60 protein-coding genes, 1 other RNA gene and 2 pseudogenes (2 of these 63 cut by a window edge) are annotated in these 57671 nt (G+C 38.3%); 21 read left to right on the forward strand and 42 right to left on the reverse strand.

Annotated features, from left to right (window positions below; genetic code table 11):
- Both cagI and H7O61_RS01960 read right to left on the reverse strand, forming a co-directional pair.
- Positions 1–127: the 5' portion of a cag pathogenicity island type IV secretion system translocation protein CagI gene (gene cagI / locus H7O61_RS01955; protein ID WP_187874988.1), read on the reverse strand. The gene continues 1019 nt to the left of window position 1, outside the view; 127 of the gene's 1146 nt are visible here — the first part of the coding sequence; its start codon is at positions 125–127; the stop codon falls past the left edge of the window.
- A gap of 10 nt (positions 128–137) precedes the next feature.
- Positions 138–1082 (reverse strand): sodium:calcium antiporter, encoded by a 945-nt coding sequence (locus tag H7O61_RS01960; protein WP_231623832.1) that lies wholly within the window; start codon positions 1080–1082, stop codon positions 138–140.
- Here H7O61_RS01960 and H7O61_RS07830 point away from each other — a divergent pair.
- A complete protein-coding gene (locus tag H7O61_RS07830; RefSeq protein WP_039082617.1) occupies positions 1069–1269 on the forward strand; it encodes a hypothetical protein in 201 nt (66 codons plus the stop codon). The genes H7O61_RS01960 and H7O61_RS07830 overlap by 14 nt on opposite strands.
- Here H7O61_RS07830 and cagG read toward each other — a convergent pair.
- From cagG to cagB, 6 genes are all read right to left on the reverse strand, one after another.
- Positions 1266–1694 carry a cag pathogenicity island type IV secretion system translocation protein CagG gene (cagG, locus tag H7O61_RS01965; RefSeq protein ID WP_000855912.1) on the reverse strand — a complete coding sequence of 143 codons (429 nt, stop codon included), beginning with the start codon at positions 1692–1694 and terminating at the stop codon, positions 1266–1268. The two genes, H7O61_RS07830 and cagG, sit on opposite strands and share 4 nt — an antisense overlap.
- Before the next feature lie 53 nt (positions 1695–1747).
- On the reverse strand, positions 1748–2554 hold the full coding sequence (cagF, locus tag H7O61_RS01970; protein WP_000814269.1) for a type IV secretion system chaperone CagF: 807 nt from the start codon (positions 2552–2554) through the stop codon (positions 1748–1750).
- A 1-nt stretch (position 2555) separates the two neighbouring features.
- Positions 2556–5507, reverse strand: a complete 2952-nt coding sequence (cagE, locus tag H7O61_RS01975) for a cag pathogenicity island type IV secretion system ATPase CagE (RefSeq protein ID WP_187874990.1) — start codon at positions 5505–5507, stop codon at positions 2556–2558.
- A gap of 8 nt (positions 5508–5515) precedes the next feature.
- Positions 5516–6139, reverse strand: a complete 624-nt coding sequence (cagD, locus tag H7O61_RS01980) for a cag pathogenicity island type IV secretion system protein CagD (protein WP_120871824.1) — start codon at positions 6137–6139, stop codon at positions 5516–5518.
- A 4-nt stretch (positions 6140–6143) separates the two neighbouring features.
- Complete coding sequence (locus H7O61_RS01985) at positions 6144–6491, reverse strand: CagC family type IV secretion system protein (RefSeq protein WP_187874991.1); 348 nt, start codon at positions 6489–6491, stop codon at positions 6144–6146.
- Between the two features lie 166 nt (positions 6492–6657).
- Entirely contained in the window at positions 6658–6885 is a 228-nt protein-coding gene (cagB, locus tag H7O61_RS01990; RefSeq protein WP_000428894.1) for a cag pathogenicity island protein B, read from the reverse strand.
- A gap of 442 nt (positions 6886–7327) precedes the next feature.
- Here cagB and cagA point away from each other — a divergent pair, with 442 nt between their 5' ends.
- Positions 7328–10876 (forward strand): type IV secretion system oncogenic effector CagA, encoded by a 3549-nt coding sequence (gene cagA / locus H7O61_RS01995; protein WP_187874992.1) that lies wholly within the window; start codon positions 7328–7330, stop codon positions 10874–10876.
- A 62-nt stretch (positions 10877–10938) separates the two neighbouring features.
- On the opposite strand, the pseudogene H7O61_RS08105 reads toward cagA, so the two are convergent.
- Positions 10939–11045 (reverse strand): annotated as a pseudogene (locus H7O61_RS08105) (RNA-guided endonuclease InsQ/TnpB family protein); the annotation flags it as partial.
- A gap of 124 nt (positions 11046–11169) precedes the next feature.
- Here H7O61_RS08105 and H7O61_RS08040 point away from each other — a divergent pair.
- Positions 11170–11523, forward strand: a complete 354-nt coding sequence (locus H7O61_RS08040) for a C-terminal helicase domain-containing protein (RefSeq protein WP_331459584.1) — start codon at positions 11170–11172, stop codon at positions 11521–11523.
- Between the two features lie 144 nt (positions 11524–11667).
- Here the strand turns inward: H7O61_RS08040 and murI are convergent, their stop codons facing one another.
- Entirely contained in the window at positions 11668–12435 is a 768-nt protein-coding gene (murI, locus tag H7O61_RS02005) for a glutamate racemase (RefSeq protein ID WP_165547743.1), read from the reverse strand.
- A gap of 36 nt (positions 12436–12471) precedes the next feature.
- Entirely contained in the window at positions 12472–13788 is a 1317-nt protein-coding gene (gene rho, locus H7O61_RS02010) for a transcription termination factor Rho (RefSeq protein ID WP_001004709.1), read from the reverse strand.
- 264 nt (positions 13789–14052) lie between these two features.
- On the opposite strand from rho, the gene rpmE reads away from it, so the two are divergent.
- The 5 genes from rpmE to H7O61_RS02035 are packed head-to-tail and all read left to right on the forward strand — an operon-like array spanning position 14053 to position 17643.
- On the forward strand, positions 14053–14256 hold the full coding sequence (gene rpmE / locus H7O61_RS02015; RefSeq protein ID WP_000715278.1) for a 50S ribosomal protein L31: 204 nt from the start codon (positions 14053–14055) through the stop codon (positions 14254–14256).
- Positions 14257–14280: 24 nt separating this feature from the next.
- Complete coding sequence (gene rsmI, locus H7O61_RS02020) at positions 14281–15150, forward strand: 16S rRNA (cytidine(1402)-2'-O)-methyltransferase (protein WP_187874993.1); 870 nt, start codon at positions 14281–14283, stop codon at positions 15148–15150.
- A 13-nt stretch (positions 15151–15163) separates the two neighbouring features.
- Positions 15164–15847, forward strand: a complete 684-nt coding sequence (rlmB, locus tag H7O61_RS02025) for a 23S rRNA (guanosine(2251)-2'-O)-methyltransferase RlmB (protein ID WP_187874994.1) — start codon at positions 15164–15166, stop codon at positions 15845–15847.
- Positions 15848–15859: 12 nt separating this feature from the next.
- Positions 15860–16825 (forward strand): hypothetical protein, encoded by a 966-nt coding sequence (locus H7O61_RS02030; protein WP_033599056.1) that lies wholly within the window; start codon positions 15860–15862, stop codon positions 16823–16825.
- Complete coding sequence (locus H7O61_RS02035; protein WP_187874995.1) at positions 16822–17643, forward strand: hypothetical protein; 822 nt, start codon at positions 16822–16824, stop codon at positions 17641–17643. The genes H7O61_RS02030 and H7O61_RS02035 overlap by 4 nt, the downstream gene beginning before the upstream one ends.
- Positions 17644–17712: 69 nt before the next feature.
- On the opposite strand, the pseudogene H7O61_RS02040 reads toward H7O61_RS02035, so the two are convergent.
- The 7 genes and pseudogenes from H7O61_RS02040 to H7O61_RS02070 form a co-directional block, all read right to left on the reverse strand.
- Positions 17713–18151 (reverse strand): annotated as a pseudogene (locus H7O61_RS02040) (hypothetical protein).
- Between the two features lie 479 nt (positions 18152–18630).
- Complete coding sequence (gene accA / locus H7O61_RS02045; protein ID WP_001029400.1) at positions 18631–19569, reverse strand: acetyl-CoA carboxylase carboxyl transferase subunit alpha; 939 nt, start codon at positions 19567–19569, stop codon at positions 18631–18633.
- A 21-nt stretch (positions 19570–19590) separates the two neighbouring features.
- Positions 19591–20829 carry a beta-ketoacyl-ACP synthase II gene (locus H7O61_RS02050; RefSeq protein ID WP_078244946.1) on the reverse strand — a complete coding sequence of 413 codons (1239 nt, stop codon included), beginning with the start codon at positions 20827–20829 and terminating at the stop codon, positions 19591–19593.
- 104 nt (positions 20830–20933) lie between these two features.
- Entirely contained in the window at positions 20934–21170 is a 237-nt protein-coding gene (gene acpP / locus H7O61_RS02055) for an acyl carrier protein (RefSeq protein WP_001163095.1), read from the reverse strand.
- A gap of 225 nt (positions 21171–21395) precedes the next feature.
- Positions 21396–22139: a 3-oxoacyl-ACP reductase FabG gene (gene fabG / locus H7O61_RS02060; RefSeq protein WP_001160858.1), complete on the reverse strand. Its 744-nt coding sequence runs from the start codon at positions 22137–22139 to the stop codon at positions 21396–21398.
- Positions 22140–22177: 38 nt separating this feature from the next.
- On the reverse strand, positions 22178–22390 hold the full coding sequence (gene rpsU, locus H7O61_RS02065) for a 30S ribosomal protein S21 (protein WP_001117778.1): 213 nt from the start codon (positions 22388–22390) through the stop codon (positions 22178–22180).
- 100 nt (positions 22391–22490) lie between these two features.
- Positions 22491–23741, reverse strand: a complete 1251-nt coding sequence (locus tag H7O61_RS02070; RefSeq protein ID WP_187874996.1) for a hypothetical protein — start codon at positions 23739–23741, stop codon at positions 22491–22493.
- A 173-nt stretch (positions 23742–23914) separates the two neighbouring features.
- On the opposite strand from H7O61_RS02070, the gene H7O61_RS02075 reads away from it, so the two are divergent.
- Positions 23915–24160 carry a ribbon-helix-helix domain-containing protein gene (locus H7O61_RS02075; RefSeq protein ID WP_000418875.1) on the forward strand — a complete coding sequence of 82 codons (246 nt, stop codon included), beginning with the start codon at positions 23915–23917 and terminating at the stop codon, positions 24158–24160.
- A gap of 23 nt (positions 24161–24183) precedes the next feature.
- Here H7O61_RS02075 and H7O61_RS02080 read toward each other — a convergent pair whose 3' ends face one another.
- A complete protein-coding gene (locus H7O61_RS02080) occupies positions 24184–24831 on the reverse strand; it encodes a YkgB family protein (protein ID WP_187874997.1) in 648 nt (215 codons plus the stop codon).
- A gap of 90 nt (positions 24832–24921) precedes the next feature.
- Entirely contained in the window at positions 24922–25743 is an 822-nt protein-coding gene (gene dapF / locus H7O61_RS02085; protein WP_187874998.1) for a diaminopimelate epimerase, read from the reverse strand.
- A 114-nt stretch (positions 25744–25857) separates the two neighbouring features.
- Here dapF and H7O61_RS02090 point away from each other — a divergent pair, with 114 nt between their 5' ends.
- Positions 25858–26907, forward strand: coding sequence for an AI-2E family transporter (locus H7O61_RS02090; protein ID WP_187874999.1), 1050 nt, complete (start codon positions 25858–25860; stop codon positions 26905–26907).
- A gap of 380 nt (positions 26908–27287) precedes the next feature.
- Positions 27288–27392, forward strand: coding sequence for a DUF4241 domain-containing protein (locus H7O61_RS07840; protein WP_231623834.1), 105 nt, complete (start codon positions 27288–27290; stop codon positions 27390–27392).
- Between the two features lie 215 nt (positions 27393–27607).
- Here H7O61_RS07840 and H7O61_RS02095 read toward each other — a convergent pair whose 3' ends face one another.
- The 20 genes from H7O61_RS02095 to H7O61_RS02190 all read right to left on the reverse strand — a co-directional run bounded on the left by H7O61_RS02095 (position 27608) and on the right by H7O61_RS02190 (position 46536).
- The gene (locus H7O61_RS02095; RefSeq protein WP_187875000.1) at positions 27608–28480 is read right to left on the reverse strand and encodes a radical SAM/SPASM domain-containing protein; all 873 of its coding nucleotides are present in this window, start codon (positions 28478–28480) and stop codon (positions 27608–27610) included.
- 29 nt (positions 28481–28509) lie between these two features.
- The gene (gene ychF, locus H7O61_RS02100; protein WP_187875001.1) at positions 28510–29610 is read right to left on the reverse strand and encodes a redox-regulated ATPase YchF; all 1101 of its coding nucleotides are present in this window, start codon (positions 29608–29610) and stop codon (positions 28510–28512) included.
- Between the two features lies 1 nt (position 29611).
- Positions 29612–31102 (reverse strand): leucyl aminopeptidase, encoded by a 1491-nt coding sequence (locus H7O61_RS02105; RefSeq protein WP_187875002.1) that lies wholly within the window; start codon positions 31100–31102, stop codon positions 29612–29614.
- Positions 31103–31149: 47 nt separating this feature from the next.
- Positions 31150–31728: a DedA family protein gene (locus H7O61_RS02110; RefSeq protein WP_000393402.1), complete on the reverse strand. Its 579-nt coding sequence runs from the start codon at positions 31726–31728 to the stop codon at positions 31150–31152.
- Between the two features lie 14 nt (positions 31729–31742).
- Positions 31743–32282, reverse strand: a complete 540-nt coding sequence (apt, locus tag H7O61_RS02115; protein ID WP_079353972.1) for an adenine phosphoribosyltransferase — start codon at positions 32280–32282, stop codon at positions 31743–31745.
- Positions 32283–32339: 57 nt separating this feature from the next.
- Complete coding sequence (locus H7O61_RS02120; protein ID WP_000495091.1) at positions 32340–32672, reverse strand: hypothetical protein; 333 nt, start codon at positions 32670–32672, stop codon at positions 32340–32342.
- Between the two features lie 45 nt (positions 32673–32717).
- The gene (rpiB, locus tag H7O61_RS02125) at positions 32718–33179 is read right to left on the reverse strand and encodes a ribose 5-phosphate isomerase B (RefSeq protein WP_021177250.1); all 462 of its coding nucleotides are present in this window, start codon (positions 33177–33179) and stop codon (positions 32718–32720) included.
- Positions 33180–33199: 20 nt separating this feature from the next.
- Positions 33200–33898 carry a site-2 protease family protein gene (locus H7O61_RS02130; RefSeq protein ID WP_025448760.1) on the reverse strand — a complete coding sequence of 233 codons (699 nt, stop codon included), beginning with the start codon at positions 33896–33898 and terminating at the stop codon, positions 33200–33202.
- Positions 33899–33906: 8 nt separating this feature from the next.
- Positions 33907–34779: a signal peptidase I gene (gene lepB, locus H7O61_RS02135; protein WP_187875003.1), complete on the reverse strand. Its 873-nt coding sequence runs from the start codon at positions 34777–34779 to the stop codon at positions 33907–33909.
- On the reverse strand, positions 34780–35652 hold the full coding sequence (folD, locus tag H7O61_RS02140) for a bifunctional methylenetetrahydrofolate dehydrogenase/methenyltetrahydrofolate cyclohydrolase FolD (RefSeq protein ID WP_187875004.1): 873 nt from the start codon (positions 35650–35652) through the stop codon (positions 34780–34782).
- 85 nt (positions 35653–35737) lie between these two features.
- A complete protein-coding gene (locus tag H7O61_RS02145; protein WP_187875027.1) occupies positions 35738–37765 on the reverse strand; it encodes an LTA synthase family protein in 2028 nt (675 codons plus the stop codon).
- A 5-nt stretch (positions 37766–37770) separates the two neighbouring features.
- A complete protein-coding gene (locus H7O61_RS02150; protein WP_187875005.1) occupies positions 37771–38325 on the reverse strand; it encodes a 3-deoxy-d-manno-octulosonic acid hydrolase subunit 1 in 555 nt (184 codons plus the stop codon).
- 6 nt (positions 38326–38331) lie between these two features.
- On the reverse strand, positions 38332–39450 hold the full coding sequence (locus H7O61_RS02155) for a 3-deoxy-d-manno-octulosonic acid hydrolase subunit 2 (RefSeq protein ID WP_187875006.1): 1119 nt from the start codon (positions 39448–39450) through the stop codon (positions 38332–38334).
- The gene (gene pyrC, locus H7O61_RS02160; protein WP_187875007.1) at positions 39426–40445 is read right to left on the reverse strand and encodes a dihydroorotase; all 1020 of its coding nucleotides are present in this window, start codon (positions 40443–40445) and stop codon (positions 39426–39428) included. The genes H7O61_RS02155 and pyrC overlap by 25 nt, the downstream gene beginning before the upstream one ends.
- A 4-nt stretch (positions 40446–40449) precedes the next feature.
- Positions 40450–41412: an energy transducer TonB gene (locus tag H7O61_RS02165; RefSeq protein ID WP_001114770.1), complete on the reverse strand. Its 963-nt coding sequence runs from the start codon at positions 41410–41412 to the stop codon at positions 40450–40452.
- Positions 41396–42277, reverse strand: a complete 882-nt coding sequence (locus H7O61_RS02170) for a hypothetical protein (protein ID WP_187875008.1) — start codon at positions 42275–42277, stop codon at positions 41396–41398. Before H7O61_RS02170 ends, H7O61_RS02165 begins: the two co-directional genes overlap by 17 nt.
- On the reverse strand, positions 42274–42645 hold the full coding sequence (gene fliN, locus H7O61_RS02175) for a flagellar motor switch protein FliN (protein ID WP_001115284.1): 372 nt from the start codon (positions 42643–42645) through the stop codon (positions 42274–42276). The genes H7O61_RS02170 and fliN overlap by 4 nt, the downstream gene beginning before the upstream one ends.
- An 81-nt stretch (positions 42646–42726) precedes the next feature.
- A complete protein-coding gene (gene nth, locus H7O61_RS02180) occupies positions 42727–43368 on the reverse strand; it encodes an endonuclease III (RefSeq protein WP_079343092.1) in 642 nt (213 codons plus the stop codon).
- Entirely contained in the window at positions 43349–43600 is a 252-nt protein-coding gene (locus H7O61_RS02185; protein WP_079343091.1) for a FeoA family protein, read from the reverse strand. Before H7O61_RS02185 ends, nth begins: the two co-directional genes overlap by 20 nt.
- Positions 43597–46536 (reverse strand): DUF3971 domain-containing protein, encoded by a 2940-nt coding sequence (locus H7O61_RS02190; RefSeq protein WP_187875009.1) that lies wholly within the window; start codon positions 46534–46536, stop codon positions 43597–43599. Before H7O61_RS02190 ends, H7O61_RS02185 begins: the two co-directional genes overlap by 4 nt.
- Here H7O61_RS02190 and mltG point away from each other — a divergent pair.
- The 10 genes from mltG to H7O61_RS02240 all read left to right on the forward strand — a co-directional run bounded on the left by mltG (position 46454) and on the right by H7O61_RS02240 (position 55220).
- Positions 46454–47449 (forward strand): endolytic transglycosylase MltG, encoded by a 996-nt coding sequence (gene mltG / locus H7O61_RS02195; protein ID WP_187875010.1) that lies wholly within the window; start codon positions 46454–46456, stop codon positions 47447–47449. The genes H7O61_RS02190 and mltG overlap by 83 nt on opposite strands.
- A 178-nt stretch (positions 47450–47627) precedes the next feature.
- Positions 47628–47969 carry a 4Fe-4S dicluster domain-containing protein gene (locus H7O61_RS02200; protein ID WP_001096893.1) on the forward strand — a complete coding sequence of 114 codons (342 nt, stop codon included), beginning with the start codon at positions 47628–47630 and terminating at the stop codon, positions 47967–47969.
- Positions 47969–49096, forward strand: coding sequence for a 2-oxoglutarate synthase subunit alpha (locus H7O61_RS02205; protein ID WP_187875011.1), 1128 nt, complete (start codon positions 47969–47971; stop codon positions 49094–49096). The genes H7O61_RS02200 and H7O61_RS02205 overlap by 1 nt, the downstream gene beginning before the upstream one ends.
- 1 nt (position 49097) lies before the next feature.
- Positions 49098–49919, forward strand: coding sequence for a 2-oxoglutarate ferredoxin oxidoreductase subunit beta (locus tag H7O61_RS02210; protein ID WP_187875012.1), 822 nt, complete (start codon positions 49098–49100; stop codon positions 49917–49919).
- On the forward strand, positions 49919–50473 hold the full coding sequence (locus tag H7O61_RS02215) for a 2-oxoacid:acceptor oxidoreductase family protein (protein WP_000388018.1): 555 nt from the start codon (positions 49919–49921) through the stop codon (positions 50471–50473). Before H7O61_RS02210 ends, H7O61_RS02215 begins: the two co-directional genes overlap by 1 nt.
- A 113-nt stretch (positions 50474–50586) precedes the next feature.
- Entirely contained in the window at positions 50587–52365 is a 1779-nt protein-coding gene (locus H7O61_RS02220) for an HAD-IA family hydrolase (RefSeq protein ID WP_187875013.1), read from the forward strand.
- Between the two features lie 156 nt (positions 52366–52521).
- Positions 52522–52686: a hypothetical protein gene (locus H7O61_RS02225; RefSeq protein ID WP_000394803.1), complete on the forward strand. Its 165-nt coding sequence runs from the start codon at positions 52522–52524 to the stop codon at positions 52684–52686.
- Positions 52687–52695: 9 nt separating this feature from the next.
- Positions 52696–54168, forward strand: coding sequence for a disulfide bond formation protein B (locus H7O61_RS02230; protein ID WP_187875014.1), 1473 nt, complete (start codon positions 52696–52698; stop codon positions 54166–54168).
- Between the two features lie 33 nt (positions 54169–54201).
- Positions 54202–54521, forward strand: an RNA gene (rnpB, locus tag H7O61_RS02235) — RNase P RNA component class A.
- A 120-nt stretch (positions 54522–54641) separates the two neighbouring features.
- On the forward strand, positions 54642–55220 hold the full coding sequence (locus H7O61_RS02240) for a tumor necrosis factor alpha-inducing protein (RefSeq protein ID WP_187875015.1): 579 nt from the start codon (positions 54642–54644) through the stop codon (positions 55218–55220).
- Positions 55221–55222: 2 nt separating this feature from the next.
- Here H7O61_RS02240 and pbp1a read toward each other — a convergent pair whose 3' ends face one another.
- Together pbp1a and H7O61_RS02250 are read right to left on the reverse strand one after the other, a co-directional pair.
- Positions 55223–57202, reverse strand: coding sequence for a penicillin-binding protein 1A (gene pbp1a, locus H7O61_RS02245; protein ID WP_187875016.1), 1980 nt, complete (start codon positions 57200–57202; stop codon positions 55223–55225).
- Positions 57202–57671, reverse strand: the 3' end of a protein-coding gene (locus tag H7O61_RS02250) for an aminotransferase class I/II-fold pyridoxal phosphate-dependent enzyme (protein WP_187875017.1). Its footprint extends 652 nt past the window's final position; the window shows 470 of its 1122 coding nt (coding positions 653–1122); its start codon lies beyond the right edge, outside the window; the stop codon is at positions 57202–57204. The genes pbp1a and H7O61_RS02250 overlap by 1 nt, the downstream gene beginning before the upstream one ends.

The following is a 57671-nucleotide window of genomic DNA, read 5'->3' on the forward strand; positions in this document are numbered from 1 at the left end:
TTTGTTTGGCTTGTGCGTCCGCCTGAATGGCTTTTAAGGCAGGTTCAAGCGTTATTACTGCCCCTGCACCATTCAAGAACAAGCCACAAAAAGTCAAGAAAGAAAATATGCTTAAAAAACATTTCACATCTCTTTCCTCACTTCACGATTATTTTAGTTTGCACCCTTTCTGTTAAGTAGCTATCTTTTTGCCCCTTAAGCTTGTCTTTGATGTAATCAAGGTAAGTCAAATGCGATTTCAAAAAAGATTTATTCGCTACTATATTATAATTATATAGCGAGCTTATGTTAGAAATCGCTTGAGTGTCATAGGTGCTAGTAGCTAATCCTGATTGACCGAGTATCATTTGAGAAGCGTTCTGCAACAAATTGGTATTGTTTTTCACAAATTCTATATAGTATTCTCTCAAAATTTCTGCTACTTTTTCAGCATAGCAATAAACGGCAAGAACCTTGTCCCCAATAGGGCATGCAGGAGTGGTCATAGGATTAACGCCTGAAGTTAGGGCATTAGTGGCTAACGCTTGGTATTTGGCATAAACAGTGGGCATAGAAACACTCATGGGCGTCATAGAAATTTGCATGCAACTAAAAAACACTTTTGATGAGCCAACAAGTGCGCCTAAAGCGGTACAGCTATCAAGGGAATCGGCTGTATCATTCATTGAGCTGTTGCTTGCTTGAGAACGCAGTTGCTCTTGTAGAGCTAGGGCGTATTTTGGTGCTGCGCTTGTAATATTGCCTAATATACCGCTCATCATTTCAACCGTTGTTGGCACGCTAGGAACAGCGATTTGATTCGTCGCATAAGCTTCAATAGCGCTAGGATTTTTAGGGGTAGTGTTACTCGCTAAAATGCTCGCAATCTGACTATTGACAGCACCAATTTGCGCACCTTGCGTGTTGCCTTGCACGTTAAATTCCCCTGTTAATTTGCTGATATTTAAGATATTGTTCCCCACAGCCATGCTTTGATCGTTAAAACCTTGATACAATTGGTTGTATTGTTGGTTAGCGGCTTTCATAGGCACGCTTACAGCTTCAGCGATGCTTTGATTGTATTGGGTCATGATAGCGGTCATTTGTGGATTAGTAAATCCCACAACAATAGGAATAATCGCTGCTGTCATAGCGCCTGCTACTATTCCTGCAAATGGCCCTGCGACACCACTTGTGCTTGAGATGATTGAGGAGATTTCCGATAAGAAGCCTGCAGAAGATGATTCGTATATAGCTTGTGTGCCTGCCATGTTAATACCCCCTAGTTAATACCCTAATATCGGTGGTAAAAACGATGAATCTGAGTATGTTGGTGCATAGCCATACATGAAAGGATTGTTTGGACCGTAATTGCTCATCATTTGGCTCATGAGAAGATTTTGAATGCCCCACATCGCATTGATACCTAGATTATCATTAGGTTGGAAACTCCCTAAACTTATGTCGTCAAACTTGATATTAACATTCTTATCATTATAGTCATTGAGTATGGCCACTTTTTGCTCTAGGGTTTCTTTAGGGATCTCTATTTTTAGCTGATCTCTAGAAACAAGCCCCACGCTATTTAGCGCCATATCTTCAGGACTAATATCTTTTATATCCGTGTTTTGGTCAGCGTTAAGTGGAGCGTTAAACATGCCAATGATAAGACACCAAGCAAATAGTGATTTAATTTTATAAAAATTCGTTTTCATACTTTTGACTCCTTATTCTTATTTTTACCATTATTCTAGCGCATTAACACCACTCAATCGCTGTTTTTGTTTTGATTTTCTTGATCGAGCATTTTGTTTGTTACTTCATCAATGTTTTGAAAATATTTTTCAAAAAGCTCTTTCTTTTTAGCTTCAACGCTCATATCAGTTTGAATCCAATTAGGAATAATGGAGTCCATGATCAAATGCGTGAAGTCATAGGCATGATTGGTTGGGTATATTTTGTTCTGAACATAGTATTCTAAAAAATTCGCTTGAACAAAAAAATTCTCTATATCGCTCTGCATGTCCTCGCTTATGTTGTTATTGATAGGTTTTTCTAGTAATCTGAGAATCCTATACGACTGCCTGATAGTTTCTAGCATGAAGTAAGCATAAACATAAACTAATGAAACAAAAGAATTATTGGCTTTAAACGAGCTTGCATCATTTTTCCCACTTTGAAGAGGAATTAATCTTGATAATGTTTTTTGGGGATCTTGCCCTTCGTTTATTTCTTTAAAAAAGCGGAAGTCTAAATCCTGATTACTGAGAAATGACTTGACAAAGTGAAGATTAGCGTTAAGACTATCTATGAGACCTGAATAAAGGTGTTCTGTTTTGACATCATCTATATTTAAAACATTCTCATAAAATACATTGACATGGTCTTCTAAGAAATTAGAAAAATCATAAAGAGCGGTAAGGTTTTGTTCAGTGATTTCACCTTCCATTTCTTCTTCTATGAAGTCCAATTCTTCTCTCAATTCAAAAAGGTAATTAGAAAAACTATCCAAAATCGTCAAGACATCATTTTCCAAAATTTTCAATAATTTTTGTTCGCGCAAACTTTGTTTCATTTTAATACTCCTTTATTTGTTGATACATTTGCCTCAAGGCCTGGTATTTATCTATGATACTATGGTTTTGGATAATCTTGTCAATTTCTTTGACAAATACAGTATCTGTGGATAAAATTTTCAAATATTCTTTAGGAATGCCTCTCAAATTAAAACTAGCGATAACGCTAGGGCTTCCATCCTGTTTGTAGAGGATTTTCCTGTCTAGCCCCTTAGTGATGATTTCAAATTCTTTTTCTGTAACATTAGCTAATCTTTGGTAATCAGAAAGATTACCCCCATCGTTTCTCAAAAAAATCTTTGTAGGGCATTGTTCTCTAATCGTATCAGCAATAGGGCAAGCCAAAAGATCAGTGATGCTTTGAGTCGCAAGTCTAACAATAGCGTTTCTTTTCCTTGCAGTTTTTAGCATGTCTCTTACAAAATAAGCGACCTTTGGATCGCCTAAATATTTCCAAGCTTCATCAATATCTAAGACAAATCTACGCCCATCCATTGCTTCTTGGATACGAGCGAAAAGGTAAAAACAAATAAAGGGCGAAACATCATTATTGTCTAAGAAACTTGACCCATCAACGCCAATAATCGTTTTTGAAAAATCTAAGCGATCGGTTGCTTTATTATCAAAAAGCCATTGAAATTCACCATTGGTTGATTTGCAAAAAGGCGCTAATCGCGCGACAAGCCCATTAGGATCATTGTGGTCTTTTCCAAAAGCATTAATAAGTTGAGTGATGGGATAATCTAGGTTCATATCTCCTGTGATAAGGTTGGTTACTGCCGCTGCAAGCGTGTTAGAATCTGCTAGGCTAAAAGAGACGCTGTTGCCATTTTCATCTTTTTCATCGCTTTTGGTCGCTAGGTTTTTCACAAGCTCTTTGACAACAGAAATAGCCGTTTGTTTTTGCTCCATTGTTGCATCTGTTTTTTGCACATAAGCCGCCCAAGCAAAAGGATTTAATCCTGTATCTGTCCCTAGCTCAATCTTGACATACTCCCCACCCATTGCGACAATATTCCCATAAGCGCCATAATCTTTATCCATATAGACCATAGTGAGCTTTTGCTTGTCTTTGCTGACATTAGCAGGAAAATTATAGGCAAATTGCCCCATAGCGTTTAGAGTCATGGACATAAACACTGTTTTACCTGAACCGGTTGAGCCAAGTATCAAAGTGTGTCCTGCTGAAGCTGAACCAAAATCAGTGGGCATGTGGAAGTTCAAATAAAAAGGCGAATTGATCTCGCTTTTTAGCGTCATCACGCTATTGCCCCAAGCGTTATTCTCTTGATTGCCATCAAAACTCATCGCTCTCATCGCTATGAAATCAGCAAAATTATTAGAAGTTACATCAAAAATAAAAGGAAGCGTGATAAAAGAGCAATGTTTGGCAAAAAAGTAATTTTCCATAGAGAAAGTCGCTGCATTGGCTAAAAAACCTTTAGCGTTAAGACTAGAGACGCATTCCTTAACGCTTTGTTTCATTTTTTCAAAGCTATCAGCAAACAGCACTAAAGAATTACCATAACTGCCTAGCGTAATATCACCATTACCCACTAATTCGCTCAAGCAACCCAAAGTCATGCCCTGCTCTTTAGAGCCTCCACTAATAATAATCCTTCTAGAGGTGAAAGCTAGTTTGTCCTTTAAAACCTGTGAGTTTTTAGGCGAATAAGCATGCATAAAGATAAATTCGCTGTCTAGAGCGTTGATTTTATCAAACAAATCGCTCTGTGATTTAGGGGCGTATTCACTAATCTCAATAGCACTAAAATATTTTTCACTCAAGTCATCATTCAAGATTTTTCCATGCTTATTAGCAAAATAAACTTCTTTCACCCCACCATGCATTTTTTCTTTGAGATACAAGTCTTTTCGGTTGCAAATAAAAGGGGCTTCATTCATTCCCACAAGAAAATTATAAAACTCGCATTGTTTGGAATAAATAACGCCATCTTTGGTGTATTCTTTCAATCTAGTGGGGTGGTATTTACTCAATAGCTCTTCTATGAGCTCTATCCTATCCTTGAAGTTTTCAAGCTTGGCTCTAATAATCCTTTGAAACTCTTCAAAATTATTATCTGCAAAATGCTTTTTATTCATAACGGGTTCATTGAGAGTGTCTAATAAATCTTGCTCTATGGTGAGATAAAAACTAATATCATAAAAACTTTCTCTCTTTTGCTTCTCATTATAGACTCGCATGAAATCATTAGAAAAAGCAAGACTATAGTCCCTATTGGTTTCATCAATAACGATTTTCTTTTTAACAGTGTGAAAATAAAATTTGAATTCAGGGGTAACAAAATTCCTAAAAACGCTATAAATAGAAGCGTGTAACTCTATGAGATCTTTTTTGGAAGTGGTTAAAAAATCAATGCCCCCCAATTTGATTGTGCCTAAAAGAGAATAGTTGTTAGTAAGGATCACCCCATCATCTAAAAAACATTCATAGTTATTCGCTAGATAGGAATTTGCAGCGCTCACAAGTCTGTCTTCTCTGTTTGGATTTAAGTGGATGTCATTAGCCATTTCTTTACTAGGCTTCATGGAAAAAATGCTCATGAATGCTTTGTTTTTCACGCCCTTAAACAAAAAAGGTTTTTTAAATTTCATCGCTCGCTCCATTCTTTGATAAAGCCTGTAATCTTTCTTGAATCCAAGAGCTACAAGCACAATAACAATCGCTACAATCAAAACAGGTTCATAGGCTTGAAAAAGAATAACAGATAATACAATGGTTACAAACAATATAAATATGGAGGAATAAATAAAAGTTTCAGGGAAACCAAACAACCTATTCCCCCCATCAAACAAGACCTTAAAAAAGGGATTGACACCCTTTTGCATGTCTGCTTTAAGTTCTTCTATTTTTTGAAACTGCCGCTTTTGAACCTCTTGCTCTATGATTAGCTTTTTTTGTTCATCAGCCTGCTTGCTTGCCACAAACACCCCTCTCTTTACAGATATACCGCTTCACATGTAATCGTATAAAAGATTTTTTTGAGAGACTCTACGGTGCTAATATGTTTCAAAAGATCATTAGGATCATAAGAATTGAATACGGCCAATAAGACATTGTATAGCTTATCATCGCATAAAATTTCTCTTGTTTCTCCGCGCAATGACAGAAAGCAGCGTTGTTTGTTGGTCGTGCTGATGCTTTTAAAAGTAAAAAAGTCTTTCACTTCAGGATTGATCTGTAATTCTACATTCAATCCCATTTCTTTACCCTTTTCATCAAAGATTTTTTCAATAATGGGATCGTAATGCTTCAAATCCTTTATTTTTTTAAGGACTCTATTGACAATCACGAAATCAAAAACTTCATCTTTGATAATATCGGGATTGACTTCTTTGAAAGTTACTTTCTTGTCTTTCAAATTTTTGATAGTCGCTTTGAAACTATCAAAATCTAAATTCGTATAAACAAGCCCATTGGGAGTGTTTTTTTCTTTTTCTAGTGCTTCTTTTTTGGCTTGATTATCGTCATTTGCTAACCCATACGAACTGAAAACAACGAGACTTAAGAGAACTTTCAAAAAAAAGCCTCTCAGTTTTTTATTGCTATTATTATTATTGATCAATTTAGCTAGCTCCTCCACTCTCGCCAATATTGAAGCCAAACTTAGTGCTCAAATAGATAATACCGCCTGCCACCGCTAACATAGCTATGGGTTGCGCGTAAGCAAAAACAGTCGCTTGACCTCTTTTGATGTCATCAGAGATTTTCCAAATATCCGCTATGCCTTTGACCCCTAGAGCGCAACCACCTACGATCGCTAGAACAGAAATGATCTGAACGACCAAAACTTTAGTTTCAGAGATGCCTGTTGCAGGACTGCTGACCGCCATTAAAGGATTGGTTGTCATCGCTAGCCCTAAAGTTACTACAACTTTCTTGTAGCTGTCAGTGATTCTTGTAAGAAATTTCATGCGTTTCCTTTCAGATTGAAATGATGGTGTCATTATACCAAAAAAAGATATTTTTACACTTTCACGCAAGCACCACTAGATTAACTAGTCTTGCGTGTATCCTTTTTGATTCAAATAAAAACCGACACTTTTGTTTGGCAACTGACACAATTTAGGAACAATAAATCTACTTGTCCCAACCATTTTTCTTTCTCAAGTCGTTGTAGAATTGTAGATCTTTAGGATCTTTGATGTATTTTTTAATCGTCTCAGGTTGAAACCTAAAAACAAGCAGAAACAAACCCAAGCTGATCAGAGTGAGGATAAAGCTCCATTTTAAGCAACTCCATAAACCACTAAAGAAACTTTTTTTGAGACTCTCTTTGAAAATCTGTCCTATTGATTTGTTTTCCATTTTGTTTTCCATTTTGTTTCCCATGCGGATCACAAACGCTTAATTACAAATACATACTATAATAAGTATGGCACACACAAACCAAACTATTTTTAGAACGCTTCATGCACTCACCTCGTCTAACCATTTCTCCAACCATCTTTAGCGTTGCATTTGATTTCTTCAAAAAGGCTCATTTCTTAGTTTCTTTTCTTCTTAAAATTCTCCCATTCTAGCAAATTTTTGTTAATTGTGGGTAAAAATGTGAATCGTTCCTAGCCTTTAGACGCTTGCAACGATCGGACTTTTTTCAATATTAATGAAAAAATGCCAAATATTCTAAATATTGTGGTATGATAATAATGTTCAAAGACATGAATTGATTACTCAAGTGTGTAGCGATTTTTAGCAGTCTTTGATACCATACCGATAGGTATGAAACTAGGTATAGTAAGGAGAAACAATGACTAACGAAACCATTAACCAACAACCACAAACCGAAGCGGCTTTTAACCCGCAGCAATTTATCAATAACCTTCAGGTAGCTTTTCTTAAGCTTGATAACGCTGTCGCTTCATTTGATCCTGATCAAAAACCAATCGTTGATAAGAATGATAGGGATAACAGGCAAGCTTTTGAGGGAATCTCGCAATTAAGGGAAGAATACTCCAATAAAGCGATCAAAAATCCTACCAAAAAGAATCAGTATTTTTCAGACTTTATCAATAAGAGCAATGATTTAATCAACAAAGACAATCTCATTGATGTGGAATCTTCCACAGAGAGCTTTCGGAAATTTGGGGATCAGCGTTACCGAATTTTCACAAGTTGGGTGTCCCATCAAAACGATCCGTCTAAAATCAACACCCGATCGATCCGAAATTTTATGGAACATACCATACAACCCCCTATCCCTGATGATAAAGAAAAAGCAGAGTTTTTGAAATCTGCCAAACAATCTTTTGCAGGAATCATTATAGGGAATCAAATCCGAACGGATCAAAAGTTCATGGGCGTGTTTGATGAATCCTTGAAAGAAAGGCAAGAAGCAGAAAAAAATGGAGAGCCTAGTGGTGGGGATTGGTTGGATATTTTTTTATCATTTGTATTTAACAAAAAACAATCTTCTGATGTCAAAGAAGCAATCAATCAAGAACCAGTTCCTCATATCCAACCAGATATAGCCACTAGCACCACCGACATACAAGGCTTACCGCCTGAATCTAGGGATTTGCTTGATGAAAGGGGTAATTTTTCTAAATTCACTCTTGGCGATATGGAAATGTTAGACGTTGAGGGCGTCGCCGACATTGATCCTAATTACAAGTTCAATCAATTATTGATTCACAATAACGCTCTGTCTTCTGTGTTAATGGGGAGTCATAATGGCATAGAACCTGAAAAAGTTTCATTATTGTATGCGGGCAATGGTGGTTTTGGAGACAGACACGATTGGAACGCCACCGTTGGTTATAAAGACCAACAAGGTAACAATGTGGCTACAATAATTAATGTGCATATGAAAAACGGCAGTGGCTTAGTCATAGCAGGTGGTGAGAAAGGGATTAACAACCCTAGTTTTTATCTCTACAAAGAAGACCAACTCACAGGCTCACAACGAGCATTGAGTCAAGAAGAGATCTTAAACAAAATAGATTTCATGGAATTTCTTGCACAAAACAATGCTAAATTAGACAACTTGAGCGAGAAAGAGAAAGAAAAATTCCAAAATGAGATTAAGGATTTCCAAAAAGACTCTAAGCCTTATTTAGACGCCCTAGGGAATGATCGTATTGCTTTTGTTTCTAAAAAAGACCCAAAACATTCAGCTTTAATTACTGAGTTTAATAAGGGGGATTTGAGCTACACTCTCAAAGATTATGGGAAAAAAGCAGATAAAGCTTTAGATAGGGAGAAAAATGTCACTCTTCAAGGTAGCCTAAAACATGATGGCGTGATGTTTGTTGATTATTCTAATTTCAAATACACCAACGCCTCCAAGAATCCCAATAAGGGTGTAGGTGCTACGAATGGCGTTTCCCATTTAGACGCAGGCTTTAGCAAGGTAGCTGTCTTTAATTTGCCTGATTTAAATAATCTCGCTATCATTAGTTTAGTAAGGCAGAATTTAGAGGATAAACTAATCGCTAAAGGATTGTCCCTACAAGAAGCTAATAAGCTTATCAAAGATTTTTTGAGCAGCAACAAAGAATTGGTTGGAAAAGCTTTAAACTTCAATAAAGCTGTAGCTGACGCTAAAAACACAGGTAACTATGATGAAGTGAAAAAAGCTCAGAAAGATCTTGAAAAATCTCTAAGGAAACGAGAGCATTTAGAGAAAGAAGTAGAGAAAAAATTGGAGAGCAAAAGCGGCAACAAAAACAAAATGGAAGCGAAATCTCAAGCTAACAGCCAAAAAGATGAGATTTTTGCGTTGATCAATAAAGAGGCTAATAGAGACGCAAGAGCAATCGCTTACAGTCAGAATCTTAAAGGCATCAAAAGGGAATTGTCTCATAAACTTGAAAATATCAACAAGGATTTGAGAAACTTTAGTAAATCTTTTGATGAATTCAAAAATGGCAAAAATAAGGATTTCAGCAAGGCAGAAGAAACACTAAAAGCCCTTAAAGGCTCGGTGAAAGATTTAGGTATCAATCCAGAATGGATTTCAAAAGTTGAAAATCTTAATGCAGCTTTGAATGAATTCAAAAATGGCAAAAATAAGGATTTCAGCAAGGTAACGCAAGCAAAAAGCGACCTTGAAAATTCCGTTAAAGATGTGATCATCAATCAAAAGGTAACGGATAAAGTTGACAATCTCAATCAAGCGGTATCAGTGGCTAAAGCAACGGGTGATTTCAGTGGGGTAGAGCAAGCGTTAGCCGATCTCAAAAATTTCTCAAAGGAGCAATTGGCCCAACAAGCTCAAAAAAATGAAAGTTTCAATGTTGGAAAAAAATCTGAAATATATCAATCCGTTAAGAATGGTGTGAACGGAACCCTAGTCGGTAATGGATTATCTGGAATAGAGGCCACAGCTCTCGCCAAAAATTTTTCGGATATCAAGAAAGAATTGAATGAGAAATTTAAAAATTTCAATAACAATAACAATAATGGGCTCAAAAACAGCACAGAACCCATTTATGCTAAAGTTAATAAAAAGAAAACAGGACAAGTAGCTAGCCCTGAAGAACCCATTTATGCTCAAGTTGCTAAAAAGGTAAATGCAAAAATTGACCGACTCAATCAAATAGCAAGTGGTTTGGGTGGTGTAGGGCAAGCAGTGGGCTTCCCTTTGAAAAGGCATGATAAAGTTGATGATCTCAGTAAGGTAGGGCGATCAGTTAGCCCTGAACCCATTTATGCTACGATTGATGATCTTGGCGGACCTTTCCCTTTGAAAAGGCATGATAAAGTTGATGATCTCAGTAAGGTAGGGCTTTCAAGGAATCAAGAATTGACTCAGAAAATTGACAATCTCAATCAGGCGGTATCAGAAGCTAAAGCAGGTTTTTTTGGCAATCTAGAACAAACGATAGACAATCTCAAAGATTCTGCAAAAAACAATCCTGTGAATCTATGGGCTGAAAGTGCAAAAAAAGTGCCTGCTAGTTTGTCAGCGAAACTAGACAATTACGCTACTAACAGCCACACACGCATTAATAGCAATATCCAAAATGGAGCAATCAATGAAAAAGCGACCGGTATGCTAACGCAAAAAAACCCTGAGTGGCTTAAGCTCGTGAATGATAAGATAGTTGCGCATAATGTAGGAAGCGTTCCTTTGTCAGAGTATGATAAAATTGGCTTCAACCAGAAGAATATGAAAGATTATTCTGATTCGTTCAAGTTTTCCACCAAGTTGAACAATGCTGTAAAAGACGTTAAGTCTGGCTTTACGCAATTTTTAGCCAATGCATTTTCTACAGGATATTACTGCTTGGCGGGAGAAAATGCAGAGCATGGAATCAAAAATGTTAATACAAAAGGTGGTTTCCAAAAATCTTAAAGGATTAAGGAGTACCAAAAACGCAAAAACCACCCCTTGCTAAAAGCAGGGGGTTTTTTAACTTAAAACATCCCAACAGATACTAACGAAAGGCTTTGTTCTTTAAAGTCTGCATGGATATTTCCTACCCCCCAAAAAGACTTGACCCTTTGCTTAAAATTAAATTTGATTGTGCTAGTGGGTTCGTGCTATAGTGCAGAATTAATTAAGGGTTATAAAGAGAGCATCAACTAGAAAAAACAAGTAGCTATAACAAAGATCAAGTTCAAAAAATCATAGAGCTTTTAGAGCAAATCAATCGCGCTCTTAACCAAAGAAAAACCAGAAAAACCATAGGAATTATCACACCTTATAATGCCCAAAAAAAATGCTTGCGATCAGAAGTGGAAAAATGCGGCTTCAAGAATTTTGATGAGCTCAAAATAGACACTGTGGATGCCTTTCAAGGCGAGGAGGCAGATATTATCATTTATTCCACCGTGAAAACTTGTGGTAATCTTTCTTTCTTGCTAGATTCTAAACGCTTGAATGTAGCTATTTCTAGGGCAAAAGAAAATCTCATTTTTGTGGGTAAAAAGTCTTTCTTTGAGAATTTGCGAAGCGATAAGAACAATATCTTTAGCGCTATTTTGCAAGTCTGTAGATAGGTAATTCATTTCCAAAGATAACCATCAGACATTTCGCTTCAAAACACTTTCATAAATCTCTCTAAAGCGCTTTTTATAATCAACACAATACCCTTTATAATGTGAGCTATAGCCCCTTTTTGGAATTGAGTTATTTTATTAGCGTTACAATTTGAGCCATTCTTTAGCTTGTTTTTCTAGCCAGATCACATCGCCGCTCGCATGAAATTCCACTTTAGGGAATACGCACGTATTGCTTTTAAGGGTGTATTTTTGTTGCAAATATTCAACAATAGCATCGCCAGAATGGATGAGTAGAGGGGGCGTTGGAAGGGCAAAATGCCCCATAAAATAGCCCTCAATTTTTTGAGCGATTAAGGGAAAATGCGTGCAACCTAAAATGATCACTTCAGGTAAAATCTCTAAGGGAGTGAAATAATAACGCATGCAAGTTTCTAACAATTCGCCCTCTAAAATACTTTCTTCAATCAAAGGCACAAAAAGAGAAGTAGCTAAATGCGAAACGTTCAAATAGCCTTGTTGTTTCAGGGCGTTGTCATAAGCGTTAGATTGAATCGTCGCTTTTGTCCCTAGCACTAAAATAGGGGCGTTTTTATCTTTCACTTGCCGCTTGATCGCTAAAATGCTTGGCTCAATCACGCCCACAATAGGGATTTTGGAATGCTTTTGCATCTCTTCTAAAGCCAGAGCGCTCGCTGTGTTGCATGCCACAATCAATAATCCAATCTGGTGCGGTTTGAAAAAATCCAAAGCCTCTAAGCCAAATTGCTTGATCGTGGTGGGGTCTTTAGTGCCATAAGGCACTCTAGCACTATCGCCATAATAGATGATTTCATCAAACAATCGTGCTTTTAAAAGGCTTTTTAAAACGCTAAACCCTCCCACACCGCTATCAAAAACGCCTATTTTCATGACACTATTTTAATTTAATGGGATTAATTAGGGATTTTATTTTTCATTCATTAAATTTAAAAATTCTTCATTGTCCTTAGTTTGTTGCATTTTAGAATACACAAAGCTTAAGGCTTCTATGTCATCCATTTGTTGCATCACATTCCTTAAAACCCACACTTTAGTCAAGCGGTCTTTGCCAAGCAAGATATTATCTTTTCGTGTGCCGGATTTTAAAATATCAAAGGCCGGGTAAATGCGCCTGTCTGCAATATTCCTCGCTAAAACGATTTCGCTATTCCCGGTGCCTTTAAATTCTTCAAAAATCACCTCATCCATTCTAGATCCCGTTTCAATCAACGCCGTAGCGATAATCGTCAAGCTCCCGCCTTCTTCAATATTCCTTGCGGCCCCAAAAAAGCGCTTAGGCCTGTGCAAGGCGTTCGCATCCACGCCCCCACTTAAAACCTTACCGCTTGAAGGCGTTACAGCGTTATACGCTCTGGCTAAACGGGTGATAGAATCCAATAAAACCACCACATCCTTACCCATTTCCACTCGCCTTTTAGCCCTCTCTAAGACTAATTCAGCGATTCTTATGTGGTTATTGGCGGGCAAATCAAAAGTGGAGCTAAAAACTTGACCCTTAACGCTTCGTTGCATATCCGTAACTTCTTCAGGGCGCTCATCCACTAAAAGGATAATCAGCTCCACTTCAGGGTGGTTAGAAGTGATGCCTTGGGCGAGTTCTTTCATCAGTTCCGTTTTCCCAGTTCTTGGTGGCGCAACGATCAAAGCCCTTTGACCTTTCCCCACAGGGCTGAATAAATCCAGCATCCTGCCGGTAACTTTAGTGGGTTCGTATTCTAATTTGATTTGTTCATCAGGGAATAGGGGGGTTAGATTGTCAAACAAAGGGCGGTTTTTGATCTCATCTGAAGGCAAGTAATTGATGGCTTCTATTTTTAAAAGGGCGTAGTATTTTTCTTGATCCTTGGGGGATCGCACTTGACCGGTAACAATATCGCCATTCCTTAAAGCAAAACGCCTGATTTGAGAAGGGCTAACATATGTGTCGTTATGCCCGTCCGAAAAACTCCCATCAAACCCCCTTAAAAAGCCATAGCCATCAGGCATGATTTCTAAAATCCCAGTAAAAAGAATGTATCCGCCTTGCGTAACTTGGGTTTTTAAAATTTCAAACATCAAGTCTTGTCGTTTGAACTCTTGGGGGTTTTCCACTTTGAGCTTGTTAGCGATTTCTAAAAGCTTTTCAGTAGGGTAGGTGCGTAAATCTTCAATGTGATAACCGCTCACTGGCGTGTGCGTTTTGACTTTGTGCGAACTTTTGTGCGTAGGCGCGTTTTCGTTCATTAAATTTCCTTTTAATTAAAAAGAGGTTTCTAGTTGTTTCAATTAAGATAAAAATACAAAAAGCTAAAGCATTCTTAAAGAATTAGTGTAATCAAAAGATGCTAATAAGTGGCGCATGCCACAAGCGTTGAATTTCGTAATGCTTCGCTATGCTATCATAATTTTTTTAACAAAGTCAAATTTTATTTTAACTTTAGAGTGGTTTTAATTTATTGTTACTTATGCTATAATTTTAAGTTTAAATTTAAAAATAAAGGATACTTGATGAAAAAAGGCATTCACCCCGAATATATCCCATGCAAAGTTACTTGCGTGACTAGCGGGAAAGAAATTGAAGTTTTAAGCACCAAACCTGAAATGCGTATTGATATTTCTAGCTTTTGCCACCCTTTCTATACCGGTAGCGATAAAATCGCTGACACTGCAGGGAGAGTAGAGAAATTCAAGCAACGCTACAACTTGAAGTAACTCTTTTAAAAAGCGTGGCTTTTTGTGCTGTATTTTTTGCCCACTCCTATAGGTAATCTCGCTGACATTACGCTACGCGCCTTAGAAGTTTTAGAGCGTTGCGAGGTTTTTTTATGCGAGGATACAAGGGTGAGTAAGAGGCTGTTGCACTTGCTTGCAAAAAACCCTATTATTAGCCATTCTTTCCCTAATATTGCGGCTAAAAAAAGGGAGTTTATCGCCTTCCATTCACACAACGATCAGGAATTTTTAAACCAAATAAAGCCTTCTTTTTTTGACAAAGAAATCGCTGTGATGAGCGATGCAGGCATGCCAAGTTTGAGCGATCCAGGCATGAGTTTAGCCGCTTACGCTTTAAAACACAATATCCAATACGATGTTTTGCCCGGGGCTAATGCACTCACTACGGCGTTTTGCGCGAGCGGGTTTTTAGAAGGGCGGTTTTTTTATGCTGGCTTTTTACCCCATAAGAGTAAGGAAAGGCGTTTTAGGATTATTAAAATTTTAAACGCTTTAGCGTATTTAGAAGAAAAAACCCCGGTGGTTTTTTATGAAAGCCCGCACCGATTGTTAGAGACTTTAAAGGATTTAAACGATTTGGCTCAAGGCATGCATTTGTTTGCGGCTAAAGAGCTTACCAAACTCCACCAGCAATATTATTTAGGAGAAATTTCTCAAATCATAGAGCGGTTGCAAAAAAGTAATATCCAAGGGGAGTGGGTTTTAGTGCTTTTGAATGAGAAAAAAATAGAGCCTTGCATGGGGCTATCGGCGTTATTGGAGTTGGATTTGCCTCCTAAAATTAAGGCTAAAATTCAAGCCGCTATGACACAAAAAAACGCTAAAGAGCTTTATTGCCAGCGTTTGTCAGAAGAAAAAAATCAATGCGATTAGAAAGAGGTTTAGCATGCAAGCAGTGGTTTATGGCAAGCAGGTGATTACGCGCCTTCTAAACTCCCATCATGAAAAGTTGCAAGAAATCTATCTTTCCAAAGAAATAGACAAAAAGCTTTTTTTCGCGCTCAAAAAAGCATGCCCAAATATCATCAAAGTGGATAATAAAAAAGCGCAAAGCTTGGCTAAAGGGGGGAATCATCAAGGGGTTTTAGCTAAAGTGGAACTGCCCTTAGCGGTCTCTTTAAAAGAAATTAAAAAAGCTCAAAAACTTTTGGTGCTTTGTGGCATTACGGATGTGGGGAATATTGGGGGTATTTTTAGGAGCGCGTATTGCTTAGGAATGGATGGCGTTATTTTAGATTTTGCTAGAGAGTTTGCTTATGAGGGGATTGTGCGATCCAGCTTGGGGCTTATGTATGATTTGCCTTTTAGCGTTGCGCCTAACACGCTGGATTTAATCAATGAATTGAAAACGAGCGGGTTTTTATGTTTGGGTGCGAGCATGCAAGGCTCTAGTCAAGTGGAAAATCTATCCTTAAAAAAATGCGCTCTTTTTTTGGGGAGCGAGCATGAGGGGTTGTCTAAAAAAATCCTTGCTAAAATGGACACTATATTAAGCGTAAAAATGCGAAGAGATTTTGATTCGCTCAATGTGAGCGTGGCAGCAGGGATCTTAATGGATAAAATCAACTAGGTGGTCAATTGAATGGAACAGAATAAAAAAAGTTTAGAAAATTTAGATCTTTCTGATGTTCAAAATATTTCTAAAGATATTTCTGGCGCGGCATTAGAAGAATTATCGCTTAAAAATTTAGATAAAAATTTGCAGATTTTAAAAGAAGTTGGAGTGGCAGAAATTTGCAAAGCGACTAAAATCGCTTCTAAAAATATCCATTCTATCTTGGAAAAACGCTATGAGTCTTTATCAAGGGTGCATGCTAGGGGTTTTATACAGATTTTAGAGCGCGAGTATAAAATTGATTTGAGCGCATGGGTGAAAGAATTTGACAAAGTGTGTGTTTTTAAAGAGGGCGTGGGAGAAGAGCAAAAACAAGAAACAAGCCCTGAAGAAACAGCAAAAAAACCCCTTAAGGTTGAATTGGATTACAGCATCAATCAAGCCAATACTTCATTATCCAAAAAGTCTTCCAAATGGAAACCCTTTGTTATCGTTTTAGGGGTGGTTGTCATTATTTTAGTGGTCGTTATCATTCAAAACAGCTCTTCTTTAAAAGAAGAGAGAGAGCAAGAAAGCGCTATTAAGCCCGACACCAAAAATAGTTCTTTCAATGAAGTTAGTCCTACAGAAGAAAAAAAGTTAGAGCCAACGCCTAAATTAGAAGAAAAACCAAAAGAGCAAGACAAGCAAGGCAAAGAAGCGATCAAAGAAAATCCTAATACCATTTACATTATCCCTAAACGAGATATTTGGGTAGAAGTGATTGATTTAGATGAGAAGAAAAACTCTTTTCAAAAGGTTTTTAAAAAAAGTTATCCTTTAGAGGCTAAAAACCACCGCTTGTTGTTACGCTTTGGGCATGGGCATCTTATTCTTAAAAACAACCATCAAGAACAAGATTATAACGACAGCAAAACTAGGCGGTTTTTATACGAGCCAAATAAAGGCTTAACGCTCATCAATGAGGCCCAATACAAAGCGCTCCAGCAATGAACAAGCTTTTTTTAGCTTTTATTGTTGGGGGAATGCTTTTAAACGCTGATGCTTTAAACGATAAGATTGAGAATTTAATGGGGGAGCGATCCTACCACATGAACAAGCTTTTTTTAGAGCGTTTGTTTAAAAATCGTAAGGATTTCTATGAAATGGGGCGTTTGGATTCCTTGAAACTACTCAACACCCTCAAAGAAAACGGGCTTTTATCGTTTAATTTTGACAAGCCAAGCATGTTGAAAATCACTTTCAAGGCTTCAAGCAATCCCCTAGCGTTTGCCAAAAGCATCAATAATTCTTTGAGCATGATGGGGTATTCGTATGTTTTGCCTATTAAAATGCAAAGTTCTTCAGGCGAGAATGTTTTTTCATACGAGCTTAAAACGGAATACGTTTTAGACCCTAACATTTTGATAGAGACGATGAAAAGGCATGGTTTTGATTTTATAGATATTAGACGGGTGTCTTTAAAAGAGTGGGAATACGACTTTGCCTTACAAAAGATCAAGCTCCCTAATGCGAGAGCCTTAGTTTTGAGCAGCGATCCTGTGGAGTTTAAGGAAGCGAGTGGGAAATACTGGCTGAGCGTGAATCAAAACGCGTATTTAAAAATAAGCTCTAATAACCCTTTGTGGCAACCCAAAATCATTTTTTATGATGAAAACTTAAAGATCATTCAAATCATTGCTAAAGAAAACAGACAACAAGAAATCGCTCTTAACTTGCTTGATGGCGTGCGTTTTATCCATATCACTGACGCGAAAAACCCTATCATTTTAAAAAATGGGATTAGCGTGGTTTTTGATGCGATGCCTTAAGTAGGGGGTAACCCTTATTTAATTGATTGGAATATAAGAAAATCCGCTTTCAGGCTTAAAAAAAGAGCCTTAATAATAGCGATCCACCCAATATTTACCCAAAAAAATCTTTTGTATCACACAGCCCACCAATAGATCAGCTCCCGCTTCTATAAAAAAGACAGCCCACCAATTAATAAAACCAAACCATACAAAAAATAAATGCGCTGGTAAAGCGCCAAGCAGTAGTGAAATACCGCTCACAATAGAAATTCCAAAGCGGGTTTTAAAGATTTTACCTTTTTTGCCAAACGCCATGTCTGCTACAAATTCCCCACTAAAAGAAATCAAAAAACCACCCAATCAAATGTTCAGGCATCAATAACCAAGCAACTGCACTACTTCTATTAACCGCTGTAATGACAAAAAGTGAGAAAAAATACACGCTTGCAGATGCAAAATGCCTGCCCCTATTCCTTAAAGACCAATTCCTAGAAAAGCGGCTTTTGATTTTTTCATATATAACCATGGGATTTCTTTCTTTTTTAAAATACCATTAGACCTAACTTTTGTATTGTAAAATAAGAATGCTTTCATTCAATATGTTGAGCATGATGATTGTCTTTTTATATTCAAACAAAAGGAGAGAGATAGCAGATTGGTAACACAATGATGTTTTTTATATTATTTTACAAACTATGTAAAATATCCGCTTTTTTCTAAAATGATAGCAAGTGGTGAAAAATTTGGCTTTGTTTTTATTGAGCGTTGGTTATCAAATCTAAAAAGTATTGCATTTTTTTAAAGATTGGATAATAGAGAGCCTGATTTTATCAAGCGGTATTTTTTAAAGCGGTCTTTAGGGGATTTTAGTTGTAGGGGGCAATTATTTCAAAACACCCCTTATTTCCTTAAGAGAATGAGTTTAAAATAAAGTTTAAAAACACAATTTTTAAAAATTAAAGAACCAGTTATCAATATTTTATTAAGGCAAAGTTTTTTATAGAGCTAATTCATGCCCTCCACAAACGAGCCAAGCGACATCAATTTTTGATAGCGGTTGTCAAGGAAATGAGGGTCTTGTTGGATAGTCCTTAGAGCGTCTAAAAAATACTCTTTGATCGTGTTGGCGGCTGAAAATTTGTCTCTATGAGCCCCTTTGCTAGGCTCTAAGATAATATCATCAATAAGCCCCGCCTCCTTTAAATCTCTAGGCGTGATTTTCATCGCTTTAATAGCCACTTCAGTTTTGCTAGGGTCATCCCAAAGAATCGCCGCACAACCTTCTGGGGATATAACACTAAAAATGGAATATTCCATCATAGCCAACTTGTCAGCTACCGCAATCGCTAACGCGCCACCACTGCCCCCTTCACCGATAATGATAGAAATAGTAGGGACTTTTAAAGAGGCGAACTCTTGGAGGTTTTTAGCGATCGCTTCACTCTGACCTCTTTCTTCTGCGCCAATCCCCGGATACGCCCCGGCTGTATCTACAAGCATTAAAATAGGTAAATTAAATTTTTCAGCAAACTTTGCCATTTTCAAAGCTTTACGATAGCCACAAGGGTTAGGCATGCCAAAATTTCTTAAGAGCTTGTTTTTAGTCCCTCTGCCTTTTTCTTCTCCGATCACCACAACCGGGACATTATCAATTTTCCCTATAAAGCACACGATCGCTTTATCATCGTTATAGTGCCTATCGCCAAAGACTTCATATTTATCTTTTAAGATGAGATCAATGTAATCCATAGCGTAGGGTCTGTCAGGGTGTCTTGCTAATTGGAGTTTTTGAAAGTCTGTGAGATTGGAGTAAATGGTCTTAACTTCTTTATCCAATCTTTTTTCTAAGATTTCTTTAGCGTCCTCATCGCCTCTAATGAGAGCTAGTTCAATTTCATTTTGAATCTCTTTAATATGATTTTCAAAATCTAAATAGATCGCCATTCACAAAATCCTAAATTAAAACTAGGCTTTTTTGAAAATCACAACACCATTAGTGCCACCAAAACCAAATGAGTTACTCATCACCGCATCCACTTGCTTTTCTCTGGCTGCATTAGGGATATAATCCAGATCGCATTCTGGGTCAGGCGTTTCTTGGTTAATGGTGGGAGGTAAGATCCCTTGATTCATAGCCATGATAGAAATAACGGCTTCTAACGCGCCCGCAGCGCCCAAGCAATGCCCAATCTGCCCTTTAGTGGAGCTAACAGGAGGGACTTTTTCTTTAGAGCCAAACACATTTTTTAGAGCGATGCTTTCATATAAATCATTATAATGCGTGCTAGTCCCATGGGCGTTCACATAGCCTACTTCCACTTTCGCCATTTCTAAAGCCATTTTCATGGCTCTAAAAGCCCCTTCACCCTCAGGGGCTGGGGCTGTGATATGGTTAGCATCGCCGCTCTCGCCATACCCGGCAAATTCTGCATAAATTTTAGCCCCTCTTTTTTTCGCGCTCTCGTATTCTTCAAGCACTAAAGCCCCAGCGCCTTCGCCCATCACAAAGCCATTGCGATCCTTATCAAAAGGTCTTGAAGCTTTTTTAGGCTCATCATTCCTTGTAGAAAGGGCTTTAATGCTCGCAAACCCTCCAATCCCTACAGGACAAATGGTGGATTCTGCTCCCACGACTAGCATTCTATCAGCCCCATTAAGCAAAATGGTTTTAACGGCTTCAATAATCGCATGAGTGCCTGCTGCACAAGCCGTTACGCTAGAAAGGTTAGGCCCTTTAATGCCAAACTCAATGGAAGTGAAACCTCCAATCATGTTCACTAACGCAGAAGTGATAAAAAAGGGATTGACTTTTCTAGGACCTTTTTCAAAACAAAAAATAGAATTCGCTTCAATATTGCCTAACCCGCCAATCCCAGAGCCAGAGCTTACACCCATGCGATTTGCCAATTCTTCGGGGCATTTATTGTGAGCGTCTAAAATCCCACTATCTTTCATCGCCTCTCTTGTGGCTTTCAAGGCTAATTGAATGAAACGACCTGCCTTTTTAACATCTTTGGGATTCATCACCTCTGTAGGGTCAAAGTCAGTGATTTCTCCAGCGATACGCACAGGAAACGCACTCGCATCAAAACTTTCTATCATTTTGATACCGCATTCCCCTTTAGCGATCGCTAAAAAAGAATCTTCTTTATTTAAACCTAGCGAATTGATCATTCCCATTCCAGTTACTACAATCCGACGCACCAATAGCTCCTCATTTCAAAACTTTAATTCAATAAAACTAGATTTTAGCTAAAGCTAAATTTTTGACTAAAACCTGGAGACAAACGCTCCAAGTTAAAAAAAGATTAAGCCAGTTTATTGTCCTCAATATACTTCACCACATCGCCCACATTGACGATTTTTTCCGCTTGCTCATCAGGAATTTCAATGTTAAACTTTTCTTCTAACGCCATGATCAATTCCACGACATCTAAAGAGTCCGCACCCAAATCCTTCACAAATTCCGCCTCTGGGGTAACTTGCGCCGCATCCACATTCAACTGCTCAGCAATAACTGCCTGAATATCTTCAAATAAAGCCATGATTAAAACTCCCTTGTTTTGTAAAAATTAAATCCAATCATCATTGGAGCGTTTATTTTTGCTCCAAAACATCTAAAATCCTATACAACAAATAAATTACAATGAGAAACAATATTAAGTAAATAATCCCCATTTGACAATAACCTCTTTGTTTTAGAATAACCTCATAATGGTAGCATGATTTTTGCTACTTACAAACTTTTATCGCTAAAAGAATGTTTAGGACTACATATAAAGCCCGCCATTGACCTTGAGAGTCTCCCCGGTGATATAACTAGAGTGATCGCTCAAAAGAAACGCTACCGCTTGCGCCACTTCCTTAGCAGACCCTAGCCTGTTTAAAGGAATGTTTTTAACATAATCCGCTTTGAGTTCGTCTTTCAAATTAGCGTTCATGTCGGTTTCTATAAAGCCTGGCGTTACAGAGTTGAAACGAATGTTCCTTAAAGCTCCCTCATAAGCAAAGGATTTGCTCATCGCAATCATCCCCCCCTTACTCGCTGAGTAGTTTGTCTGCCCCATATTGCCTCTTTCACCAATGATAGAAGCGACATTAACCACGCTCCCAAAACGACTCTTACTCATCACCTTTAAAGCCTCTCTGCAACCTATAAAAGCTGAAGTGAGATTATTGTCTATGACATGGTGAAAATCTTCTGTCTTCATTTTGATGGCTAATTTATCGCGCACCACACCAGCGTTATTCACCAAATAAGACAAACCTCCATCGCTTTGAACAATGGTTTGTATCGCTTCAACAAAATCGCTTTCAGAAGTCGCATCAAATTTAATAACGGCCGCTTTATAGCCTTTTTCTTCAAGCTCATTTTTCAAAGCGTCAGCCACTTCAGCATTACTGCGGTAATTGATCCAAACTTTCAGCCCCATAGAAGCGAGAGTTTTGGCGATTTCGGCCCCAATGCCTTTAGAAGCTCCAGTAATGAGAACATTTTTCCCTGTGAATTGCATTATTCAATAATCCTTAAATTTTAAATTTGTTCAAGTTCTTATAGTCTTGATTCATAACGCCTTAACATGTAAAGACGCTTTAAGACCTTCTTTTTAGCGCTGATTTTTTGTTTTTTGCGTTTTTCAGTTTTAGACTCAAAGAACCTTCTAGCGCGGCATTCTGTTACCACTAGATTGCGATCGGTTTGCTTTTTGAATCTCCTGTAAGCTTCATCAAACGCATCGCCTTCTCTAACCTTAATCCCTGGCATACTGCTATCACCTCTTTTCCATAGCTTAAAATCATTGCTTAACAATGGCTACAAACGAAATAATATTATATAAGACAGATTAACCGATTGTCAAGAATTTTCACTTTTTTCTAGCGATTTTGTTAATAAGGTTATAAGGATCAAAGGCGACCGTCATATACACTTGGTAAGATTCTGACCAAGGCAAGCTCCTATCAAAGCCCCCACGCATCGCATTAAGCACGAAATTGATTCGAACGGACGCGAAGTCGTTTTTCCAATTGTAATAAAAATCAAAACGATTGTATAAATTGGCTTGAAAGAATGGCACACCACGATAAATAGGCGTGGGGCAATAAGAAGGCGTGCAATACATTTCAACATATTGGTATTGGTTATAAAAAGGCATTTCTGGGGTTTTAGCGAAATAAAATAAATTGTGTATTCCAAAGCCTTTGTATTGGATCTCCACATCAAATTGCCCCCCCACGCTATTCATAAAAGGCACATTTTTGTGAATTTGCCTCAATCGGCTTAATTCAGAAACCATGCCAAAACTGGCATCGAGCTTTTCCATAAAGGGGGCGATGTCTAAAAGGCTTGTCCCTATGTAAGCGTTAAAATAAAGGCGATCCATAAGATAAATATTATTGCTATCAATCGCCTTTTTTTCATTAAACTGCATGCCATCAGCCCCATTCAAAAGGTATTTGTCTTCGTTGTGGAACAAGACAAAATACCCTCCAATACCCAATAAATCCTTAAAGAAATTATAAGCGACAGAGCCGTTCATTTGAAACCTGTCCATTGCATTCCCATAAGGGTTTCTCCCGAATTTACAAGTGTTATAACAATTGCCTCCAAACCAATCTAGCATGAATTCCGCATGCCCATAATAGGGTTTTGAAGGCGAATAATGGTTTTGAAACTGCAATAAAAACCCTCTAGCGTTGGGGTCTATAAACCAATAATAGGGGGCAAAAATATTCAAACCATACCTCCCTAAGAGATTTTTTCTAGGAAAGATCCCTCCATAAAAAGTAAAACGCTTTCCCCTAGCCTTATAATACATCGTAGGCCCCCAACGATAGGGAAAATTAGTGCTGTAATTATGGAAGTTTTGAAAGAAATACGCCCCCACAGTCAGGCTTTGCTCCACACCTCTTGTATAAAATTGGATTCCAAAATTTGGAGTCAAACGGGTTTTAAGATTGGTGTTAGTATTGACCCAATAAGGCGTTGAGCCTTCATGATCCATGATAAACATATTAAAACCCAGATTGTATTTAAAAATATTCCAATCAAAAGCATGCGAATTAACGGCTAGCAAACAGACTAGAGAAGAACGTTTTAAAAAGGTGTTGATTGCCACTTGTTACCCCTATGTCATCATTATTTTTGATAAAAAAGCTTATCTTGTAACCAATGGGTATTCTAGCACATCTAAAAATATTTTTCTTTAGATTTAATATTAAAATAGCGCTTATTTCATGTTAGAATAGCCGCTATGATGTTACAACATACTAACTAAAAAAGGAAATTTTAATGGAATTAGGAAATAAAAATATAAAACCCGGTCGTAAGCGTGTCGCTGTAGATGAGTTGAAACGCAATTTTTCAGTGACTTTTTATCTCTCTAAAGAAGAGCATGATGTTTTGAGACGCTTGGCTGACGAAGAAGTAGAAAGCGTCAATTCTTTTGTCAAACGCCACATTTTAAAAACGATCATTTACAAAAAAGGCACTAACCAAGATTCTTCTATCAATTGTGATTCTTCTAGTAGGCTTTAAGCCTACTTTAAGGTATTGGCTCTTTAAGAGCAACACCCACTAGAGCATTTGGTTTTAATCCCTACCGATGAGCGATCCATCAAGCAAAACCCTTTCCCTTCCAAATAGCGTTTCGCATCAAACCCGGCCACAAACAAGCCTCCAGCAAATAACGCCAAGTCTTTAACCACTAACCTTCCAGCCCCAGAAAGCCACGGGAAATGCTGATTGACAAACACTTCTGGCGTTGTGAATAAAAAAGATAGGGTCGTGATCGTCATTCCAGCGACAAGCAAGCCACCAATCACGCCCATTAAAGGCATCCAAAGCCCTAAAAGCACCAAAATGCCTAGGATCATAATCGTGATCCCTAAAGCTTCAGCCACTAAATAAGTGCGGTTTTCTTTATGCCATTCTTTGTTTTCAACGATTTTAGGGTCATCTTGCATTTCTTCTTGCATGGATTGGGATTCAGACATTTTGTGTTGTTTGTATGCGGGTTTTTCAAATTTATACATGAAAGAAAAGAAAGGGGAGTTAGCCACAAAAGGGGCGATCCCTTCAGCCTCGTAAGGCACAAACTTAAGCCCTCCAATCCAAATAAAAATGATGAAAATAGCTATATGCATCAAATAGCCGCCTAGATTCTGGAGTTTTGTGATCAATTCAAGCAATGATTTTAACGCTTGCATGGTTTTATTCCTTTAGGATATTTTTTATATTGCTAAAAACAGCCTAGAAATGATAGCGCATTATGTTTAATTACGACAAAATCATTACCATTACAAGAAATAACGATCAAAAACCCTCATGCCCAAAACACTCATGCCAATATAACGCACGATTCCTTTATAAAAAATTTCATCATTTTTTAAAGAAAGCTCTAAAGATTCGTTGCTTTTAGGGATGAGAGTGGCTTTTTTAGGCGTGTTATAAAAAATGCGTGAGGCGATAAAAACCGCTGCCATGCCTGTCCCACAAGCTAGCGTGAAATCTTCAACCCCCCTTTCATAAGTTTGTAAAAAAATCGTCTCTTCATTTTCTATAAAAGCGATGTTAATATTAGCGTTAAACGCATGCCTTAAAGCCCTTAATTCCAACATGTTAAGGGAATTTAACCCCTCTTTATTTTTCACAAATCCCACTAAATGCGGCACTCCTGTATCTATGAGGTAGAAAGTAGGGATATTTTCTAAAACGCTGTTATTAGTAAAAAATTTTTTGCATCTTAAGGCGGGTATGGTGTCTAGGATTTTGTAGTTACCGAGATTGCTCTCTATGATATTGGGTTCTTCTATGCAAATAGAAATCTCTCTTTTTCCGGCTAAAAAAACATGCTCTTTAGAGGCTATGGCATGTTGGTAGGCAAATAACCCCACGCAACGGCTCGCATTCCCGCACATGCCAGCTTTAGAGCCGTCTGAATTGTAAAAATCCCATTCGTAGTCATAATCTTTACTCGGTAAGACGACCACAAGCCCATCAGCCCCAAAACCTTCATGCCTATGGCACACCTGTTTGGCTAAATTGGAAAAATCTTTTTTTTTGAAGCTTTGCGTGATTAAAAAATCATTCCCGCTCCCTGAATATTTGTAAAACACCATTAATACAAGCCTTTTTGATTTTAATTATAAGTTAAAAGAAATTTTTTATCCTTAAAAGAGTGTTTTTTAGCTAACATTTGATAATTTTTGGTTCAGTTTAATGGGGATAATTTCATGAAAGCTCAGTATTTCTTTTGGATTCTTTTTTTGATTGGTTTTTATTGGATGATCTATCTGTATCAGGATTTTTTAATGGATGCGCTGATCGCTGGGCTTTTGTGCGTGGGGTTTTTTCAAGTGAAAGTTTTTTTAGATAAGCGTTTTTTCAATGTTGTCAGTTCGTTTTTATGCGTTTTAATTTTAGCGAGCGTTTTGATCGTGCCGTTGTATTTTATTGTTTATAAAAGTTCTAATATCATTTTTGAAATCAATTTTGAAAAATTTTCAGCCCTAATCAAATGGCTTAAGGGGACAATCACTGAAAATTTATCGCATTTTCCTGCCATTCATGATGGAGTGAGCAAGTTTTTAGAAAATTTTAGCGCCGCTTCAATCACGGGCTATTTGTTGAAAGTGAGCAGTTATATTGGGAAATACAGCTTGAAACTCGTTACAGACGCTTTATTTATCTTGGGGTTATTGTTTTTCTTTTTTTACTATGGGGAGAAATTTTATCGTTATTTTTTAGGGGTCTTGCCTCTTGGAATGAATCAAAGTAAAAAGATTTTTGAAGAAGTGGCTGGGATTTTACGCATCGTGCTTTTAACTTCTCTCATCACGGTTATTTTAGAGGGCGTGGCGTTTGGGACGATGATAATATGGTTTGGGCATGACGGCTGGTCTTTGGGGATTTTATACGGCCTGGCGTCTTTAGTGCCGGCTGTTGGAGGGGCTTTGATTTGGATCCCTATAGCGATTTATGAGCTTTATCATGGGCATGTGAATGAGGCTATTTTTATCGTTTTGTATTCCATTTTGCTAATTGGTGTGTTGATTGATAGCGTGATCAAGCCAATTTTAATCGTTTTTATCAAAAAAAGAATCTTTAAAACCACCCTTAAAATCAATGAAATATTGATTTTCTTTTCTATGATTGCTGGGATTTCACAATTTGGTTTTTGGGGGATTATCGTAGGACCTACTATCACGGCGTTTTTTATTGCGCTACTGCGATTGTATGAAAATTACTTTATTCAAAAGGAGCAAAAAACATGCGAATGTTGAATAAAAATAACGCATGTATTCACATGCCAATCACGCAAAATAATGACAATGAAAAGTAAAAAATGCGGACATTATCCACTCTTTCATTCCGCCGGCAAGAACGCTTAAAAATTAAGCCAATGGAGTGGGCTTGCTTTGAAATTATAATATAAATCTAATGCAAAGAATGTTGAATAACTAAAAAGCACAGAAAAAGATCAATTAGTGTTTTGAATCACACAAAGAGAAGCCCACGCATTTTCCGACCCCGCAAAGCTATTACAAAAGAAAAGGACCTTAATTCTTTAAACTCTTTTGCTAATCCTACCATAAAATCCATTCAGCGCGCTAAAACACCCTAACGCATAAAAAAGGGCTTATACATGGTTAAGGTGGAGCTTTTGAAACATTTGTTTTTTGACAAGCTATTCAGTGGGTTTTTAGGGGAGTTAGTCGCTTGCGACCCACTAACGACGACAAAAGCGAGAGAGCCATTTGTCTTTTAACCCTTAAAATCTTGATCATTCTAACGCGCCAATCCAAACGTAAAAAATAAGAATACTAAAGAGCAAAAAGCTTCGCTATTTATTGCCTAAAGCGCATTAAACACCACCACGGCTATGAAACCAATGACTAACGAGTTATTAATAGGATTACAAAACGCGCTAAAAATAACAGCCTTTTCAAGGGATAAGTAAAACTTAGCCTTAAGGGAGTGGTTTCATTTTTTATAGCGGATCAAAGGATAAGAGCAGTTTTTGCATAAAGGTTCTAACGCTTCGCCCTTTAAAAAATGGGTTTTGATAGCCATAGCTTTTTGGCTCTTTAAGACATCTTTTAGGGGCGTATGGTTTAAATCGCCAAGGTTGATATGAGCTTGCGTGTCCATGCAGCACGGCACGACAACGCCATTAGATAAAATAGCGACTTGCTTGATCAAGCCGTAACAATAGGGGATTTTTGATTCTTGGTTTAAAGGGTTTGGGGCGTTCAAATTCGGCCATTTAAAGGTCTTTTGGATATTCAAAAAACTTTTTTTAAACAGACGAGCGCGGCCTTGCGATTTTAGAGTCTCTAAAGAAACGCATTCAAAGCTTTCTAAAAAAGGCTTGATCAAATTCTGGTGTTTTTCAAGAGTGCTATCTTGAATGCGTAAATTCAAAAACACTTCGCTATTTTTTTCACATTTGTAGCGGCAAAATTCTAAAATTTTTTGGATATAGCGGTGTTGGTTGATTTTGTTATGATTGTCTAGCCCTGCGTCTAAAGAAATAGAAATTTGATAGATTGCATCTTGTAAAAGCGTCTCAAAATCGCGCAAATACGCCCCGCTAGTAACCAGATCCACTTTCAAAGAAAAGCGTTTAGCGGCGTTGAGATAGTGGTTTAAATTTTTGAGTTTGCAAGGATCGCCTAAGACATGAAAGGTGATGATTTGGGTTAAGGGGGCCGCTTCTTTACAAATTTTTTCAAACAATTCTAAAGGCATCACGCCTCTGATATTTTTGGGGTTAGGGCAAAAACCGCACTGCAACCCGCAAATATCGCTTAATTCTATATAGATTTTTTTAAAAGGTTTCTTGTTGGGTGTCAATTCTTATGAGAAAATAGTAACGAATAGAACTAGACATTGAAGCGAAAATGCAACACATCGCCATCTTGAACGATATAATCCTTACCTTCAATGCGTAACGCTCCCTTTTCTTTCGCTCCGGCTTCGCCCTTATAAGCGATAAAATCATCATAACTGATGGTTTCAGCTCTAATAAAGCCTTTTTCAAAATCCTTATGGATCACCCCAGCAGCCACAGGCGCGCTAGAACCTTTTTTAATCGTCCATGATCGCACTTCCTTGACTCCAGCGGTAAAGTAATTGATCAAGCCTAATTCTTTAAAACTCAAACGAATGGTCTTTTCTAGCCCGCTTTCTTCTACGCCCAAACTTTGCAAAAATTCTTTGACTTCATCTCCACTCATAGAAACCATTTCTTCTTCCAATTTAGCGCACAAGGCGACAAACTCGCTATTTTGCTCTTTCGCATGGTTTTTGACTTTTTTAGCATGCTCGTTGAGAATATTTAAATCTTCTTCGCCCACATTAGCGACATAGATCATTTTTTTATGGGATAAAAAACGCAATTCCTTGTCCAACTCCAAAAAAGCCTCGCTCGTGTTTAAGGGGAAAGTTTTTGCCGGTTTTAATTCTTCTAGATGCGTTTTTAAACTCAAGGCGCATTCTAAAAGATTTTTAGCGTCTTTTGAGCCTTTTAGGGCTTTTTGCAAGCGATCGATCCTTTTATCTAAAGTGGCAATATCCGCTAAAATCAACTCCAATTCAATGGTTTCTATATCATTTAGGGGGTCAATTTTATCGTTCACATGCGTGATATTATCATCTTCAAAACAGCGCACCACTTGCAAGATCACTTCGCATTCCTTGATATTGGCTAAAAACTGATTGCCCAAGCCCTCCCCCTTGCTCGCCCCCTTAATCAATCCGGCAATATCCACAAATTCCACTACAGAATGCAAAATGCGTTCAGGCTTTACGATTTGAGCCAACGCATCAAGCCGCCTGTCAGGCACATTCACGACGGCTTTATTGGGTTCAATGGTGCAAAAAGGGTAATTCGCGCTCTCTGCATTCTGGGTTTTAGTGAGTGCGTTAAAGGTGCTGGATTTGCCCACATTAGGCAAACCCACAATGCCTACAGACAAGCCCATTTCAAGCCTTTTTCAAAAACTCTTCCACAAAAGCTGTGCAAGCTCTCACGCCAGCCCCACTCGCTCCAAAGCTATTCACATCCCATTCTTTTTCCACATAAGCAGGGCCTGCAATATCAATGTGTAGCCACTTATCTTTAAATTCATCTCTAATAAATTCATTTAAAAACAAGCCCGCTGTGATCGCACCGCCATAGCGTGAAGAAGAAATATTGCACACATCAGCGATTTTAGATTCAATCAATTTCTTTAAATGGCGGTTAAAGGGGAGTTTAGCTAATAATTCGCCGGATTCTAACCCTGAAGTTTCAAAGAGATTTTTCAATTCTTCATTATGCCCCATGATCGCTGAAGTGAATTCGCCTAAGCCTACAACGCATGCCCCAGTAAGGGTCGCAAAATCCACGATCACATCAGGGCTTAAATCTTGAGCGTAGCTCAAACAATCCGCCAAGACCAAACGCCCTTCAGCGTCAGTATTGCGGACCTCTATGCTTTTGCCTTCTTTGGAGATTAAAATATCATCTGGTTTATAAGCAGCCGGGCCTATCATGTTTTCTGTAGCCCCAATAATGCCATGCACTTCAGCTTCCACGCCCAGTTTGGCTAATGCGTTTAAAAGCCCAATCACCGCAGAGCCACCGCCTTTATCCGCTTTCATGGTAACCATGTAATCGGCCGGTTTCAAGCTCAAACCTCCGCAATCATAAGTCAAGCCCTTGCCCACTAAAGCGATTTTTTTCTTCGCTTTTTTAGGTTTATAGACTAAATGGATCAAGCGGGGGGGATTGACAGCGAGAGAGGCTTTATTGACCGCTAAAAAGGCGTTCATTTTCTTTTCTTCTAAAAATTTTTCGTCATGGACATGGATTTCTAAATGGTTTTCTTTAGCCACTTTTTGCGCCACTTCAGCCATATAAACAGGGGTGCCAATCATAGGGGGGGTATTGACTAGATCTTTAACGATATTCAAGCTTTCTGTCATGATTTCAGCGTATTTTAAAGCTTCTTTAGCGTTCTTTTCTAAAGAATTCGTGCAAGTTTTTTCGCATGGTTTGTGCAATTCTAAGGCGACAATGGCTTCTTTTAAAACGCTTTCTTTTTTGTTGGATTTAAAAGTGTCGTATTCATACAAGCCTAATTTCAAGCCCAAAAACAGCGCTTTCAAGTTTTCTAAAAGCACATTATCTTTAGAATGTGCGCCGCAAGTATAAACGCCCACTTTAACGCTTTTAAAAGCGAGTTTTTTAAGGGTGCGAACGGCTAAACATGCGCCCTCTCTCAATAAATGCACATCATCTTCTTTAACGCCCACATACAGGATTTTATTTTCTTGGTCTAAAAACGCGCCTTCGCCTTCGTATTTAAAGGTTTCTAACAATTTTTTATTTTTGACCCAAGCATGATCAAAATCCTTATTGATAATAAAAACTAAACTGCATTCAGCTTTCGCGTTTTCAAAAGTGGTTTTTTCTAATTTGATTTTTAACATAAAGTCTCCTTTTTTAATTTCATATCTTTCAAGAATTGTATTGCGCTCTAGCGGTTTTTCTTACTATAGTATTGGAAATACCATAAAACCAACGCCAAGAAAGATACTAATAGTAATATTAGCGCATAAGGGTGTTTTTTAAGCCATTCTAACGCATGCAATAACTCTTCTCCTAAATACCACGCTAGAATAATGGTAATGCTCGCCCACACCATCGCACTAATGAGGTTGATGATAGCGAATTTTAAAGCGCTATAGCGCGTGAGTCCTATGCTAATGGGAATGATGGTACGCATGCCATACATGTAGCGTTGGATAAAAATGATAAACCAGCCATGTTTTTGCAACAATAAATGGGCTAGGGCTAGTTTTCGGCGTTGTTTTTCTAGCTTTTTTTGGATGTAAGCTTTATTGGTGCGGCCGATGTAAAAATAGATCTGATCCCCCACAAAGCCCCCAATCCCTGCGACTAAAATGGCTAACCCTAAATGCATATGACCGGTATAGCTGGCAATCCCTGCTAAAATTAACCCAATTTCGCCTTCTAAAATGCTCCACCCAAATAAAATGAGATACCCCCAAGTCGCTGCATGCTGATTCCATAAGTCAATGATGTATTCTTCCAAAATTCACCCTTATTCTAGCACTCTAACAAACAAAAGGTTTTCACGCGTTCTTCTAAAAGTTGGATACCCGGTAATTCTTTTAACCCTATCAAAAAGCATGCTTCTATGCATTCGGCTTGTAGGGCTTTGATAAGCTCAAGGCTCGCTAAAGCTGTGCCTCCAGTGGCTAATAAGTCATCAATTAACACCACTCTTACCCCCTTAACCCCCCTAAAAGCGTCAGAGTGGATTTCTATGCTGTCGCTCCCGTATTCTAAACTATAGTTTTGAGAGAGGGTGTGCGCGGGGAGTTTGCCCTTTTTCCTCACAGGCACAAAACCCACCCCAAGCGCATAAGCTAAAGCAGAGCCTAAAATAAACCCTCTCGCTTCAATGCCCACGATAAAGTCTATATTGAGAGCGAGATAGCGTTTTTTGAGCGCGTCAATGAGTTTGTTAAAGAGTTTAGGGTAGTTGAGTAGCGTGGTAATGTCTTTGAATAAAATCCCTTTTTTAGGGTAATCTTTCACTTCTCTGATGCTTTGTAAAAGTTCTTCTTTGAGCGTTTCATTCATTTTGATATCCTTTAATATAACGGATTGGTTGTAGAATTTTGATTTATTATAGCGTTTTTAAAGGAGAGCTTCTATTTTTTGCTCCAATTCTTTAATACGATTTTTATATTTATCCGATTCGCCTTTGTATTCAGAGTTACGCTGTTTAAGGGCTTTTAGTTCTGTTTTTAACGAGCTCATTTCTTGGGTAAGAATATCAATATTGCCTAAAGCCCTTTGGAGTTGCAACTGGTGTTTTTGGATCAAAATTTCAGCTTCTTGTAAGGTGAGCTTCATGGACGCGTTGGTGCGTTCTTGCCGTTTAGCCACGGTTTTAAAAAAGAAAGTGCGCACACCCATATAAAGGATAAAAACAACAGCGATAGTGATGATAAACCATTGGGTAAACATTCTGTTAAAATATCCTTTTTAGCGAAACGATGTAATTATACTACATTAGGTTGATGATTTCAGCGATTCATCTAGTTTTTGGATGCGCAACACATGACGGCCTTGTTCAAATTCTGTAGAGAAAAACGCTTCTAAAATGCTTTCTGTTACGCCAATACCGCTAATCTTTTCACCCAAGCACAAGACATTAGCGTTATTGTGCAAGCGAGTCATTTTAGCCATGTAAGCATCAAGGCACAAAGCGGCTCTAATACCCTTAAAGCGATTAGCGCCCATGCTCATGCCTATCCCTGTGGCGCACACCAAAATACCATAGCTTTGCGCATTTTCTAAAACCTTTTGGCACACTAATTTGGCGTAATCAGGGTAATCCACCCTTGTAGTGGGTAAGAAAGCTTGGATCTTAAAACGCTTGTCTTCTAAAAAATGTTTAACAAATTCTGCAAGATGCAACCCTGCATGATCGCTTCCTATAAAAACTTGAGCGGTATTTAAGGGCTTATTCATCAGCTCTCCTTGATAAAAGATTAAGAAAGGAGTAAGGAAAATAAAAATCTTGTGGGCGCATGGATAAAAAACTCCGATAAAGGGGGGATAAATAAGAATATTAATACAATCAACAAGCCGTAGCGTTCCATTTTAGAAAACCATTCCAATAAAAACGCGCTTTTAAAATGCAACGCTAAAAAGCCTAACGCTTTGGAGCCGTCTAAGGGGGGGATAGGGAGGCTATTGAAAACGCCCAAGACAAGATTATAGAGAATGCCTTGAATGAGAAAGGTTACTAACGCAAGCTGATAAAGATTCAATTCATCAACGCTTAAAGCGTTGATCCCTAGTTTTTGAAAACTCCAATGCGTGATGAAAGCGAGCAGAACGGCCAGAGTGAAATTATAGATCACCCCGGCTAAACTCACCACTACGCATGCTAGAGAGCCTTTTTGAGAGACAATGTAGCGCATATCCACAGGCACGGGTTTGGCCCACCCAAATAAAAAGGGGGCTTGAAAAATGAGTAACAGAGCCGGTAAAAGCACCGATCCCATCATGTCTAAATGCCTGATAGGGTTTAAACTCAAACGCTTGGCGTCTTTAGCGCTCCTGTCCCCGAATAAAAACGCGCTCAAGCCATGCATGATTTCATGCCCTATGATAGCGATCAAAAGGGCTAGGATTTTCATTAAGGTGGTAATAACACTTTCTAAAGAGAAATCAAAAAATTGCACAAAAAACCTTAACGCGTTGCGTTTTCTTTTTTAATGATTTTTTCTAAGCCTTCAACGCTTTTAAACATGCGTTCCCAACGCACCAAATAGCGTTTTTTGGGGTTATTTTCTGCATCCACTTCTAGGCTGTTTTTTAAACTCAAACTGAAATAAACAAACCATGGCGAACCCACGATGTTTTTATAAGCCACACTCCCCCAAAAGCGCGAGTCGCTAGAATTGTCCCTATTATCGCCGATCATGAAAAATTCATCGTGATTGATTTTCTTATAAAACACCTTTTCGCCCTCCATTTGAATGAGTTGCATGCTGATATTAGCCTCTGCACCTTGAGTGGCTAACTGCTCCATTAAGTGGAAAGTTTCATTGTCTTTTTGGTAATGGATGCCTGGATGCTTACTTTTATAAGGGTTTAAAACAAAAATTTTACCCATAAATTCTTTAGTCATGGCGTTAGGGTAATGTTTAGCAATGTAATCTTTATCGTTGCCGCTCTCAAAGGGGTGCAAATAAAACCCCTCATTAGTGAATAGCACCTCATCGCCCCCAATGGCAAAATTCCTTTTGACATAGTAAGATTTTTTTTCATGGGGAGGGATAAACACCACCACTTCGCCACGCTTAGGGCGATCCCCCTCTATCAAATGCCCGTTATTTTTAAAATCAGGCATAACGGGAAGCTCAATCCATGGGATTTTAGGAATGGGGATGCCGTAAGAAAATTTTTTGACAAAGAGCATATCGCCCTCATAGAGCGTGCCAACCATAGATCGAGAGGGGATGATGAAAGCTTGCGCGATAAAAAAGATAACCAACAGCACGATAACAATCGTCCCCACCCAGCTGGAGCAAAATGCATAAACAGAGCGTAAAAATTTCATTTAAAATCCCTTCCTTTGTTGTTTTTCAAAAGCGATTAGAGTGTTTTCTAAAAGCGAGACAATCGTCATAGGCCCCACTCCTTTAGGCACAGGGGTGATAAAACCGGCAACTTTTTGAGCGTTGGTAAAATCCACATCGCCCACGATACGCCCATCGTTCAAATGATTGATCCCAATATCCACCACTACAGCCCCTTTTTTTAACATGCTCGCTTTAATCAAATCAGGCTTACCCACGCCCACGCAGACAATATCAGCATTTTTGGTGTAAAAACTAATGTCTTTAGTCAAAATATGGCACACGCTCACGCTAGCCCCAGCGTTTAACATGAGCATGCTTAAAGGTTTTCCAATGATATTGCTCGCCCCAATAATCGCCACATCCTTGCCTTTGATTCCAATATGATAATGCTCTAAAAGACGCATCACGCCCATAGGGGTAGCTGGCAGAAACGATTCCTTTTGGGTGCAGAGCTTGCCGATATTAAGGGGGTGGAAACCATCCACATCTTTGTTTGGGTCAATGGCTTCTAAAATCATTTTAGTATCAATGTGTCTGGGCAAAGGGAGCTGGACTAAAACGCCTGAAATATTTTGATCAGTATTGTAATCCTTAATCAAGGACAGCAATTCAGCTTCGGTAATGTTCTCTTTGAGGGTTTTTAAGTCAAAATCCATGCCCACCCTTTCGCATGCTTTGATCTTCATATTGACATAAGTGATACTAGCGGGGTCTTTTCCCACTAAAATCACGGCCAGTTTGGGGCGTTTATGCGTTTGTGTATGGATTATTTGGATTTTATGTTTCAAATCTTTTTCTATATCATAAGCTAACGCTTGCCCGTCTAATAAAACAACGCCCCTATTTGGCATGCCCATTTATCCTTTATATAATTAAAATCCTACTATTGTAGCAAAAATCATGCGTTTAATGGAATTAAAAACTCCCTTTAGCTTGTCAATCTTTAAGATTAGCCCCATGATAGAGCAAGTAATAACTAAGGGCTTTCAAAGATTCTAATTGCTGGTAAAACTTGGAAGCTTCTATTTTGTCGTTTTGTTTATCCTCTGGCTCTTTAGGGTTTTCATTCAAATACCTTAACCCCAAACTCGGGTTATAAAAGTAATCTTTAGTAGCGATCGCTTCATAGCCTAGCGCGTAATTGGGGTGGCTTGGGGGGTTTGTTGTGTTGTTAGAAAATAAAGGCTTTCCAAAACTCACGAATTGAAAGCCTTTAGGAGCGATTAATTCAATAATCGTAGGGGCGATGTCTAAATGCGATCCGACTTGACTGATTTTTTCAGGCTTTAAAGTAGGGGTGAACAAAATAAGCGGCACGGATTTAATCGTATATAAATCGTTTTTAGCGTATTCATAGCTCCTGTCAAAATGATCCCCTGTGATGATAAAAAGCGAGTTAGGGAATTTTTGGCTGGCTTTGTGGATGAAATTAACTACCACTTTGTCATACCAGTAAATATGCCCTAAAGAATTAGCGTCCGGTAGATTTTCTGCTTTGGGGGTTTTTTCCACAAATTGTTGGATTTTTTCTAAAGGCACGCCAAAGGCTTTGAGATTCACATTTTTGATCGCGTGATTGCTTAAAGTCATGACCATGCTGAAAGTTTTTTCATTGGGGTTGGTGTTTTCTAAAATATAGTCAAATAAAATATTATCATGCACTCCCCAGTTGCTCTCTATGGGCTTAGGGTAGGGCTTGTTTTTAACAAATTCTAAGAGGTGATTGTTAAAATAAAGGGCGTGGAAACCTTGTTTTTTGGTGAAACTAGTTAGTTTGTTCCAAATCCCGCTACCCCCATAATAAAAGTTGTTTTTATAACCCAGAGTTTTTGTGATATTGCCAATCGCCATAGGAAAGCTAGAGAGAATCACTCCTGAATTGACTAAATTGTTATCATTAATATAAGGCAAGCCTGTGATTTGGACATCCAGGCTTTTAACGGTTCGTGGGGCGCTTTCAATAAAAGCAGAAAGCATATAGACATGCTCTTTTTTAACCAAATCTTGTAAAGCGCTCGTTAGCCCTATGGCGTCAAATTTTGGATCAAAATGCCATGAACTCAAAGACTCTGAAACGATATAAAAAACATGTTGGATGGTTTGATTGGAATTGTTGTGGCTTGTCTGAGTTAGCAACTCATAGAGGTTGTTTGAGAGGTTTTCTTTGAGATGGAAATATTTTTTCGCCACTTCTAAAGGCGTTTCTTTAGCAAAATCGCTGAATTTAAGGTTATGGCTTTGTCTGTAATTGCGTGCCAAAAGATAAAGGTTGCGAAACGCCCCGGGGGTGATTTTCATTAAAAAAGGATCTTTGGCTGGCTCTATGCTGAGGTCTAAAGACGCGCCAACAAAGCTCAATTGCGCGTTAATGTAAAACATTTGCGTGAGAGAAAAAAGCGCAAATAAAATGAAAGTTTTAAGGGGTTTGGTGGCTTGATAAACATTGGGTTTAAAAAGGGCGTTTTGGAGTTTGAAATAGATAAAAGAGATTAAAACGCTAAGGATCACAAAGAGTGAAAAACTAGAAAAAATAGGGTATTCTCCGCTCATTTTTAAAATCGTGAGCGTGTCTTCATGCAAAAATTCCAATAAATTTTCATCAAACACATTCCCATAAATGCCATAATAAACAATGTTCGCAATGTTTAAAAACAAGATAATAGCGATAGAAAAATACGCCGTAATATTAAGCATTTTGGTTTGGTGTTTAGGGGCAAATAACCCTAATAACCCGATGATGATAAAAAGAATCGCTAAGCTTGAGACCACACGATTATCGTATCTTGCCCCATTGAATAGGGTTTTGATGATCTCATCAAAAATAGGGTTTTTTAAAGCATGCTTATAATAGCCGGTATAAAGGATAAAGCCGATACGATTAAACACAAACAACAAGCTCATAAAAAAGGTGAAATAAAAACCTTTTAAAAAAAGCGAAAAAAGGGCATGGGATAGGGATTTCATAAGCATTAATACAACCTTTTTTTAACAAGAGATAAAGTCTTAAAAAAGACAAAAAGAAGCAAGGGGAAATCCAATAAAGAATCTAAGATTTGAAAATTAGAACGCACCAAAAGCGAACTGGATAACGCCACTAAAGCGATCATGCCCAATAAGGGGCTGCTCAAAAACAGACTGCTACAAAAAAGCGCACTAAAAATAAGAGAAGCCATGAAATGATGATAAATTGAAAAAGGCAAAAACCCTAAAACATCTATCAAAAGCAACAGATTGAAAAATAGCATCACACTATAAGATTGCAAGGTTTCTAAAGGGGGCTTTTGGAGGAGGCGGCAAGAAAAGAGCGCATACGCAAGGATCAAAAGACAGCTAAAGGGGCTTAAGGGGGCCATAAAACTGCTTAAAAATTCATTGAGCGATAGAGAGTCCTTAAAAGCGATATTGCTTAAGATCACGCTTATAAAAGAGAGCGAAAATCTCAAGCCCAATGGCTTATTTTTGAAAAAAAAGAAAATTAAAAAAACCCATGCAAAACTCAGCGTGTAAGAAGAAGATATAGACATGATCAATTACTTGAGAAGGGAATTTAAATAAGCCATATTGAAACGGATGTGTTTGATATGAGAGCGGTTGTAAGTATAGACAATATCTATAAAATGGGGATTAAGACTATAGCTTGGGTAACTCACTTCATTCGCTTTGTCTAAAACTTTTAAGGTTTTAAACGAGTTGGAGTTTTCTAATTTAGAAAGCCAAAGTTCTTTACGACGCAAAGATAAATCGCTAGGGTTGTGGATCAAATACAATTCTTCGTTTAAATTGATCAAATTCAAAGCGTCATTCAAGTTTTTCAAATTCGTGAGCATGGGTTTTTGCCAAGCGGTAGGGGTTTTACAGGTTTCTAGCATGAGACTATCTTTAAAAGAATGGTTTCTAAACGCCATGACAGCGCAGTCTTTAAAAGGGGTTAGGCTTGGTTGGAGCTGGTGGTTTAGGGTATTAGGCCTTAAAAGCTCTCTTGGGTTATTTTGTTGGTCAAATTTCAATAATAGGGGGTATTGGGTGGCTAATTCGTGATAGAGCGGTAGCATAAACCCGCCATCAGTGGTGTTTAAAGGCTTATTTTTTATCAAATGGCTTAAGTTTAAAAAAGGGCTTAAAGAGAGTTTTCGCGCAAACTTAAAATGAATCGGCTCTAAAGCGCTTTCAAATTGATAGATTTTAGAAGTGGCCCACCCGCCCATGCTCACCCCTACCACAAACAACAAGATTTTATTATCATGCAAAAAAAGCAAGGGGTTACCCAGTTTTTTGATGTATTCATGCGAATAATGAGAAAGCTCTTCTTTGGTTAAAATAATGAAGGCTTCGCTCCAGCGATTAGTCTTGCTGTCAAAAAGATTCGCGCTGATTTTCACATCCCTTGCCCCTTCTTTAGTGCCGCTAAAATAAGCGATCAAAAGATTGTCGTTAGGCAAGCTGATTAAAGAGCTCGCATGTGCGCTTAAAGCGTCATTTGGTTTAGGGATAGTGAGTTGCGTGAAATAGGGGGGGGTTTGAGTAACAAGGGTTTGATTGCGTGCGAAAGCATAGGGGGGGGTTTGGCGCTTCATTATAATTAAAAACAAAACGATAAAAAGCCCCACGAAAAAGGCGGGGTTTTTTAGGCGATTTCTTGAAGGTTCCAAGATAGCGTTTCGCCCCCTCTTAAAATAGCGATTTTTTCATTCAAGCAAAGCGTGTGCGTAGGGACTATAAAGGGTTTTTTAGACAGATGCGCTTTTTTACTGGGTAAATTGTCTAGCGCGTAGATTTTTTTAGCGTTATCGCTGATAAAGGCTTGCAAGTTTTCTAAAGCGTTGTGTTTTTCAAAAAGTTCGCACAACGCAGGCAACAAAATAGGGGCAGAAAAGATGCCTGCCGGGATGTTAGCGCTATGCTTTTTAGAAATGAAATGCGGGGCGCTATCCGATCCAAAAGAGATTTTAGGGTGGGCTTTTAAAGCAAGGGATAAGAGCCTTTCTTGGTCTTTTTTGGTTTTGATTAAGGGTTTGCAAAAACAATGCGGGTCCAAACTCCCCCCTAATAAGTCATCTAAAGTCATGCTGATATGGTGTAAAGTCAAAGTCGCATAGAGGTTGTCATGCTTTTCAATCAAAGCGATACTGCGCCAATCGCTCAAATGCTCTATAATGATTTTGAGTTTAGGGAATGAAAGGGCGAAAGTTTCTAAAACGCTATGGCATAAAAATTCTTTATCCAAACAAAACCCAGCCTGTTCTGCATGGACGCATAAAATAAAGCCTAATTTTTGGGCGTTTTCTAAGATTTCTAAGGTCTTTTCACCCAACAAATCTGAAGTGCCGTTTTGCGCGTTTGTGGTCATGCCTTTGGGGTAGAGTTTTAAAAATTTAATGCCTTTGTTTTTAGCTCGTTGCAATTCTTCTAAAGTCAAACCATCATTAAAATACAAACTCATTAAAGGCTTGAAGTTTGAAGAATGGTTTAAAATTTCTTCTTCATATTCTAGGGTGGTTGGAGTGTCAATCAAGGGCTTACTGAGGTTTGGCATGATCACTGCGGCGCTAAAAGGCTCGCTAGAGTATCTTAATACCGCTTTTAAAAGCGCGTTTTCTCGCACATGCAAATGGGCGTCTATGGGGTCAAAAAGCGTGATTTCCATGCTGTTAATTACCTCCCAAGTAATAACGCACTCTAATACGAATGAGGGTTTTGGTTTTGGGGCGTGGGTAATCTTTATAAGCGATCTGAATGGTTTTTAAAGTGTTGTCATCAAGCATTTTGTATTCAGAGCCAATGATGATTTTAAGATCGGTAATATCGCCGTTAGGGTGCAAGTAAAACTCTACCGCATTCGTCCCGTCCTGCCCTAAATAAGCCGCTACTTGAGGGTATTCTAAATACTTTTGCGTGATGCGCCCAATATCCCTTAAATTATTCCTGATGAAATCTTTTTCGGCTGTGCCTAAATCCCCAAATTCTTCGCCATACAATTCATCAATATCCCTTCTAGTCTGGTTATCCAAGCCTTTATTGTTTTCCTGTCTGGGTGGCGCAACTTCTTTAGGCAAGAAAGAAAGCTGGTTGGGGTCAAATTCTTTTTTAACAGGTTTTTTCTCTTCTATTTTTTTCTGTTCTACTTTTTGTTCCACTACTTTTTTCTCTTCTTTTTTCTCCTCTACTACTTTTTTCTCTTCCACTTTTTCCACTTTTTTGAGCGCCTTATGTTTGTGGTTGGGCTTTTTGGGTTCTGGTTTGGGCTTTGGTTTAGGCTCAGGCTTTGGCTTTTCTATGGGTTTTGGCGGGGTTGGCGGAGTTGGGGGTGTGGGTGGGGTGGGGGGTGTTGGGGGTTTTTGGGGGCCAGCTAGCGTGGGTTTAGGAGCGCCTGGGTTGTTTTTATTGGGATCTTGCGAATGGCCTCTTTTTAAAACCAATAAGTTTTCAGGATTTAATTTAACGAGCTTGGGTTTTGAAGGAAAAAAATCTTCTCTGTGTTCAAATAAAAAATAAATCAACCAGTGCAACAATACAGACAGAATGAGAGAAAAGAAAAAATTCCTGTTAGAATGATCCACAGGATCAAAATTTTTCCCTAACTTAGCAGGTTGTAGTTTAGAATTTTCCGGCATATAAATTTCCTAATTTTGAATTCTTTATCTTATTTTCAGCTTTTTTAATCAGTTCTTCCTTAGATGTTTTTGGGCTTATTTTGTCTAAAAGCAGGCCGTATTTGTCGCTTAGTAAGACCAAGTAACGCTCCTTATTGGTTTCTATTGAGATGATTTTATGGTTCGCATCAACACGACCCAAAACACTAATTTCTAACTTAAAATCTTTTGTAGAAAAAGACCCTTGTGTAGGAACAATTTTTTTTTTGATTACATACAATATTAAGAGTAAGGCAGCAATAACCGCTAACCCCTTGTAAGCATGGCTTAAATCCAGTGGGGGTTTTAACTCTAGAGCGTTTGAGGGGTTTTTGGCTCGCTCTTTTTCATCTTGGCTTGCGAGATTGGCATGCTGAGATTTTTCTTTCAGGCTAGGCGGTGGGGCTAAATGAAAACCTTTAGGTAAAAAAAGAAAGCGGAGTTGCTTTTTATCCTTGCTGTTTGAAGCTTGGATTTCTAATCCCGCTTTAGCTTTTTTAGACAAGAGGTAGATGTCATTTTGGTAGGAAAACATTTCTAATGCATTCAAAGAGGCTTCTTTAAAATCCATCGTTTTTTTAGAATCCAATTGAGCGTTTTTTAAAACGATCACTTTTTGCCCTTCAACCTCCATGATTTTAGGCGTTTTGTTAAAAGGCGTTTCAAAAGTGAGCGTGGTTTGCACGGCTTTTATGGGTGGTGTTGCTAGAGCGTTTGAATCAGGTTGGACTTCTTTTAACGCATTTTGCCAATGAACCAGTTTAATGGGGGCGTCATCATTTAAAGGTATTTTTTCTTCAGCCAGTAACATCAAAGTAGTGATCAACAATAAAAACAACGCTCTCATGAATTTTTAGCGAGATAATACACAATGGCGTTAGAATCAAGGATTTCATTCAAACGAATGGCTAAATTCCTTTCAAAAACCATCACCTCACCCTTACCAATAACCCGCCCGTTCACAAAAGTATCCACGCTCTCTCCGGCGGGTTTTTGCAAATCAATCACAGAGCCTTTTTCAAAACGCAAGATTTGCAATAAAGGGATTTGCGTAGAACCAAGTTCCGCGCTAAAAACAATCTCCATGTCCAAAAGGTTTTTATAATCACAGATGAGTTCTTCTAAATAAGTGGAAAGCTCTAGTTCTCTTTCTTTATTCGCTTTCTCTTTTTCTTTTTCGGCTATTTTTAACTTATTAGCTTCTGTTTCTGGCATAAAACTCTACTCTTTCAAGAATGATTTGACTTTGATTATAAAATCTTAATTTTACTATAAATTTTATAACAAATAAAGCCACTACGCCTTAAAGCTAGCTTTAGAAACGCAAAATTCTTTTAAAAAACACGCATCGCATAAGGGGTTTTTAGCCTTGCAAGTATAACGGCCAAACAAGATTAAGGCATGGTGGAGTTTGGATAGGTTGTCTTTAAAAAGCTCGCTCAATTCCTTTTCGGTTTTAATGGGCGTGTTAGCGTTGCTTAACCCTAAGCGGTGCGTCGTGCGGAACACATGGGTATCTACCGCCATATAATTTGCGTCAAAACACACTGAAAGCACCACATTAGCGGTTTTTTGCCCCACGCCATCTAAACTCATCAGTTCTTTTTGCGTAGAGGGGATAACGCCCTTAAAATCCCTAACCACTTTTTGCGCCATATTGATTAAATGCTTGCTTTTATTGTTGGAATACGAAACGGATTGGATGATCTCTTTAACCTCTTCTAAAGAAGCTAAGGCTAAATCGTTCACGCTGGGGTATTTTTCAAACAGCTTGGGCGTTATTTGATTCACTCTAGCGTCCGTGCATTGAGCGCTTAAAATGGTAGCCACTAATAATTCGTAGGGGTTTTTATGGCACAATTCGGTGGTTTGGTTGGGGTAATGTTTTAAGAGCAGCTCTTTGATTTGTTGGGCTTTTTTAGCGCGTTTCAAGCTCATTCTTGCAGCTTTCTTTGATGATAAGGTATTGCGCTTCATGGGCTCTTAAAGCCACTTGAATGCGGTTGATTTTAATTGAAAGCGTGGCCTTTTTCATAGAAGAATGCAAAAGGGTGCATTGAACCCCTTCATGGATACCAAAAGAGAGGAAGCGTTTTTTAAGGGCTTCATCGCAGTTAGCGATTTCTACAATTTCATAAGTTTTGTCTTTAATGGCTTCATTGAGCGTCATTTTAATTTCCTTTTTGAATCAATGTTTTTTTTGACTTCATCCACGATGATGTCAATAGGCGTGAAGATACGGCGCAAGATTTTAAAAGGCGCTTGGATAATATCTGACGCTAAAGTTACTTGGGTTTTAGGTTTATCCAGCGTGCCTTTGACATTCACGTTAGTGGTGATTTTACCTTCTTTTCCTAAAACGAGATAGCCCACGATAGGGATTTTATTTAAGACATTACTCAAAGCCTTGATAGTGGAAACTTCTAAATTCAAATCTAATTTGTTTTTGTCCAATTCAATGATCCCATTGCCAGCAATATCAAGCGTTTTGCCGACAAGATCAATTTTTTCTAACCCTAAATATTCTTTAGTGATCCCAAAAACAACGGAGCCGGTTTTGATCTGATAGCCATTAGCCCCTAAATGAGGGTTCCTAAAGACAATGAGGGAGGGAATGGTGTTGATGAGATTGATCATGTTTTGCATGAGGGCGAAATTCTTTAAGCTTGTGTTTTGGAATTTCAATTCGCCATTGAAAACCTGATCTTCAAGAGCCCCAATAAGCGTGAATAAGCCCCCTTCTACGAAATCTTTTTGGAGGATGGTGTTGATATAATCTCCGCTAAAATTATGAGCCTTAAGATACAAAGCCCCATGCACTAAATCCGCCATGATCATGGCGTTTTTATAATTGCCATCAATTTTCACCCTATCGTCTTGAGCGACAATGTCAAGATTTTCTAAAGGAAAAGGCATTTTTTTATAGATCAGCACGACATCTTTAGCATGGATTCGTGTAGAGATAGGGATAATTTTGTGGGCTTTTTCATAGCGTTGTTTGGCGCTAATGAAAATATCTTCATCTTGGATTTCTTTAGAGCTAGGCTTTTCTTTTCGTTCTTTTGAGAACAATTCCGCAATAGCTGGCATTTTACTATCTAAGAAATCATCAACACTCAAATCAATGTTATTAAGGGTAATATCCTTTTGATCCCCCTTAACTTTTATGGATATGCTTTTGCTTGGAGTATAGACAGAAATTTCATCTTTATTGATAGAACCAAATAAAGAGAGGGAATCAAATTGCCTGCCGTTGCTATGATAAATGGGTAAAGTGATTTTCAAATCTTTAGCAAAAAAATCAATATTGATAAAATCGCTCGTAGAAACTTCTAAAGAGCCATCTTCTAAGGCGAAATACTTCATAATAGGGGAATAGGGCTTGATTTTTTTCAAATCTTTGATTCTAAAAACATAGGCGTTATCCTTAATTTCGCCCTCTAATAAGAGTTGTGGCACGCTCCATTGCATGTGGTTGGGGTTAGAAAAATCAAAATTCAAAGAAAGGTTTTTAAGAGTGTCTCCTGTAGCGTAGAAAACATCTTTAGTGAATTTATCTTCGCTTTGGGCTTTAATGGTGTCTATGATTTTTCTTCTAAACACCTCTGAGTTTTCGCCCTCTTGAATGATAGAATGCAAGCTTTTTAAATCTAAAGAAAATTTAGCAGGCTGTGGGTTATCTTGGGCGTTATTCAAGCCATAAGAACGCATGTTGATATTATTGTTAGTGTTGAATCGTATTTTATGGACTAAAGAATCCAAAGAAAGGATTTTTTTGTTTAAATCTAAAGCGATTTTAGCGTCTAAATCCAGCATGTTTTCATAGCGGGTGTGGGTAGTTTCTATGTAAATGTATTGGTATTCTTGGGTAATATCTAGGCTTATATTAGCGTTTTGCGTATAAAGGGGGATATTATAGAGCGAGAGAGTGCCTTCTTGCAAATTAACGCTACCTTGAACGCTAAATAAGGGGGCGGTGTTTTTTAAGAATTGTAAGGTGAGTTTCAAATCCGCGCTAGATGGCATGCTGATTTTATCCAAAGGTAAAACGACTTTATAAGCGCTCAATAAATCCTTAATGCTATCGCCATAATAATTAGGGGTCGTTTTTAAAAAAACCTCCAACTTGGGGGCTTCTAACAAATTGGAAAAAGTGGCGTAAGAGCCGGTTAATTCCATGGTTTCATAAGTGATTTTTTGGGGTTGTATGAGGAGTTGTTTGTTTTTGAAAACTAATTCGGTTTTATCCATTTTAATGGGCGATAAGCCATCATTAAAAACGACTGTAGGCTTAATCAAAGTGGCTTTAACTACAGAATTTTCCAAAAGCGATGGGATAAACTCGCTAGGAGTGAAATTAGCCTTGATTAAAGCGCTATCAATCTTAAAGCTGGCAAATTGGATCTTGTCAAAAATCCATGTTTTTAAATTTTTTTGCGATTGGCGTTGGAAAAGAGGTTTTAAAAACGCTAGGCTTTTCATTGGGGAAGTGTTAATTTTTAATTCTATAGTTTTTAAATCGGTTAGCCCTTGCAAATAAATTGCAGCACTGGGTTCAACTAAGGGCTTGACAATCAAATTGAACGCCATTTTCCTAGCTTTAGGTGAATAGTGGGCGTTGCCATCCACTTGGACTTTAATGTCTTTAAAGAGCAAATTGATGATTTTAAGCTTGATGTTCTTATCGTCTTCTAGAGAAAATTCCCCTTTGATTCCTGGAAATTCTAACTCGTATTTACTCCCATCAAAAAAGATATTGGCTTTATTTTTATCGTCTAAAATGATTTCCTTGACTTTAAGTTTTTCAAAATAAGACACCGCCCAAATGCCATAACGGATATTTTTAATCAAATCAGAAACTTCTAAACGCCTTTTAGTGGGTTTTTGATGGAAGAAAGAAGAGAGATCAACCCGCTCAACTTCTAAAGAAAGCTTGTTATTAAGTTTTAAGTATAATTCAGAAATGCCAAGCTTTCCAATTTTTAAATTTTGTATATGAATGCCGTTTGAAAGGGTTTTGTGAATGACGACTAAAAGAGTGAATACTGCCACAAACAAGATAATGACATTAAACACTTTCTTGGATACATGTTTTCTTTTCTTCATCAGTATTCTTTTTTACCTAAGTATACCAATTTATCCTAACAAAGTGGTGGTTGTCCCGCAAGGTTCGCTCAAAAAAGTGTTTTTTTCTTTGAAAGAGCAAGGCGTGGATATTAACGCTTTGGATTTGCTTTTGTTGCGCCTAATGGGCATGCCTAAAAAAGGCTATATTGACATGGGCGATGGGGCTTTAAGGAAGGGGGATTTTTTAGTCCGTTTGATCAAAGCAAAAGCGGCACAAAAAAGCGTTACTTTAATCCCTGGAGAAACCCGCTATTTTTTCACGCAAATTTTGAGCGAAACTTACCAGTTAGGAGTTGGCGATCTCAATGAAGCTTATGAAAGCATCGCTCCACGATTGAATGGTGCTGTGATAGAAGATGGGGTGATATGGCCAGACACTTACCATTTGCCTTTAGGGGAGGACGCTTTTAAAATCATGCAAGCTTTGATCGGTCAATCTCTCAAAAAACACGAAGCTTTAAGCAAACAATGGCTTGGATACTACCATAAAGAAGAATGGTTTGAAAAAATCATTCTCGCTTCTATTGTGCAAAAAGAAGCCGCTAATATTGAAGAAATGCCCCTAATTGCGAGCGTGATTTTTAACCGCTTGAAAAAAGGCATGCCTTTGCAAATGGATGGGGCTTTGAATTACCAGGAATTTTCACACGCTAAAGTGACCAAAGAGCGCATTAAAACCGATAACACCCCCTACAATACTTATAAATTTAAGGGCTTGCCTAAAAATCCTGTGGGGAGCGTGAGCCTAGAAGCGATTAGGTCGGTGGTATTCCCTAAAAAGACTAACTTTTTGTATTTTGTGAAAATGCCGGATAAAAAACATGCTTTCAGCGCGACTTATAAGGAGCATTTAAAAAATATCAATCTTTCTAATAATCATTTTTATGATTAGGGTTAATGGGGCGTTTTTTCTTTTAAATTGGTTAAAAAGTGTTTAGTATTTTCTCATTTCAATTTTAAGTTCTTACTATTAAAGCATTTTAGATTTTATTAAAAAAGGCTTGCTACAATTTTAGGCAAATTTTGATTGCTAGGGCTTAAAATACAGCTTTTAGCACAAAGGAGAATGAATGGCTAAAATGAGCGCTCCAGATGGGGTTGCCGTTTGGGTGAATGAAGACAGGTGTAAGGGTTGTGATATTTGCGTATCGGTATGCCCTGCTGGGGTTCTTGGCATGGGGATTGAAAAAGAAAGGGTGCTTGGAAAAGTGGCCAAAGTAGCCTATCCAGAGAGCTGTATTGGTTGCGTGCAATGCGAGTTGCACTGCCCGGATTTTGCGATTTACGTGGCTGACAGGAAGGATTTCAAATTCGCTAAAGTTTCTAAAGAAGCCCAAGAAAGAAGCGAAAAGGTTAAAGCCAATCACTACATGCTTTTAGAAGAGACTATTTTAGAAGGGAGAGGCAAATAATGCGTGAGATTATTTCTGATGGGAATGAATTAGTCGCTAAAGCGGCGATTGAAGTGGGGTGTCGGTTTTTTGGGGGCTATCCTATCACGCCAAGCTCGGATATTATGCATGCGATGAGCGTGGCTCTGCCCAAATGCGGCGGCCATTTTATCCAAATGGAAGATGAAATCAGCGGGATTAGCGTGTCTTTAGGAGCGAGCATGAGCGGGACGAAGTCTATGACAGCGAGTTCTGGTCCTGGTATTTCATTGAAAGTGGAGCAAATCGGTTATTCTTTCATGGCAGAAATCCCTTTAGTGATCGCTGATGTGATGCGTTCAGGCCCATCAACCGGGATGCCTACTCGTGTGGCTCAAGGTGATGTGAATTTCTTAAGACACCCCATACATGGGGATTTTAAAGCCGTCGCGCTCGCTCCTGCTAGTTTGGAAGAAGCTTACACAGAGACCGTTCGCGCGTTCAACTTGGCTGAAATGCTCATGACTCCTGTATTCTTGCTCATGGATGAAACCGTGGGGCATATGTATGGCAAGGTGCAAATCCCAGATTTAGAAGAAGTGCAAAAGATGACTATCAATCGTAAGGAATTTGTGGGCGATAAAAAAGACTACAAGCCTTATGGGGTCGCGCAAGATGAGCCGGCTGTCTTAAACCCTTTCTTTAAAGGCTATCGTTACCATGTTTCAGGCTTGCACCATGGGCCTATTGGCTTTCCTACTGAAGACGCTAAAATCGGTGGGGATTTGATTGACAGATTATTTAATAAGATTGAATCCAAGCAAGACATTATCAACGAAAATGAGGAAATGGATTTAGAGGGCGCTGAAATCGTTATTATCGCTTATGGTTCGGTTTCTCTAGCGGTTAAAGAAGCCTTGAAAGATTACAATAAAGAAAGCAAGCAAAAAGTCGGCTTTTTCAGGCCTAAAACCTTATGGCCAAGCCCGGCTAAACGCTTGAAAGAAATAGGGGATAAATACGAAAAAATCCTTGTGATTGAATTGAATAAAGGGCAGTATTTAGAAGAAATTGAAAGGGCTATGCAAAGAAAGGTGCATTTCTTGGGGCAAGCCAATGGGCGCACGATTTCGCCCAAACAAATCATCGCAAAATTGAAGGAGCTTTAAAATGGCGTTTGATTATGATGAATATTTGCGTGTGGATAAAATACCCACTTTGTGGTGTTGGGGCTGTGGCGATGGCGTGATTTTGAAATCCATTATCCGCACGATTGACGCATTAGGTTGGAAAATGGATGATGTGTGTTTGGTGAGTGGGATTGGTTGTAGCGGGCGCATGAGCTCGTATGTGAATTGCAACACCGTTCACACCACGCATGGTAGGGCTGTAGCGTATGCGACAGGGATTAAACTAGCTAACCCTAGTAAGCATGTGATCGTGGTTTCTGGCGATGGCGATGGCTTTGCGATTGGAGGCAATCACACCATGCACGCATGCAGAAGAAACATTGATTTGAATTTTATTTTAGTGAATAATTTCATTTATGGTTTGACCAACTCTCAAACTTCGCCCACCACGCCTAATGGCATGTGGACGGTTACGGCTCAATGGGGGAATATTGATAACCAATTTGACCCATGCACTTTAACCACCGCCGCCGGGGCGAGTTTTGTGGCTAGAGAGAGCGTTTTAGACCCTCAAAAATTAGAAAAAGTGCTTAAAGAAGGTTTTACGCACAAGGGCTTTAGCTTCTTTGATGTCCATAGTAATTGCCATATCAATTTAGGGCGTAAGAATAAGATGGGCGAAGCGTCTCAAATGCTAAAATGGATGGAAAGCCGATTGGTGAGCAAACGCCAATTTGAAGCCATGAGCCCTGAAGAAAGGGTGGATAAATTCCCTACCGGCGTTTTAAAGCATGACACGGACAGGAAAGAATATTGCGAAGCGTATCAAGAAATCATTGAAAAAGCACAAGGAAAACAATAATGGAAGCGCAATTACGATTTACAGGCGTTGGAGGGCAAGGCGTGTTGTTAGCGGGAGAGATTTTAGCTGAGGCTAAGATTGTGAGTGGGGGCTATGGCACTAAGACTTCCACCTACACTTCGCAAGTGCGTGGAGGGCCTACTAAAGTGGATATTTTGCTAGATAAAGATGAAATTATTTTCCCTTATGCTAAAGAGGGCGAGATTGATTTCATGCTTTCAGTCGCTCAAATCAGCTACAACCAGTTTAAAAGCGATATTAAAAAAGGCGGTATCGTTGTCATTGATCCCAATTTGGTAACCCCCACTAAAGAAGATGAAGAAAAGTATCAGCTTTATAAAATCCCTATCATTAGTATCGCTAAAGATGAAGTGGGTAACATTATCACGCAATCTGTGGTGGCGTTAGCCATTACCGTGGAACTGACTAAATGCGTGGAAGAAAATATCGTGCTAGACACCATGCTTAAAAAAGTCCCTGCAAAAGTCGCTGAAACGAACAAAAAAGCCTTTGAAATTGGCAAAAAACATGCTTTAGAAGCTTTGAAAAAATAAGGGGGTAACTCCTTATCTTATTTTTCTTTAGCTATAGCTTTTTCCCCTTTTTTTGTATTTTTGAAAAAAAAAAAAAAATGATATAATGCTCAAATTTTACAAAGGATTCTTGTATGCGCAAATTTTTGGATGGGGCAAAAAGTGAGGTTTTAAAATACGATGTGATTTCTTTTGATATTTTTGATACCCTTCTTTTAAGACCTTTCATTAAACCCACAGATTTATTCTTGTATATTGAGACTAAATATAATATTAAAGGTTTTCATCAAGCAAGAATCCTGGCAGAAATGCAATCTAGAAAATTAAGCAAAGAACAAGACATCACTCTAGATGAAATTTACCATCAAATCCCAAAAGAGTTTCGTTCATATAAGGGAGTAGAAATCGCCACTGAAAAAGAGATGCTTGTTCCAAACTTGGAGATGTTAGAACTCTATCGTTTCGCTAAAGAGAACAATAAAAGAATGATTATTGTATCAGATATGTATTTACCTTTAGAAGTCCTTGAAGATATTTTAATTTCTAAGGGTTTTGGTGGTTATACAAATTTCTATCTTAGTAACCATATAATGCTCACTAAACATTCAAAGGATTTGTTTAAGCATGTTTTAAAACAAGAAAATATTACTCACACGCAAATGTTGCATATCGGTGATAATTCTTGGGCAGATGACGCTATGCCTAAAAGTTTAGGCATAGCAACGCTATTTAGAAAAAGCGTGTTGAAACAATTAGAAGAAGTTTTTCCTAAATACAAAACATTTAATCCAACCAGTGTTGCGCAAAGCTTTATTTTAGGATCTTTATGCGTTTTTTATAAAAATTATATTCAAAAACATGAAAAATTTGATTATTGGTTTCTCTTGGGAGCGATGCAGGCAGGAATTGCAGCCGTTGCTTATTGCCAGTTTATCTATAAGGAGATTCACAAAAGAAATATTGATACTTTAGTGTTTGTTGCGCGAGATGGTTATTTATTGCAAAAAATTTTTAATATTTTATATCCAAATTCATATAAAACTACTTATGTCTATGCTCCCAGAATTTTAAAAAAAGCGGTATTTTTAGAAGTCGTAGAGAGCGAGAGTTTGGAAATTTTGCGTATTTTAGAAGGCAAAGAAGAAGTTAAAAAGAAACAAATCACCACCAACCAACAGGCGTATGTATATCTCTATAGCAATTTTGAACATTGCCGCCATTTAGCGTTAAAATGTTTGGATAATTACAGAAGATATTTGTATTCATCAAATTTAGAGGGAAATATCGCTATTGTAGATACGATTACTTTAGGCTATTCTTCGCAAGGGTTAATCCAAAAAGCTTTAAACAAAGAAGTTTTTGGATGCTATGTGGATCTCCTAAGAATTTTAAATTATGATTGCGTGAGTTTCTTACCTTTTTCACACCCTAAACCCGTTTATTTTCATAATTGGGATTTTATGGAGTTTTTGCTAACAAGCCCTGAATACCCTATTTTAAATGTAGAAAATGGCGTTCCAATCTATCAAAAAGACGTTTCATCTTGTGAAAAATACCGCTCTAAAGCTTATGAAAAAATAGTAGAAGGGGCTGTTGGATATGCTTCATATTTTAAAGAAAGTCAAATTTCTTTAGACATTCATGATGTGATAGAATGGGTAAATTTCTTCATTGACAATCCTAGTATTCAAGATCAAGAGCAATTCAAACAAATTTATTTTCTTCCAGACGCGACGCATAAAAACGCTCTGCCCTTGTTTTGTAACGATATTTCTTTGCTGTCTTGTATTTTAAAACCTTCACAAAGTTATAGCGTATTAAAAAGGAGTCTTAGGACAAACAAGCAAGAGAGATTGTTTAAAATATTGTCTCTAATTAAAAAAATCTATGGGAAGTTAAAAAATAAACCATAAAAATTGGCTCTGTTTCAATCAAATATTGGTAACTAGAGCTTTCTTTCTTAAACTCCCTTAAATAACTCTCTCTCAAAAGTTATCCACTAGATAATTTTTTTATTTATTAAATAGTTTGTTTTTGAGTATAATCCTACGAAAATTTTAAGGAACGGCATGGAGTTTTTAGGACTGATTTTAAGTCTGGCCGCTATTTTGATAGCGTTTAAAAAGCCTGAAAAAGAAAATTGGGCGTTTGGGATTTTGATTGTGGTGTGGTTGGTGGAGCTTATTATTTTTATAGCCCACAGCTCTAGCGTTTTGCCTAACATGAATCTATAAGGGGGATGCATGAATAAAGAAACCCGATTTTATAATCTTTTTTCTTTGGCAATTTTAGGGATTTTAATCTTTCCTGTGGGTTTGGCGAATTTTTATTTTGGCTATGTTTTGAAAGATTCGCCTTGTATTTTTTGCTGGGCGCAACGCATCAACATGATTTTAATAGGGGCGGTGGCGCTTTTGGTGGTGCGTTTTAGGTTTAAGCCTAAATACATTGCCTTGCTGCTACTCATGGCTAGTAGCGGGCTGTATGAGAGCTTTTATCATACCGGTAGCCATGCTTTAGAAGATGTGGGGCAGGGATTCGCACTCGCTATTTTGGGCTTGCACACGCAGTTTTGGGCGCTCTTTGTCTTTTTTAGCGTGGTGGCGCTTTTAGCGGTTTTGCTCTTTTTTGCCCCTAATGCCCAACCTTTTAAAGATCGTTTGTTAAACACGCTCCAAAAAAGCGCTTTTTATGTTTTCTTTATGGTGGTGGGTTCTAATGCAATACAGGCGTTTGTTTCTACCGGGCCTTTCCCTTACATAGGGCAAAGCGATCCGGTGCGGTTTTCGTGGAATTTGAAAGAATCGGTCTGGTCTATGGAGAATTGGGATCATTTGAAATTCCCAAGAAGCGTTTTGGGCAGAAGAGATGTGGGCGAGCCTTTGAAATTGAGCGCTTTGCCTAAAGACAATGATTATGAACACTCGCCTTTAAAAATCGCTAAAATTTTAAAGATTGGGAAAAAAGAAGAGCTTCCCTTAAAATTGAATGGAGCGATCACGGATTTGAGTTTCAATGAAGACAAGGCGATCCTTACCACAGAAAACCAAGGGCTTTATCTTGTAAGTAACGATTTGAAAACCATTCATAGCCATATGGTGTTGGATAGCTATTATAGCGCGACGGTGGGGGCGTTCGTGGGGGCGGATTTTAACGAAGATGAAAACATTGTGATCATGGGCAATAATAAAACAAGCGTAGAAATCACTCCTAACAAAAACGCCAACGCGCTTAAAAACTTCCCTTATTTTTTAGAAGGGGCCAACTCTTTTGACGAAGTGGAACGCAGCCGCTTAAAGACTTCTAGGGCGAAAAACTACTATGTTAGCGCCGCAAGAAGAGGGGCTAAATTCACTTATTTGATCACCGCTCCTAACAAACGCTATAAGGATTTGATGATTATCTCCATGCTCAATAGCGACAAACAGGTGCATGGGGAGTTCTTGCTTGAACTAGGTAATGCCAAACTTAAAGAAAAAAGGAAACTGGGCGAGTTAGTTATCAGCACGTTAGCTTTAAAGGATAATCAACTTTATGCGTTCAGTAAGGAATTTAACACGCTTTTAGTCATAGACCCCACAAAAGAAGAGATCCTTGAAGTTTATGGCTTGCCAAAAGAGATTAAAAATATCAGCGCTTGTGGGTTTAGGGATAATGAACTTATCCTTGTGAGCTATGAGAATCATAAAAATATTCTCTACACCCTTAATTTTTAAACTCTTTTAAAGCTACTTTTTTCTAATATATTAACGCATTAGAAGATGGTCGCTATTTTAGAATAGAGGAAAGTCCGGGCTACATTAGACAAAATTCCATCTAACGGATGGCTAGCGCAAGCTAAGGGAAAGTGCCACAGAAAGCAAACCGCCTTTTTAAGGTAAGGGTGAAAGGGTGGGGTAAGAGCCCACCAAAGCTAAAGCGATTTAGCTTGTTTGGGCAAACCCAATTTGTAGCAAGAAGTGCATGGTAAGTCTAAATTGATACACGCTTCGCTTGAGGAATATTGCAAAATATTTCCCAGATAAATGGCCATCCATTGACAGAACCCGGCTTATTCTAATGCTTGACTGCGTGTTGGTTTCTTTAACAAAGTTTTAATTATCTTATTTTTTTATTTTTTACCCAATTATTGCTTAAAACCTTAAAGATTTGTGTTACACTCTGTAAAATCAAAATCAAAGGGGATAGCGTGTTGGAAAAATCTTTTTTAAAAAGCAAGCAATTGTTTTTATGCGGATTGGGTGTTTTGATGTTGCAAGCTTGCACTTGCCCAAACACTTCACAAAGAAATTCTTTTTTACAAGATGTGCCTTATTGGATGTTGCAAAATCGCAGCCAGTATCTCACGCAAGGGGTGGATAGCTCGCACATTGTGGATGGTAAGACAACTGAAGAAATAGAAAAAATCGCTACCAAAAGAGCGACAATAAGAGTGGCGCAAAATATCGTGCATAAACTCAAAGAGGCTTACCTTTCCAAATCCAATCGCATCAAGCAAAAGATCACTAATGAGATGTTCATCCAAATGACAAAGCCCATTTTTGACAGCTTGATGAATGTGGATCGTTTAGGGATTTATATCAATCCTAACAATGAGGAAGTGTTTGCGTTAGTGCGTGCGCGTGGTTTTGATAAGGACGCTTTGAGCGAAGGGTTGCATAAAATGTCCTTAGACAATCAAGCGGTGAGTATCCTTGTGGCTAAAGTGGAAGAAATCTTTAAAGATTCTGTCAATTACGGAGACGTTAAAGTCCCTATAGCCATGTAGGCTTAGAACAACAAGCGTTCTTCGCTATCGTCTGTTTTTTGGGGGGTGGGGGTGATGGAATTAGGGGTTGAATAGTAGGGGATTTTATCTACGATTTCTTTACGCAATCCTTTGGGGACATCAAACTTTCTTTTTAAAGAAGGTTCAATCGCTAAGATGTTACGCATGAAATACGAATACACAGGCGCGCTCACAACGCCTCCTGTCGCTCCTTTACTAATAGGCGTGTTATCGTCTCTCCCAAACCAGATCACGCTTTGTAAGGTGGGGGTAAAGCCAATGAACCAAGCGTCAATATTGTTGTTAGAAGTCCCGGTTTTACCGGCGATTTCTAAACCTTTAATGCGAGCCAAACTCCCTGTGCCGTTTTCTACCGCATCCATCAGCGCTGAAAGGGTTAAAAAAGCTTGTTCTTTGGAAGTGATCTTTTTGGTTTCAATGGGAGTGAAAGTTTTGACTTCGTTTTGTTGGTTGGTGATGCTTTCAATGAGCATGGGTTTGAGCATGGTGCCGTAATTAGAAAATAGAGAATACTTTTCAGCCGCATCAATGGGTGAGATAGCAAAGCTCCCTAACACAATAGACAAATCTTTAGGGAGGTTTTTAAACCCCATATCGCTTAAAGATTGATAAATTTTTTCAAAGCCAAGCTGATCGCTTAAATTGATCGTGGCTAGATTTAACGAATGGCTCAAGGCTTCTTGCAAGGTTACAAGCCCTAAAAATTTGCGAGTATAATTGCTAGGGTGCCATGCGTGGTTTTGTGCGCTGTTTTTACTATAATTGCCATTTTCAAAATTCCGCGCGGTATCAGGGATTTTAGAAGTCGTGGAATAGCCATTATCAAAAGCGATTTGATACACAAAAGGCTTGATCGCGCTCCCAAATTGCCGTTTGGCTTGCGTGGCGCGATTGAAAGCGCTTTTTTTATAATCAATCCCCCCCGCTAAGGCTAAAATCTTACCGGTGCTAGTTTCTGTAACTATCATGCTTGCGTTCAAATTGTCTTCATCTTCATTAGAGGCGTTAGTTTTTGGCTTCTCTTTAGCGATTTTTTCTAAGATTTTTTGATGCCCAAAACGCAAAGACTCTAACGCTAAGCGTTGGTAATCCAAATCTATCGTGAGTTTTATGGTATAGCCTTGAGTTTTTAACCCGTCTAATTGATCCAATTGCTTCAACACTTCATCCACGACATAGGGGGCGATGTTTTGCGTGGAAGTTTGGTTATAAACGATTGGCACTTCATTGAGAGCGCCTTTAAGCTCGTTAGAAGAAATCCAGCCTAAAGAATACAACCGCCTTAAAATATCATTAGCCCTAGAGAGTGAAAATTCTAAATTTTTGGTAGGGTCATAAAAACTCGGAGCTCTGGGTAAGGCGACTAACATGGCGATTTCTTTAAGCGTGAGTTTGTCAAGGGGTTTTTTAAAATACCCTAAGCTTGCGGTTTTCACGCCATAATACCCATGCCCAAAAAAAGTTTGGTTCAAATAGCGCTCTAAAATTTCTTCTTTGCTTAAGACTTTTTCAATGCGTATGGAAATGATAGCTTCTTTGAGTTTTCTGGTTAGGGTTTTTTCTCGTGTGAGCACCATGTTTTTAACGAGTTGTTGGGTTAGGGTGCTACCCCCCTCGGTGTAACGACCGCTTTTAGCGTTTTTAATCATAGCGCGCATGATAGCGTCTAAATTGATCCCCCCATGCTCAAAAAAGAGGGTGTCTTCTACCGCTAGAAGGCTTTCAACAAATCGTGGGGGGATTTCTTCAAAACGCGCATAAAAACGAAATTCCTTATCATAAATATTAGCGATCAAACGCCCTTTTCGGTCTAAAATCTGTGAAGCGACGCCCGGGCGATAATCTTTGATTTTAGCAATATCCTTATCCGTAGTTACCCAAACTTGAGCGATAAGAATGGCCAATAACCCTATGATAATCAAAAATAAAACGATAAAACCATAAAAAATCTTTTTTAGCATTAACCACTCTTAAAAGAAGATTGTATTTTAGAATAATCTAAAAGGGTGTTTGCAAGCTCTTTAGTGTCTTCTAAGCTGTTTTTGAGGGACAAAGAGACTCGTAAAAGCGGTTTAGAAACCGTAGGAGGGCGGATAGCTCCCACTAAAAACCCTTTTTCTTTCAAAAAATGATGAGCGTTTAAAAGAGCGGGATTGTTTTCAAATTCTAGAGTAAAAAATCCTGCGAGCGTTCTAATACCTAAGGTTTCAAAAATAATCTGTTGGTGTTTGCTAAGCTCATTTTTTAATTCCTGTTTTTGCGCGATAAAGTATTCTAAATGGGCTAAAGTTAAAGCGGTGTCTAACAGGCTTAAAGCGGTAGTATAAATCACGCTTTTAGCGCGATTAGTTAAAAACTCTATGACTTGTAAAGGGGCTAAAACACACGCCCCATAGCTCGCAAGCGCTTTAGAAAAAGTGCTGAGCTTAA

The organism is Helicobacter pylori, assembly GCF_014496965.1.
GTDB classification, from domain to species: Bacteria; Campylobacterota; Campylobacteria; order Campylobacterales; family Helicobacteraceae; genus Helicobacter; species Helicobacter pylori_CZ.

Excerpts from the sequence above, each read along its gene's own strand:
- H7O61_RS02030 (WP_033599056.1), top strand. The coding sequence starts at position 15,860 with ATGGAACAGAATAAAAAAAGTTTAGAAAATTTAGATCTTTCTGATGTT.
- H7O61_RS02150 (WP_187875005.1), bottom strand. The coding sequence starts at position 38,325 with ATGTCTATATCTTCTTCTTACACGCTGAGTTTTGCATGGGTTTTTTTA.
- cagG (WP_000855912.1), bottom strand. The coding sequence starts at position 1,694 with ATGAAAACGAATTTTTATAAAATTAAATCACTATTTGCTTGGTGTCTT.
- H7O61_RS02165 (WP_001114770.1), bottom strand. The coding sequence starts at position 41,412 with ATGCCGGAAAATTCTAAACTACAACCTGCTAAGTTAGGGAAAAATTTT.
- H7O61_RS02105 (WP_187875002.1), bottom strand. The coding sequence starts at position 31,102 with ATGTTAAAAATCAAATTAGAAAAAACCACTTTTGAAAACGCGAAAGCT.
- H7O61_RS02230 (WP_187875014.1), top strand. The coding sequence starts at position 52,696 with ATGAATAAAGAAACCCGATTTTATAATCTTTTTTCTTTGGCAATTTTA.
- rho (WP_001004709.1), bottom strand. The coding sequence starts at position 13,788 with ATGAACGAAAACGCGCCTACGCACAAAAGTTCGCACAAAGTCAAAACG.
- H7O61_RS02205 (WP_187875011.1), top strand. The coding sequence starts at position 47,969 with ATGCGTGAGATTATTTCTGATGGGAATGAATTAGTCGCTAAAGCGGCG.
- H7O61_RS02170 (WP_187875008.1), bottom strand. The coding sequence starts at position 42,277 with ATGAGAGCGTTGTTTTTATTGTTGATCACTACTTTGATGTTACTGGCT.
- H7O61_RS02220 (WP_187875013.1), top strand. The coding sequence starts at position 50,587 with ATGCGCAAATTTTTGGATGGGGCAAAAAGTGAGGTTTTAAAATACGAT.
- H7O61_RS02075 (WP_000418875.1), top strand. The coding sequence starts at position 23,915 with ATGGAATTAGGAAATAAAAATATAAAACCCGGTCGTAAGCGTGTCGCT.
- H7O61_RS07830 (WP_039082617.1), top strand. The coding sequence starts at position 1,069 with ATGATAGCGGTCATTTGTGGATTAGTAAATCCCACAACAATAGGAATA.
- H7O61_RS02200 (WP_001096893.1), top strand. The coding sequence starts at position 47,628 with ATGGCTAAAATGAGCGCTCCAGATGGGGTTGCCGTTTGGGTGAATGAA.
- dapF (WP_187874998.1), bottom strand. The coding sequence starts at position 25,743 with ATGGTGTTTTACAAATATTCAGGGAGCGGGAATGATTTTTTAATCACG.
- H7O61_RS02120 (WP_000495091.1), bottom strand. The coding sequence starts at position 32,672 with ATGTTTACCCAATGGTTTATCATCACTATCGCTGTTGTTTTTATCCTT.
- nth (WP_079343092.1), bottom strand. The coding sequence starts at position 43,368 with ATGAGCTTGAAACGCGCTAAAAAAGCCCAACAAATCAAAGAGCTGCTC.
- H7O61_RS02215 (WP_000388018.1), top strand. The coding sequence starts at position 49,919 with ATGGAAGCGCAATTACGATTTACAGGCGTTGGAGGGCAAGGCGTGTTG.
- accA (WP_001029400.1), bottom strand. The coding sequence starts at position 19,569 with ATGGCGATCTATTTAGATTTTGAAAATCATATTAAAGAGATTCAAAAT.
- cagF (WP_000814269.1), bottom strand. The coding sequence starts at position 2,554 with ATGAAACAAAGTTTGCGCGAACAAAAATTATTGAAAATTTTGGAAAAT.
- folD (WP_187875004.1), bottom strand. The coding sequence starts at position 35,652 with ATGCCAAATAGGGGCGTTGTTTTATTAGACGGGCAAGCGTTAGCTTAT.
- apt (WP_079353972.1), bottom strand. The coding sequence starts at position 32,282 with ATGAATGAAACGCTCAAAGAAGAACTTTTACAAAGCATCAGAGAAGTG.
- cagB (WP_000428894.1), bottom strand. The coding sequence starts at position 6,885 with ATGGAAAACAAATCAATAGGACAGATTTTCAAAGAGAGTCTCAAAAAA.
- H7O61_RS02035 (WP_187874995.1), top strand. The coding sequence starts at position 16,822 with ATGAACAAGCTTTTTTTAGCTTTTATTGTTGGGGGAATGCTTTTAAAC.
- H7O61_RS02080 (WP_187874997.1), bottom strand. The coding sequence starts at position 24,831 with ATGCAAGCGTTAAAATCATTGCTTGAATTGATCACAAAACTCCAGAAT.
- H7O61_RS02185 (WP_079343091.1), bottom strand. The coding sequence starts at position 43,600 with ATGACGCTCAATGAAGCCATTAAAGACAAAACTTATGAAATTGTAGAA.
- H7O61_RS01985 (WP_187874991.1), bottom strand. The coding sequence starts at position 6,491 with ATGAAATTTCTTACAAGAATCACTGACAGCTACAAGAAAGTTGTAGTA.
- H7O61_RS02225 (WP_000394803.1), top strand. The coding sequence starts at position 52,522 with ATGGAGTTTTTAGGACTGATTTTAAGTCTGGCCGCTATTTTGATAGCG.
- H7O61_RS02090 (WP_187874999.1), top strand. The coding sequence starts at position 25,858 with ATGAAAGCTCAGTATTTCTTTTGGATTCTTTTTTTGATTGGTTTTTAT.
- rpmE (WP_000715278.1), top strand. The coding sequence starts at position 14,053 with ATGAAAAAAGGCATTCACCCCGAATATATCCCATGCAAAGTTACTTGC.
- pyrC (WP_187875007.1), bottom strand. The coding sequence starts at position 40,445 with ATGGAAATCACGCTTTTTGACCCCATAGACGCCCATTTGCATGTGCGA.
- H7O61_RS02190 (WP_187875009.1), bottom strand. The coding sequence starts at position 46,536 with ATGAAGAAAAGAAAACATGTATCCAAGAAAGTGTTTAATGTCATTATC.
- rpiB (WP_021177250.1), bottom strand. The coding sequence starts at position 33,179 with ATGAATAAGCCCTTAAATACCGCTCAAGTTTTTATAGGAAGCGATCAT.
- fabG (WP_001160858.1), bottom strand. The coding sequence starts at position 22,139 with ATGCAATTCACAGGGAAAAATGTTCTCATTACTGGAGCTTCTAAAGGC.
- lepB (WP_187875003.1), bottom strand. The coding sequence starts at position 34,779 with ATGAAATTTTTACGCTCTGTTTATGCATTTTGCTCCAGCTGGGTGGGG.
- acpP (WP_001163095.1), bottom strand. The coding sequence starts at position 21,170 with ATGGCTTTATTTGAAGATATTCAGGCAGTTATTGCTGAGCAGTTGAAT.
- rpsU (WP_001117778.1), bottom strand. The coding sequence starts at position 22,390 with ATGCCAGGGATTAAGGTTAGAGAAGGCGATGCGTTTGATGAAGCTTAC.
- H7O61_RS02145 (WP_187875027.1), bottom strand. The coding sequence starts at position 37,765 with ATGAAATCCCTATCCCATGCCCTTTTTTCGCTTTTTTTAAAAGGTTTT.
- cagA (WP_187874992.1), top strand. The coding sequence starts at position 7,328 with ATGACTAACGAAACCATTAACCAACAACCACAAACCGAAGCGGCTTTT.
- pbp1a (WP_187875016.1), bottom strand. The coding sequence starts at position 57,202 with ATGCTAAAAAAGATTTTTTATGGTTTTATCGTTTTATTTTTGATTATC.
- rlmB (WP_187874994.1), top strand. The coding sequence starts at position 15,164 with ATGCAAGCAGTGGTTTATGGCAAGCAGGTGATTACGCGCCTTCTAAAC.
- H7O61_RS01960 (WP_231623832.1), bottom strand. The coding sequence starts at position 1,082 with ATGACCGCTATCATGACCCAATACAATCAAAGCATCGCTGAAGCTGTA.
- H7O61_RS02210 (WP_187875012.1), top strand. The coding sequence starts at position 49,098 with ATGGCGTTTGATTATGATGAATATTTGCGTGTGGATAAAATACCCACT.
- fliN (WP_001115284.1), bottom strand. The coding sequence starts at position 42,645 with ATGCCAGAAACAGAAGCTAATAAGTTAAAAATAGCCGAAAAAGAAAAA.
- mltG (WP_187875010.1), top strand. The coding sequence starts at position 46,454 with ATGACGACTAAAAGAGTGAATACTGCCACAAACAAGATAATGACATTA.
- ychF (WP_187875001.1), bottom strand. The coding sequence starts at position 29,610 with ATGGGCTTGTCTGTAGGCATTGTGGGTTTGCCTAATGTGGGCAAATCC.
- murI (WP_165547743.1), bottom strand. The coding sequence starts at position 12,435 with ATGAAAATAGGCGTTTTTGATAGCGGTGTGGGAGGGTTTAGCGTTTTA.